This is a genomic window from Streptomyces sp. RKAG337 (genome assembly GCF_023701715.1).
In the GTDB taxonomy this organism is placed as follows: Bacteria; Actinomycetota; Actinomycetes; order Streptomycetales; family Streptomycetaceae; genus Actinacidiphila.
Genome location: NZ_JAJOZA010000001.1, coordinates 5,105,419 through 5,161,563 on the forward strand (window position 1 = coordinate 5,105,419; position 56,145 = coordinate 5,161,563).

Consider the following 56,145-nt stretch of genomic DNA (forward strand, 5'->3'; position numbering starts at 1 on the left):
TGAGCCTAATCGAAACTGATCGGTGAAAGATTTGGGTAACGTATCTGTAACTTACCCTACCGATCTACAGGTAGGTGGGGTGAGGATGGGCGCGGGACGACACCGAGGGACAGAGGGAGCAGACGATGACGGACACCGGGCGCACGGCCATCGAGGACGCGGTGGAAGCCGCACTGGGCAAGCTGGATCTGGACGCGAAGGCACGGCTGCTGTCCGGCCAGGACATGTGGACGCTGCCCGCGCTGCCGGAGATCGGCCTCGGCTCGCTGGTGATGTCCGACGGCCCGATCGGGGTGCGCGGGGTGCGCTGGACCGCCGACGACCCGTCGATCGCGCTGCCCAGCCCGACCGCGCTCGCCGCGACCTGGGACCCGGAGCTGGCCCGCAGGGCCGGCAACCTCCTCGCCCAGGAGGCCCGCCGCAAGGGCGTGCACGTCCTGCTGGCGCCGACGGTGAACCTGCACCGCTCCCCGCTCGGCGGACGGCACTTCGAGGCGTACTCCGAGGACCCGTACCTCACCGGGGCGATCGGCACCGGCTATGTGGCGGGCGTCCAGGCGGGCGGCGTCGGCACCACCGTCAAGCACTTCGTGGCCAACGACGCCGAGACCGAGCGCTTCACCGTCGACAACGTGGTCGGTACCCGCGCGCTGCGCGAGCTGTACCTGGCGCCGTTCGAGGCCATCGTCAAGAACGCCCACCCGTGGGGCATCATGTGCGCCTACAACGGCGTCAACGGCACCACGATGAGCGAGCACCACTACCTGCAGAACGTGGTGCTGCGCGGCGAATGGGGCTTCGACGGCTACATCGTCTCCGACTGGATGGCCGCCCGTGACACCGTCGGCGCCGTCAACGGCGGCCTGGACGTGGCCATGCCCGGCCCGCGCACCGTCTACGGGGAGGCGCTGGCCGCCGCCGTCCGGGACGGGAGCGTCGAGGAGCCGGTGGTCGACGAGGCCGTCCGCAACGTGCTGCGGCTCGCCGCCCGCGTCGGCATCCTGGACGGTGTCCCCGCCGCCGTCGCCGCGGCGGACCGCCCGGCCGGGATCGACGGCGAGGCGCTGGCCCGCGAGATCGCCCGCCGCGCCTTCGTCCTGGTGCGCAACGAGACCGTGGCCGGCGGCGGCCGCGCGCTGCCCATCGACGCCTCGGCCGTCCGCGGCATCGCCCTCATCGGCGCCGCGGCCCGTGACGCCCGGGTGCTCGGCGGCGGCTCCGCACAGGTCTTCCCCGACCACATCGTCTCCCCGCTCGACGGCCTGCGCGCCGCGCTGCCCGAGGGCGTCGCGCTGAGCTACGCGGTCGGCGCCGACCCCAGCGATGAACTCTCCGTCGCCGACAAGGGCTTCACCCTGCGCGCCGTCGCCCGCGACGCCGAGGGCCGGGAGCTGGGCTCCGAGCGGATGCCCAACGGCATGGTGCAGTGGCTCGGCGACATGCCGGAGGGCGTCAGCTACGACGAGGTCACCACCGTCGAGGCCACCGGCACCTTCACCCCCGCGAGAGCGGCGCGCACGCCTTCGGCACCCGCGGTCTCGGCGGCTTCCGGCTCGTCGTCGCCGGCACCGTGCTCTTCGACGGCGAGCAGTCCGCCGACCACGCCGACCCGTTCGAGGCGTTCTTCGGCTCCCCGGTGCCGCGCGGCACGGTGGAACTGACCGAGGGCGAGACCGTCGACGTCAGCCTCACCTACACCGTCGCGAAGTTCGCCGACGCCCCGATCCAGGCGATCGGCTTCTCCTTCGTGCACGGCGAGCCGGAGCGCGATCCCGACCAGCTGATCGAGGACGCCGTCGCGGCGGCGGCCGCCGCCGACACGGCGATCGTGGTCGTCGCGACCACCGAACGCGTCGAGAGCGAGGGCTTCGACCGCACCGATCTGCGGCTGCCCGGCCGCCAGGACGAGCTCGTCGCCCGGGTCGCCGCGGTGAACCCGCGCACCGTCGTCATCGTCAACTCCGGCTCCCCGGTGGAGATGCCGTGGCGCCAGGACGTCGCCGCGGTGCTGCTCGGCTGGTTCCCCGGCCAGGAGGCGGGCGCCGCGCTCGCCGACGTCCTGCTCGGCGCCGAGGAGCCGGGCGGCCGGCTGCCCACCACCTGGCCGGTCGCCCTCGCGGACGTACCCGTCACCCAGGTCACCCCGCGGGACGGCACGCTCTCCTACGACGAGGGCGTCTTCATCGGCTACCGCGCCTGGGACAAGGCGGGCATCGCCCCCGCGTACTCCTTCGGCCACGGCCTCGGGTACACCGACTGGGCCTACGAGTCGGCGGAGTTCGAGCGCGGTGAGGGCGAGGGCGAGGCGCTGGGCACGCTCACCGTCCGCGTCCGCAACACCGGTTCACGCCCCGGACGGGAAGTCGTCCAGGTCTATCTGGCCCCCGCCGCCGACGCGGTCGAGCGGCCGGCCCGCTGGCTGGCCGGCTTCGCCTCCGTCCAGGCAGGGCCGGGGGAGAGCGCCGAGGTCGTCGTCGAACTGCCGCGCCGGGCCGCCGAGGTGTGGGACGACGCGGACGGCGGCTGGCTGCTGGTCCCCGGGCACTACGAGGTCGAGGCCGGCCGCTCGCTCGCCGACCTCCGGGTGAGCGCCCCGCTCGACCTGCCGTAACGCCGACGCCCGGGCCCGTGCGGCACCGGGCGGGAACCCCATGACCGGGGGCGGGGCGCCCTGACGCGCCCCGCCCCTTTCCGGCCCCCGGACGGGGGGCCGGACCCAGTCGTTAGGGTGACGCCCATGCGTGATCTCACGACCGGTGTGAAGTACTTCCTGGAAGGCCAGCGCTGGGTGGCGCGGCACCGGAGGTGGTGGGGGTTCGGGCTGCTGCCCGGCCTGATCGCCCTGGTCCTGTACATCGCGGCGCTCGTCGCCCTCGGCTTCTGGGCGGACGACCTGGCGTCCTGGGCGACGCCGTTCGCGGACGGCTGGGACAGCCCCTTCCGGTCGCTGCTGCGCTGGACGCTGACCGTCATCGTCTTCAGTGGCGGGCTGCTGCTGGCGATGGTGACCTTCACCGCCGTGGCGCTGCTGATCGGCGACCCGTTCTACGAATCGCTCTCGGAACGCGTCGAGGAGATGGAGGGCGGCGCCCCGCCCAAGCCCGGCATCCCGCTCTGGCGCGAGATCCTCACCTCGGTACGGGACAGCCTGTCCGTGCTGGCGCGGGTGGTGGCCTTCGGGCTGCTGCTCTTCGCCTGCGGCTTCATCCCGGTGGTCGGCCAGACCGTCGTCCCCGTCGTGGGCATCTGCGTCTCCGGCTTCTTCCTGACCACCGAGCTCACCTCGGTCGCCATGCAGCGCCGCTCGGTCCCGCTGCGGACCCGGCTGCGGCTGCTGCGCGGCCGGCTCCCGCTGGCGCTCGGCTTCGGCGTGCCGCTGGTCCTGCTCTTCCTGGTGCCGGTCATCGCCGTCTTCGCGATGCCGGGCGCCGTCGCGGGCGCCGCGCTGCTGGTGCGCGAACTCGTCCCGGTACCCGGCGCCGATCCGTCGGACGACCCGGATCCGGTGCCCGGCGAGGACATTGACGAAGACAATGACGACGCGACGGGAACCGTTCCGGCCTCCTAGACATGTCCATGCGAGAGAACGCATCGACATGGGGGGAACCCGGTCCATGCGGAAGACCGCAGTGCCTGCGCAGCGGCAAGCTGAAGAAGTTCGTGCCCCACCAGGCCCTGGTCCGCGCCGAGGGCGCCCTCCAGTCGCCGCTGGCGAAGGTGTCGTTCGGGCCGAGCATGTTCTTCATGGCGCGCAAGGCAGGTTGACAACGTCCTCAAACGCCGGACGGGCTGGAATGTCCAGCCCGTCCGGCGCTCGAGGGTGCTTCTCAGACGAGTGCGAGTTCGCGGCCGGCCGCGACGTCCTCTTCTGATTCCTCCGCGGAGCGGACCGTCTTCGGGAGGAAGAAGCCGAGCACGAAGGCCAGCGCGATCAGCCCCACCGTGCACAGCGCCGTCGTCCCCGCGGCGTCCAGCGCGGCCTCGATGTGGCCGGCGGGGCCGGGCCGGGCGTCGCTGAGGATGTTGAAGAAGACGGTGCCGAGGACGGCGAAGCCGAGCGTCATGCCGAGCTGCTGGAGCGCCTGCAGGGTGCCCGAGGCGGAGCCGATCTCGTGGCCGTCGACGCCGTTGAGGATGATGTCGAAGAGCGGCACGAAGATCATGCCCATCCCGGCGCCGCCGACCAGCAGCGGGGCCGCGAAGTCCCAGTCCGTGATGTCCGCGCCGGCCCACTGGAAGACACCGTAGAGGGCGAGCAGTCCGCCGCCCATCAGGATCAGGCCGAGGTGCAGGATGCGGCGGCCGAGGCGGGCCATCATGATGCCGCCGAAGGCGGAGCCGAAGAGCGCGCCCAGCGCCCAGGGCGCCGTGGTCAGGCTGGAGTGCAGGGCGGTGTAGCCGAGGCCGAGCTGCAGGAAGATGCCGAGGGTGAGGATCATGCCGCCCATGGACGCGGTGAAGGCGATGGCGAACGCGACCCCGGAGACGTAGGCCCGCTTGGTGAAGACGCTCGGCTCCACCAGCGGGGTGCGGCCGGAACGCTTGCGCAGCACCTGGTAGCGGGCGAAGACGGCCAGCACCGGCAGCGAGGCGACGAGCATCACCAGCACCCAGGTGGGCCAGCCCAGTTCACGGCCCTGCACCAGCGGGAAGACCAGCAGGAAGGCGCCGGTTCCGGCGAGCAGCACCCCGGGGAGGTCCAGCCGCGCGCCGCGGGCGGTCGGGGCCACGTCCGGCAGGTACTTCCAGCCCATCACGAACGCGAACGCGCCGATCGGCAGGTTGATGCCGAAGATCATGCGCCAGCCGGTGCCGAACAGGTCCGCGTGGATCAGCACACCGGCGATGATCGGGCCCATCACCGCGGACAGCCCCATCAGCGGACCGAAGATCCCCCACGCCTTCTTCATCTCGGAGGCGGGGAACAGGTCCCGGGTCAGCCCGAAGCCCTGCGGCAGCATCACCGCGCCGCACACCCCCTGCGCGATCCGCGCCACGATCAGCGTCTGCGGGGACTGCGCCGCCGCGCACAGCATCGAGGTGAGCGTGAACCCGGCGATCCCGGCCAGCAGGACCCGCTTGCGGCCGTACATGTCGCCCAGCCGTCCGCCGGTGAGCAGCGCGACCGCCATGGCGAGGGTGTAGCCCGCCGCGATCCACTGGAGGTCGGCGTACGAGCCGCCAAGTCCGGTGCGGATCGCGGGCGCCGCGACATTGGCCACGGTCGAGTCCAGCAGGTCCATGACGCTCGCCGCGATGACGGCGGTGTACCCGAGCCAGCGGTACCGGTGAAGTGCGTTCTTCGTGTCCATGAGCAGTACGTTACGGACCCATGCGGTCAGCTTCTGTCCGCAAGGAAGAGGGGAGTTGAAGGGTTCCGGGGTGGCTCTTTCACGGCCTCCCGCACGGCCTTCCGCACGGCCCTTCTCACGGTTTCGCGAAGGCCGCCGTGTAGAGGATCCGGGCGAGCTGCGCCTGTCCCTGGGCGTTGGGGTGGAACCAGTCCCAGCTGCTCAACTCGTCCGACGTGAAGCGGTAGTCGAAGACCGCTCCGCCGTCGTAGCGGCAGTGCTCGTACTTCGCGCAGACCTCTTTGAGGACCCGGTTGTACGCCACCACCCGCGCCCGGACCGCGTCCCGCCGGGTCTGCGCGCTCTCGCTCACCGAGTCCGCGTCGCGCAGCATCGAGGGGCAGATGCCGAGCTTCCAGATCTGCTTGCCGAGCGGGTTCTCCTTGCCCACCTCCCACAGCCGCTTGAGGTCGGGGATGCTCGCCACGAACACCTGGGACTTCGGCAGGGCGCTGTGCAGCCCGGTCATCGCCCGGGTGAAGTCGGCGCGGAAGTCGGCCACCGGTGTCATGTCGTCGGCGGAGTCCCGGCAGGCGTCGTTGGAGCCCATCAGCACCGTCACCAGCGACGGCTTCTTCGCGGCGGCGGCCACCGCCTGGTCCGGCAGATCCGACATCCGGGCGCCGCTCCTGGCGAGGTTCCAGCTGTTGGCGGCGATACCGGTGGCGCTCAGCACCCGGCCCGCGATGCTGTCCACTTGGCTGCGGGTGCCGGTGACCCAGGAGACCTCCGGGCAGTCCGCCAGCAGGGAACAGGCGTCGAAGCCACGGGTGATGGAATCGCCCAGCGCGGCGATCGACGCGGGGTGCGCGTTCCACGTGGGGGTGGGCCGGGGAACAGGTTTGCGGCTGACCGGTACGGCCGGTTTCTCGTGCGGTGCGGGTCCCCCGCCGGAGCATCCGGCCAGCAACAGGGAGGCGGCGGCAGTGGCCAGGAAACCTCGCAGGAACGGTCGCATCCGGTGATCCCCTCCGACGAGTGGGTGACATCTGGTCCGAGCCCGACGGTACGTCACTCCTCTGGAGACGCCGCACGGTAGCTTTTCCCTGACAACCCAGGAGAACCGGTGGGAGGTTTACCGAAGCCCAGTTGGCAGAAGTTCACTCTTGTCCTGTTTGTTATCAATGGTGCAGAATATCTAATGTTGCCCCGGAAGCAGCCGGTTCGGGCGTGAGGCCGCTGGGGAAGGCGAACCTCGTCCCACACTGGAGGTACCGGTGACGACACGTGGAGTTCTGTACGTTCACTCCGCACCGCGCGCGCTGTGCCCGCACGTCGAATGGGCCGTCGCGGGCGTCCTCGGCGTGCGCGTAAGCCTCGACTGGATCCGCCAGCCCGTCTCACCGGGCACCTGGCGGGCCGAGTTCTCCTGGCAGGGGGAGCCCGGTACGGCCTCGAAGCTGGCGTCCGCCCTGCGCGGCTGGCACCTGCTGCGCTTCGAAGTCACGGCCGAACCCTGCCCGGCCGCCGAAGGGGAGAGATACAGCTGCACCCCCGAACTCGGCATCTTCCACGCCGTCACGGGCATGCACGGCGACATCCTCATCCCCGAGGACCGGCTCCGCGCCGCGCTCCAGCGGGCCCGCACGGGTGAGGCGGATCTGGAGACCGAGGTCGCCAGGCTGCTCGGCAAACCGTGGGACGACGAGCTCGAGCCGTTCCGGTACGCGGGCGAGGGCGCACCGGTGCGCTGGCTGCACCAGGTCGTGTGACGAACCCTCACGTTCCGCCGGTCCCGCTGCCGTAGGTTCCGTCGCGGGGTCTAACGTGCCGGTATGGACGACACACTTTCCGTAGCGGTGCTCGGCACCGGCCTCATGGGCGCGGGCATGGCGCGCAATCTCGCCGCCGCCGGGCTCGAAGTGCGCGCCTGGAACCGCACCCTCGCGCGGGCCGAGCCGCTGGCCGCCGCCGGAGTGCACATCACCGGCGACCCGGTCGAGGCGGTCCGCGGCGCGGACGCCGTCGTCACCATGCTGCTCGACGGCCCGTCCGTGCTGCGGACGATGCGGGAGGCGTCCCCCGGGCTGCGCGAGGGCGTGGTGTGGGCCCAGATGTGCACCGTCGGGCCCGACGCGCTGGCGCCGCTGGCGGACCTGGCCCGCGAGCGCGGCGCGCACTTCGTCGACGCGCCCGTGCTCGGCACCCGGTCGGCCGCGGAAGCGGGTCGGTTGACGGTGCTGGCGGCCGGCCCGGAGGCCGCCCGGCCGGTGGCGGGCCGGGTCTTCGACGCGGTCGGGCGCAAGGTCCTGTGGCTGGGCGACGACGGCGGGAAGGGAACGGCCAGCAGCCTCAAGCTGGTTCTCAACAGCTGGGTGCTGGCGGTCACCAACGGCGCGGCCGAGGCGATGGCCCTGGCCAGGGGCCTGGACGTGGACCCCCGGAACTTCTTCGAGGCGCTCGACGGCGGCCCGCTCGACCTGCCCTATCTGCGTCTGAAGGCCGAGGCGATGCTCAGCGGCGACTTCGCACCGAACTTCACGGTCGACGGCGCGCTGAAGGACGCCCGGCTCATCGTCGCCGCGGGCGAGGCGCACGGCGTCCAGCTGGACGTGGCCGCCGCGGGCGCGGAGCGCTTCAGCCGCGCGGCCGGCCAGGGGCACGGCGGCGAGGACATGGCGGCCTCGTACTTCGCGAGCTTCGACACGTAGGGTCCGTCGTCTGGATCTCCGTGGACGCCGCAGGGATCCAGACGGCAGACCCTGGGTCGGCATCCGGCTCAGTTCGCGGCGGGTCCGCCCAGCAGTCGCGCGACCGCGCGGCGGGCGCGGTCGGGGGCGGTCGTGTCGCCGAAGAGCTGGACCATGTGGTTGAGGCTGAAGAAGATCCCGGTCAGTTCGAAGACCAACTGCTCGGGGTCGGAGCCGGCCGGCAGTTCGCCCGCCGTCACCGCGTGCCGGATGTCGGCCAGCAGCCGGTGCCGCCACGTCTGATGGAGTTTCACCACGGCGTCCCGCACCGGTCCCGGCAGCCGGGCGTCGAACTCCACGGCGGAGGTCGTGAAGAGACAGCCGCCGGGGAACGTCGCGCGTTCGCGGTGCAGATACGTCGTCCACGCCTCGCACAGCGCGCGCAGCCTGGCCAGCCCCGGTTCGGTGCCCGAGGCCGGTTCCCAGACCGCCCGGGAGAACACCTCGGACGCCCGGCGCAGGGCCGCGAGCTGCAGGGCCTCCTTGGTGCCGAAGTGGCCCAGCAGGCCCGACTTGCTGATGCCGAGGTCGAGGGCGAGGCGGCCGATCGTCAGCCCGTCGAGACCGTCGACCGAGGCCACCGCGACGCTGCGCTCGACGATGCGCTCACGGGTGCGGTGCGCCTCGGCGGCCGACTTCCTGGGACTCATGGACCCATCGTATCGGTCATCGGGGGCCCTTTAGAGTCCGACCGGTCGGACGCTATATTGCTCGGCACGACAGCCGAACACCGAGCAGCCAGCACCGAGCCGAGGAGTCAGCCATGTGGGAAGCACCGGGAAGCCGTATCGCCGCCATGGGCCACTACCAGCCGGGTGAGGTCCTCACCAACGACGACCTCGCCGGCCTCGTCGACACCAGCGACGAGTGGATCCGGCAGCGCACCGGAATCGCGACCCGCCACATCGCCCGCCAGGAGTCGGTCACCGACCTGGCCGCCGCGGCCGGCGGCAAGGCGCTCGCCGCCGCCGGGCTCGACCCCGCCGAGATCGGGCTGGTCATCGTGGCCACATCCAGCGCGATCGACCGCTGCCCCACCGTCGCCGCGCGGACCGCGGGCCGGCTGGGCATACCGTCGGCCGTCGCATACGACCTCAACAACGCCTGCACGGGCTTCGTCACCGCCCTCGCCACCGCGGACCACTCACTGCGCGCAGGGGCCGCGCGGCACGCGCTCGTCATCGGCGCCGAGAAGATGTCCGACCTCACGGACTGGACCGACCGCACCACCTGCGTCCTCCTCGGCGACGGCGCGGGCGCGGCGGTCGTCAGCGCCCAGGAGGGCGGGGACGCCGGCATCGGTCCCGTCGTCTGGGGCTCCGACCCCGCCCGCGGGGACGCCGTCCGCCTCCAGGACGACTGGCAGCCGCGCTTCCGGCAGAACGGCCAGACGGTCTTCCGCTGGGCCACCACCGAGTTGGCGCCCGTCGCCGTCGAGGCCTGCCGCCGCGCCGGTCTCACCCCTGCGGACCTGGGCGGCATCGTCACCCACCAGGCGAACCTGCGGATCATCGACTCGCTGGTGCGCCAACTGGACGCCCCGCAGGCCGTCGTGGCCCGCGACGTCACGGTCTCCGGCAACACGTCCGCCGCCTCGATCCCGCTGGCGCTCTCCAAGCTCGTCGAGGACCGCACGATCCCGCGGGGCGCCCCGGTGCTGCTGCTCGGCTTCGGCGGCGGTCTGTCCTGGGCCGCTCAGGTCGTGGCCTGCCCGTAGTCGGCGCCTGCCCGTGAGCAGCCGCCGGACGCGAGAACGGCCTGTTCCCCGGTCGGTGGACCGGGGGAACAGGCCGTTGCGGCGCTGTGGCCGTCAGACGGTGCGGAACGCCAGGACGACGTTGTGACCGCCGAAGCCGAACGAGTTGTTGAGGGCGATGATCGGGCCCTCCGGCAGCGGCTTCGCCTTGGTGGAGACCAGCTTCGCGTCGACCTCGTCGTCCAGGTCGACGATGTTGATCGTCGGCGGGGCGAGGCGGTTGTGGAGCGCGAGCACGGTGGCGACGGACTCGATGCCGCCGGCGCCGCCGAGCAGGTGCCCGGTCATCGACTTGGTGGCGGAGATCGCGATGTGGTCCAGCTCGTGGCCCAGCACCTTGCCGAGCGCCTTGACCTCCGCGACGTCACCCTGCGGGGTCGAGGTGGCGTGCGCGTTCAGGTGCACGATCTCGGAGGTGTCCAGACCGGTGGAGGCGATCAGGTGCTCCAGCGCGGCGGAGATGCCGCGGCCGGTCGGCTCGGGCTGGGCGATGTGGTGGCTGTCCGCGGACAGGCCCTGGCCCAGCGCCTCGCAGTAGACCTTGGCACCGCGCTGCGCGGCGTGCTCGGCCGACTCCAGGACGATGACGCCCGCGCCCTCACCGAGGACGAAGCCGTCACGGCCCTTGTCGTACGGGCGCGAAGCGCCGTGCGGGTCGTCGTTGTTCTTCGACATCGCCATCATGTTGGCGAAGGCGACGATCGGCAGCGGGTGGATGGCCGCCTCGGTGCCGCCCGCGACGACCACGTCGGCGCGGCCGGTGCGGATCATCTCGATGGCATAGCCGACCGCTTCCGCGCCGGAGGCGCACGCGCTCACCAACGAGTGAACGCCGGCCCGCGCGTTGACCTCGAGGCCGACGTTGGCGGACGGGCTGTTCGGCATGAGCATCGGAACGGTGTGCGGGGAGACCTTGCGGACGCCCTGCTCCTTGAGCACGTCGTACTGGCCCAGCAGCGTCGTGACGCCGCCGATGCCGGAGGCGACGACGGTGCCGAGCCGGTCAGGGTCGATCGAGGAGTCCTCGCCGGCCTTGCCGGTGAAGCCCGCGTCGGCCCAGGCCTCGCGAGCCGCGATCAGCGCGAACTGCGCCGAGCGGTCCAGCTTGCGGAGCAGCGGGCGCGGCAGGATCTCCGACGGTTCGACGGCGATCTGACCGGCGATGCGGACCGGCAGCTCGGCTGCCCAGTCCTGCTCCAGGGCGCTGATGCCGGAACGTCCGGCGACCAGGCCTTCCCAGGTCGACGCGCTGTCGCCACCCAGCGGTGTGGTTGCGCCGATACCGGTGACGACCACGGTGCGATTGGTCGAGTTCACAGGAATTGTCTCTCCACGTTTAGAAGGGCGGGCGACAGACGCGTCGTCCCAGGGGGTGTGTCAGGCCTGGTTCTTGAGGATGTAGTCGACGGCGTCGCCGACGGTCTTGAGGTCCTTGACGGCGTCGTCCGGGATCTTGGTCTCGAAACGCTCTTCAGCGGCCACGACGACCTCGACCATGGACAGGGAGTCGACGTCCAGGTCGTCGGTGAAGGACTTCTCCGTCTGGACGTCCTCGACCGGGATGCCGGCGATCTCGTTGACGATCTCGGCGAGGCCTTCGAGGATCTCTGCCTGGGTGGCGGCCATTACGGCGCTCCTTATGTGTTGCGGGGGAGTGCGGCGTGCGGGACTGCGGCGCCGCGAAGGGGTTGTGACTAGGGGAGAGTAACCACAGTTGCGGCGTACACGAGACCCGCCCCGAAGCCGATGAGCAGGGCGGTGTCGCCGCTCTTGGCCTGGCCGGTGGCCAGCAGCCGCTCCATCGCCAGCGGGATGGAGGCCGACGAGGTGTTGCCGGTGGTCTCGATGTCGCGGGCGATCGCGACGTGTTCCGGCAGCTTCAGTGCCTTGATCATCGAGTCGATGATGCGCATGTTCGCCTGGTGCGGGATGAAGACGTCGAGCTGGTCCGCGGTGATCCCGGCGGCGTCCAGCGCCTGCTGGGCCACCTTGGCCATCTCGAAGACCGCCCAGCGGAAGACCGTCTGGCCCTCCTGGCGCAGCGCCGGGAACTTCCCCGTCTCCGGCTGGCCGCCGGCGCGGAAGACCTCCCACGAGTCGGTCTGGGCGATCACCTCGGACTTGTCGCCCTCCGAGCCCCAGACGGAGGGGCCGATGGCGGGCACGTCGGACGGGCCGACCACGACCGCGCCGGCGCCGTCGCCGAAGAGGAAGGCGGTCGCCCGGTCGGTCAGGTCGGTCAGGTCGCTCAGCCGCTCGACCCCGATCACCAGCACGTTCTTGGCGCTGCCGTCGGTGACCATGCCCTTGGCGAGGGTCAGCCCGTAGGCGAAGCCGGCGCAGGCCGCGGAGATGTCGAACGCGGCGGCCTTGCCCGCGCCGAGCCGGAACGCGATCTCGGTCGCGATCGCCGGCGTCTGCTTGAAGTGCGAGACGGTGGCGACGATCACCGCGCCGATGTCCTCGGCCGACAGACCCGCGTCGGCGAGCGCCTTGCCCGAGGCCTCGATCGACATCTCGGCGACGGTCTCCGACTCGTTCGCCCAGTGGCGCGTGGAGATGCCGGAGCGGGAGCGGATCCACTCGTCGCTGGAGTCGATCGTCTCCAGGATCACCTCGTTGGGGACCACCCGGGTCGGCCGGTAGCCGCCGACCCCGCGAATCCGCGCGTACGGGGCACCCTGGCTGGGCTGGATCTTCGCCGTCATGTCTGGGGTGACTCCTCTTCGGCCGCGGAAAGGGTGAGCGGCAGGGACGCGCCGATGGCGTCCGGGTCGCCGTGCTCGGCGACGATCGCGCGAGCCGCGTCGATGTCGTCCGGGGTCTTCAGGGCGAGCGTCTTGACGCCCGGCAGGGCCCGCTTGGCCAGGCCGACCAGCGTGCCGGCCGGCGCCATCTCGATGATCGCGGTGACGCCGAGTTCCTTGAACGTCTCCATGCACAGGTCCCAGCGGACCGGGTTGGAGACCTGCTGGACCAGCCGGCGGACGATCTCGTCGCCGCTGCCGACGACCTGGCCGTCGGCGTTCGACACATATCGGGTACCCGGATCACGCACGGTCACACCGGGCACGAGGGCCTCCAGCGTGGACACCGCGGGAGCCATGTGGTGGGTGTGGAACGCGCCGGCCACCTTCAGGGCGATGACGCGGGCCTTCTCGGGCTTGTCCTCGGCGAGCGCGGCCAGCTGCTCCGCGGTGCCGGCGGCGACGATCTGGCCGCCGCCGTTGATGTTCGCCGGGGTCAGGCCGAGCTTCTCCAGGTGCGCGAGGACCTCTTCGGGGTCGCCGCCGAGCACCGCGGACATGCCGGTGGTGGTGACGGCCGCGGCCTTGGCCATGGCCAGTCCGCGCTGCCGCACAAGGGCCATCGCCGATTCCGCGGTGATGACACCGGCGCCGGCGGCGGCGGTGATCTCACCGACGCTGTGTCCGGCGACCGCGCCGACGGCACGCCGGCCGTCGGCCGGGTGCGGGAAGAGCGACAGGGCCGAGACCAGTCCGGCGGCCACCAGCAGTGGCTGGGCCACGGCGGTGTCGCGGATCTCGTCCGCGTCGGCCTTCGTGCCGTAGTGGACAAGGTCGAGCCCCGCCACCGCGGACCACCAGTGAAGGCGGTCGGCGACGCCGGGAAGGTCGAGCCAAGGAGTCAGGAAGCCGGGCGTCTGGGCACCCTGGCCGGGAGCGACGAGTACGAGCACGTACACACTCTCTCTCGCGGGCGGGTCTCACCGCCCGTGGGGACAGGGACGAAGAACTGCTGGACGATTTGTTGGTGTCCCACAAAAACTCAGGGTGATTGATCGGCGCCGGACAGTCGTCCCAGGATGAGGGCGATGCGCAGAGTGAACGCCGAACGCACGTCGGAGGGCGACCATCCGGTGACATCCGTCACACGTCGCAGCCGGTAGCGGACGGTGTTTGGGTGAACGAACAACATCCGCGCCGCCCCTTCGAGGGACGAGGCCTGTTCGAGGTAGACACTCAGCGTTTCGAGGAGCGCGGAGCCCGCTTCCTCCAACGGTCTGTAGATCTCCTCCACCAGCTGTTCACGCGCGTAACGGTCGCCGGCCATCGCGCGCTCGGGCAGCAGGTCGTCCGAGACGACCGGCCGGGGCGCGTCCGGCCAGGCGGCGCACGCCTTCAGACCGGCGGCCGCGGCCTGTGCGGAACGGGTCGCGGACAGCAGGTCCCCGACGACGGGACCGGCCACCACGGGGCCCGCCGCGAACGGGGCGATCAGTGATTTCGCGACCTTGAGCGGCTCGCCCTCACCACCCGCGATCACGACCAGCCGCTCACCGAGCACCCCGGTCAGCACCTGCAGCTTCGCGTGCCGCGCGGCCCGCCGGATGGCCTCCACCGTCAGCTCGCTGTCGCCGTTCGGCGCGGTCCCGAGCACCACGACGATCTGGTCGGGCGAACTCCAGCCCAGCGCCGCCGCGCGCGACAGCACCCCCTCGTCCGCCTCACCGGACAGCACCGCGTTGACGACCAGCGACTCCAGGCGCGCGTCCCACGCGCCCCGGGCCTCGGCCGCCTGCGCGTACACCTGGGCGGTGGCGAACGCGATCTCCCGGGCGTAGACCAGCAGCGCCTCGCGCAGCACCGACTCGTCACCGGGCGCCGCCACCTCGTCGATGGCCGCTTCCATCACCTCGATGGTGGTGCGCACCATCTCCACGGTCTGCCGCAGCGAGATCGCCCTGGTCAACTCCCTGGGCGCGGTCCCGAACACATCCGTGCTGATCGCCTGCGGCGCCTCGGGATGCCGGAACCACTCGGTGAACGCCGCGATGCCCGCCTGCGCCACCAGCCCGATCCAGGACCGGTTCTCCGGTGGCATCGCCCGGTACCACGGCAGCTGCTCATCCATCCGGGCGATGGCGTTCGCAGCGAGCCGGCCGGACGACTTCTCCAGTCGGCGCAGCGTCGCGGCGTGCTCAGCGCGGACGGGCTTTTTCGGGGGCTGCGGAGTGTCGGGCACGGGACAAGACTGCCTTATCCCCAGGGGTGCACGGCGCCGGGGTGCGCGCCGGTCGCTTGTACCGTGGCCGAATGATCGACGTTCGGCGCGGTGGACAGCGATACGCCGGGGGTGATCCCGCCGCGGGGATCGAGACCCTGCACGCGTTCTCCTTCGGCTCCCACTACGACCCCGGCAACCTGCGGTTCGGGCCGCTGATGGCGTGCAACGAGGAGCGGCTGGCGCCCGGCGCCGGCTTCGCGGAGCACCCGCACGGGGGAGTCGAGATCGTGACGTGGGTGATCGAGGGCGAGCTGGGACACCGGGACTCCGCGGGCCACGAGACCGTGGTGCGGGCCGGTGAGGCACAGCTGCTCAGCGCGGGCGACGGCGTCCGCCATGTCGAACGCAACGCCGGGGAAGGCCCGCTGAGGTTCCTTCAGATGTGGCTGGAGCCGGCGGTGTTCGGCGGCGGCCCGCGCTACGGCGTCGAACACGGCACGCGCTTCGTCCCGTTCCGGCAGCCGCACGCGGCGCTGTCCGTCGGCCGCGGCCCTGGCGAACTGCCGGCCGCGCCGTTCGTGTACGTGCACGTGGTGCGCGGCAGCGTCCGGTTGGGCGACGAGACCCTCGAAGCGGGCGACGCGGCGCGCCTCACCGACGAGGAGGGGCTCCTGGTGCGGGCGGCGGGCCCGGTGGAGTACCTCGTCTGGGAGCTGCGTCCGGTGCCGCGCGACCCGGCCTAGGCCCGCAGTTCCGCGAGGACCGCGTCCGTCAGGGCGGGCCACAGCGGGACAGCCCATTCGCCCCAGGCGCGGTCGGTGAGGCAGACGCACGCGGCGCCCGCGTCCGGGTCGACCCACAGGAAGGTCCCGGTCTGGCCGAAGTGCCCGAAGGTGCGCGGGCTGGAGGCGGCGCCGGTCCAGTGCGGGGTCTTGGAGTCCCGGATCTCGAAGCCGAGGCCCCAGTCGTTGGGGTTCTGGTGGCCGTAGCCCGGCAGTACGCCCTTGAGGCCGGGGAAGACGACGGACGTGGCCTCGTCGAGGGTCGACGGGTGCAGGATGCGCGGCGCCTGCAGTTCGGCGGCGAAGCGGACGAGGTCCTCGACGGTGGAGACGCCGTCGGCGGCGGCCGAGCCGGGCAGCGTGGTGGCGGTCATCCCCAGCGGCTCCAGGACCGCCTGCCGCAGGTATTCGGGGAACGGGATGCCGGTGGCCTTGGCGATGTGGTCGGCGAGCACCTCGAACCCGGCGTTGGAGTAGAGCCGGCGGTCACCGGGCGGCGCCATCACGCGGTGCTGGTCGAAGGCCAGCCCTGAGGTGTGGGAGAGCAGATGGCGCACCGTCGAGCCCTCGGGGCCCGCCGGGTCGTCGAGCTCGAAGACGCCCTCCTCGCAGGCGACCAGCGCCGCGTAGGCCGTCAGCGGCTTGGTGACCGACGCGAGCCGGAACGGCTCACCGACCGGGCCGTGGGACCCGGCCACCGTGCCGTCCCGGCGGACGACGGCCGCGGCCGCCGTGGGGACGGGCCAGTTCCGGATCTCACGCAAGCTCTCCATGGGGCGAGCGTAACGCGGCCGGAAAAGATCTCCTGAGGCGCTTGCTTCGAGTGCACTCCAAGTCCGTAGCGTAGGGGCATGACGGTAACGCAGGTGGCTGTGACGAAGGTGGCGAGGAGCAGGGCCGGCCGGATCGCCAGCTGTGACGACCAGGCGTCGATTCTGCGGCCCGACGGGCAGGACCAGTACACGATCAGCGAAGTGGTCACGGTGACCGGGCTGAGCGCGCACACCCTGCGCTGGTACGAGCGGATCGGACTGATGCCGCACGTCGACCGCTCCCACACCGGGCAGCGCCGCTACACCAACCGAGATCTGCACTGGCTGGCCTTCGTCGGCAAGCTCCGGCTGACCGGGATGCCGGTCGCGGACATGGTCAGGTACGCGGAGATGGTGCGCGAGGGCGAGCAGACCTTCGCCGCGCGGCAGGAGCTGCTCGTGGCGCACCGTGAGGACGTGCACCGGCGGATCGCCGAGCTGCAGGACACCCTCGCGGTACTGGACTACAAGATCGACATGTATGGGGGCGCCCAGCGGGCGCCGGAGAGGGTCTGACCCTGATGAGCGACAACGCGAGCAACGCGAGCACGGAAAAGATCGACAGCGTACGGCTGGGCACGGACGGACCGCTGGTCGGCGTCCAGGGCCTGGGCTGCATGGGCATGAGCGAGTTCTACGGCGAGACCGACGTGGACGCGGCGCGGGCGACGCTGGAAGCGGCCCTCGAGGCGGGCGTCACGCTCTTCGACACCGCCGACGCCTACGGCTCGGGGGCGAACGAGGAGTTCCTCGCCCCGTTCGTGAAGGCGCACCGGGACGAGATCACGCTGGCGACCAAGTTCGCCATCGAGCGCAGGGCGGACGACGCGACGTACCGCGGCGTCCGCAACGACCGGGCGTACCTCCGGCAGGCCGTCGAGGGCAGCCTGCGCCGCCTGGGCACGGACGTCATCGACCTGTACTACATGCACCGCCGCGACCCGGGCGTCCCGTTCGCGGAGTCCGTCGGCGCGATGGCCGAGCTGGTGGCGGAGGGCAAGGTCCGGCACCTGGGCCTGTCCGAGGTGACCGGCGCGGAGCTGCGCGAGGCGCACGCCGTCCACCCGATCGCGGCGCTGCAGTCCGAGTGGTCGCTGTTCAGCCGTGATGTGGAACGCAGCGCGGTACCGGCCGCCGCCGAGCTGGGCGTGGCCTTCGTGCCGTACTCACCGCTCGGCCGGGGCTTCCTGACCGGCTCGTTCCTGAATGCCACGACGGATCTGGCCGGCGGCGACTACCGGCAGCACCAGCCCCGGTTCACCGGTGAGAACGCCAGGCGGAACGCGGATCTGCTGGACCCGGTCCGCAAGGCCGCCAAGGCGCACGGGGCGAGCCTGGGCCAGATCGCGCTCGCCTGGGTGCAGCAGCGGGCCCAGGTGCACCAGCTGACCGTGGTGCCGATCCCGGGCACCCGCAAGGTCAGCCGCGTGCTGGAGAACACCGGGGCGACCCGGATCACGCTCGACCAGGTCGAGCTGGAGTGGCTGGAACCGATCGCCGAGCACGTCGCGGGCGACCGCTACCCGGACATGAGCTCTACTTCCGCCGCGCGCGAGTAGCCGTCTGCACGGCGGCCAGCACGGACGCGGCGAACGGCAGCGATTCATGGACCTGGCCGTAGCCGAGCCCGAAGACCACCGCGGCCGGGTTCTGGTCGGGGTCGCCGGGGCGTTCGGTGTCGTCGTTCGGCCGCAGCCGCAGATAGCCGTGCAGCAGCTCGGGGGAGCGCCAGTCGACCCCGCTCAGGTCGGCGACCGGGAAGTGCTGGTCGCCGGCCTTCCATTTGGCGGTCGAGGCGCCCGTCCAGAACCAGCGGAAGGACACCGTGCGGCCGTCGAAGGCGGCCCTGGCGTCGTACGCCTTGAACGACTGCGGCCCGGTGGGCGCGGCGACCAGGAAGCGGTCGGCCGGTTCGCCGGTGTCGTTGTCGGAGACCGCGACCCGTAGCTCGTCCGTGTAGTACTCGGCGAGGGTCTCGCGGTCGGCCGGCAGCACCAGCCGGTAGGGATCAGCGGAGTCCTTCAGCTGCCCGCCCGCCGCTTCCATCAGCGGATCGGCGCCGGGCCGCGGCAGGGCGCGCAGTACGACCGTGCCGCGCTTGCCGGGAACGAGCTCGACGCCGGTCAGCGCGGCGTACGGGATCCGGCGCTCGCCGAGCGTCTGGAGCAGCTTCGAATTGCGCACCCCGCGCTCGTACCGGATGACCACGGCATCCGTGTCGAACTCCCACACGGCATTGGATCCGGCCAAAACGTCACCCATGTGGCTCATCGTAGGGCCGAATGTGGGATCAACTGCCGAACTGACCGCAAAAACGCGCGTGGGGGTGGTTCCGGACCCCAGGCCCGGAACCACCCCCACGACTCCGGCTCAGGCCTGACCGAGGCCGGACGCGCAGTCCTCGCGGTTCGGCGCGCACCGCACCGCGCTGTACTGGCCGAGGGCGATGTCGGTGAAGTTCGCCAGGCTCTCGGTGCCGGGCGCGAAGTAGCCGGGGTGGCCCAGAGCGCCTTCCGTACCGACCACACGGGCCCCGAAGGACTCCGAGACGGGGTCGGCGCCGTGCCCCAGGCCGGCGATCTCCAGGTGTGGCACCTCGCCGATCCAGTCGCTCGGATCGCGGGCGGCCCATACGTTGGCGGAGGTGTGCAGCTGCTTGGCGCGGCTCACCCGCATCCCGGGGCTGCCGAAGACGGTGATGTCGGAGATCTTGTCCGACGGCAGGTCCGGAGCGGCCACCCCGCACAGCACCGAGCCGTACGAGTGGCAGAACAGCGAGATGCGCGCGGTGGACGGCAGCGCCTCGACCAGCGAGTTCAGCCGGACCGCGCCGTTTTCCGCCAGCTCACCGGTGGAGGCGTCGAGACCGACACCCGACGGCGTCGTGTAGTTCGCCCAGGCGATCACCGCGGTGCGCGAGGACGGGTCCTGGGCGCGCTCGGCCTGGTACAGGGCGCGCGCCATGCCGACCGGGGCCGCGTACGACTTGGCGGTGCGTTCGAACGTGCTGATGTCGGTGTCCACACCCGGCACGACCACGGCCACCCGGTCGGCGGAACCGAGATCACCGAAGACCTCGGCGGCCCGGCCGGCTCCGGTCGGGTCGAAGGCGAGGATCTGCCGGCCGTCGCTCAGCAGCGAGGCGTAGCGGTGGGCGCGCTTGTCCGCGTCCTTGCGGCCGGCGGGTGTGAGCAGGGAGCTGTGCGAACGGGCGATCTCCGTGACGCGCGTCTGGGCGAGCGCCACCCGGTTGGCCAGGTAGCGCACGCTCACCGGCGCGCCGTCCAGGTTGCCGACGACGAGCGGGTAGCGGTTGGCGATCTGCCGGGTCTGGGCCGCGGTCAGCGTCGCGAAGAAGTGCGCTATGGAGTCGGCACCGGCCGAGGCGCTGGGCAGCTTGTGCCCGGCCACCGAGCCGTGCAGCCACGACACCAGTGCCGCCGCCCGCGGATCCTCGGCGCCCTTGTGCGGCCGGATGGCGGTCCAGCCGGTGGTCGCGAGCATGACGAAGATGACGGCCAGGGCCAGCAGGGCCCGGATGGACGTTGCATTGAAGCGCTCATCGAATGGGGTCACTCAGTATTGCCTCGCGAAATCGTCCCGGACGCGCACGCCGACCCGGTCCGTCGGCAGAAGGTGCGCGGGGGGTGTGGTGGCCCCTCGGAGGTTTGCGGTATCCCGGCCAGCGTAGAAGACGCAGGGCCATGCCTGAGCCAAGGGTGACTCAAGTCACGTTTCGAAAGTGACTGTACGGGCCAAGCGACTGGGTCGGCTGTTACCCGTGGGGCGGGCCGCACGCAATCCCCCTATCAGGGGGAACGTGCCCGGCCGCTCTTGTGGGCGCCGCGACCGCCGCACCAGCCTGAGCCGCATGAACACGATCCTCACCGCCGCCGCCCTGGCCGCCGCGCTGCTGCCCGTCACCGCCCTCGCCCCGGCCTCCGCCGCGTCCTCCGGGGCCTGCGATCCGGGCCAGCTCTGCCTGTGGGGCAAGGCCGGCTACAGCAGCGCCCGGCAGGCCCACGAACTCGCCGACACCGGCATCGACAACTGCGTGCCGCTCCCCGCGGGCACCCCCGCCCGGTCCTTCGTCAACCGCATCGGCCGGCCGGTCACCACCTACCAGAGCGCGGAGTGCGCCACCGAGGCCGAGTTCGACACCTATCCGACGGGCACCTGGGTGCCCGAATCCCGTTACACCGTCCGGGCGTTCAAGGTCTGGGAGAACTGACACCGCATGGGCGGCCGGGGGCGGGGAACGCGAACGGCGAGCCCCGAAACCTTACGGAGGGACGATGGCCACCCGAACCCGCACCCGTACCCGTATGCGTTCCCGCGACCGGTCCGACATCGGAACGATCGCCGTCGTCGGCGCCGTCTGCGCCATCGTCGGCTTCTTCGTCCTGGGGATCGTGCTCGGACCCCTCGCGATCATCTTCGGCTGGCTCGCCATGGGCCGCAGCTGGCGTGGCGCGAAGTCGATCCCCGCGGTCGTCGCCGTCGTCCTCGGCGCCTTCGACACCGTCGTCGCCATCCTCTGGCTGGCGCAGTAGCCGGCGCGGCAGACGAACGAACGCCGGGCCCGCACCACGGAAAGTGGTGCGGGCCCGGCGTTCGAAACGTGAGACGTACCGCCTCGGGGCTACCTCAGGCGTCGCCGCCCGCGGCGCCGGGGTCGGCAGCCGTGACGTCGAGCAGCTGGTAGCGGTCCACGGCCTGCTTCAGCACCGAACGGTCCACCTTGCCGTCCCGGGCGAGCTCGGTGAGCACCCCCAGGACGATCGACTGCGCGTCGATGTGGAAGAAGCGACGGGCCGCGCCACGGGTGTCGGCGAAACCGAACCCGTCGGCACCCAGCGACTGGTACGTGCCCGGCACCCAGCGCGAGATCTGGTCCGGCACCGCGCGCATCCAGTCCGAGACCGCCACGAACGGGCCCTGCACACCGGCGAGCTTGCTCGTGATGTACGGGACGCGCTGCTCCTCCTCGGGGTGGAGCAGGTTGTGCTCCTCCACCGCGATGGCGTCGCGCCGCAGCTCGTTCCACGAGGTGGCCGACCAGACGTCCGCCTTGACGCCCCAGTCCGCGGCGAGGATCCGCTGCGCCTCGACGGCCCACGGAACCGCCACGCCCGACGCCAGGATCTGCGCCGGAACGGTGCCCTCGGTGCCCTCCGCGTACCGGTACAGACCCTTGAGGATGCCCTCGGCGTCCACATCGGCCGGCTCGGCCGGGTGCTGGATCGGCTCGTTGTAGACGGTCATGTAGTAGAAGACGTCCTCGGCGTTCTCGCCGTACATCCTCTTCAGACCGTCCTGCACGATGTGCGCGATCTCGAAGCCGAACGCCGGGTCGTACGCGACGACGGCCGGGTTGGTCGAGGCGAGCAGCTGCGAATGGCCGTCCGCGTGCTGCAGGCCTTCACCCGTAAGGGTGGTCCGGCCCGCGGTCGCGCCGAGCACGAAACCGCGCGCCAGCTGGTCCGCCATCTGCCAGAACTGGTCACCGGTCCGCTGGAACCCGAACATCGAGTAGAAGACGTAGACCGGGATCAGCGGCTCGCCGTGCGTGGCGTAGGCCGAGCCCGCCGCGATCAGCGAGGCCGTACAGCCCGCCTCGGAGATGCCGTCGTGCAGCATCTGGCCGGTCGGCGACTCCTTGTACGCGAGGAGCAGGTCACGGTCGACCGCCTCGTACTGCTGGCCCAGCGGGTTGTAGATCTTCGCCGACGGGAAGAACGCGTCCATACCGAAGGTGCGGTACTCGTCCGGGGCGATCAGCACGAAACGCTTGCCGATCTCCTTGTCCCGCATGAGCTCCTTGAGGATGCGGACGAACGCCATGGTGGTGGCGATCGACTGCTGGCCGGAGCCCTTCTTGGCCGGCGCGTACGCCTTCTCGTCCGGCAGCGCCAGCGGCTTCGCGCGCACCACACGGGTCGGCACATAGCCACCGCACGCCTTGCGGTGGTCGTGCATGTACTGGATCTCTTCGGAGTCGCGACCCGGGTGGTAGTACGGCGGGTAGCCCTCGTCGAGCTGCTTGTCCGTGATCGGGATGTGCAGCCGGTCGCGGAAGCGCTTGAGGTCCTCGGTCGTGAGCTTCTTCATCTGGTGGGTCGCGTTGCGGCCCTCGAAGTTCGGACCGAGCGTCCAGCCCTTGATGGTCTGGGCGAGGATCACCGTCGGCTGGCCCTTGTGGGCCTTGGCCGCCGCGTACGCCGCGTAGACCTTCTTGTGGTCGTGACCGCCACGGCCGAGGTGCAGGATCTGCTCGTCGGTCATGCCCTCGACCATCTTGCGCAGCCGCTGGTCGTCACCGAAGAAGTGCTCACGGATGTAGCCGCCGGTCTCGGTGGCGTACGTCTGGAACTGTCCGTCCGGCGTGGTGTTCATCTTGTTCACCAGGATGCCGTCGCGGTCCTGGGCGAGCAGCGGGTCCCAGCTGCGGTCCCAGACCAGCTTGATGACGTTCCAGCCGGCGCCGCGGAACTGCGACTCCAGCTCCTGGATGATCTTGCCGTTGCCGCGCACCGGCCCGTCGAGGCGCTGCAGATTGCAGTTGACGACGAAGGTCAGGTTGTCCAGGCCCTCACGGGCGGCGATCGACAGCTGGCCGAGCGACTCGGGCTCGTCCATCTCCCCGTCGCCGAGGTACGCCCATACGTGCGACTTGGAGGTGTCGGCGATGCCGCGCGCCTCCATGTAGCGGTTCATCCGCGCCTGGTAGATCGCGCCGAGCGGGCCGAGGCCCATCGAGACGGTCGGGAACTCCCAGAAGTCCGGCATGAGCCGCGGGTGCGGGTAGCTGGACAGGCCGTACGGGGCCTTCGACTTCTCCTGGCGGAACGCGTCGAGCTGCTGCTCGGAGAGCCGGTCCAGAAGGAAGGCGCGGGCGTAGATACCGGGGGAGGCATGCCCCTGGAAGAAGATCTGGTCGCCGCCGTCGCCCTCGTCCTTGCCCCGGAAGAAGTGGTTGAAGCCCACGTCGTAGAGGGAGGCGGAGGAGGCGAAGGTGGCGATGTGGCCGCCGACGCCGATACCGGGGCGCTGTGCGCGCGACACCATGACCGCCGCATTCCAGCGGGTCGCGTTCAGGACCTTCCGCTCGATCTCCTCGTTGCCGGGGAAGAACGGCTCGTCCTTGGTCGCGATGGTGTTGATGTAGTCCGTGCTGCGCATCTCGGGCACCGCGACACGCTTCTCGCGGGCGCGCTCGATGAGGCGGAGCATGAGGTAGCGGGCACGCTCACGGCCGCGTTCGTCGATAGCCGCGTCGAGCGAGTCGAGCCATTCCGCCGTTTCCTCGGGATCAAAGTCCGGGACCTGGCTGGGAAGGCCGCCAATGATGATCGGGTTGCGATCGGATCCGGAAGCCACGCTGTTCCTTCGCTACTAGGTCTTGCTCTGCTGGGTCGCGCCGCCTCCATCGTGTACCGCGTCGCCAGAAACGTCATCTCTACTGAGCGGTAACTGCCACTCCGTGAGACGGAGAGGTGCGCAGCGAAGCAGGCCTACGAGAGGCCAAATCAGAACTCTACGCCCACTCGGACGTACGACCGACCCCAGACTTCATTCGTGCACAACCCCGGCAAACCGGCGTGATCTGCGTCACGATTGGACGTGCGGGTTGCGGTGACACGTCACCGTTTAGGCGGTCTCGGCGGCCGGGTACTTGCGCGATCCGCCGCGTCCGTGTGGACTACCGCCAATAACCCCGCACAGGCGCGGGGAGTTTCCCCCCATGACAGGAGGCAAAGCGTGAGCGCGACCGCGGACCACGCGGAGGACCGGACCAACCCGGCTAGCCGGCTTGGATTCGAACCCGGACAGGTGGTCCAGGAACTCGGGTACGACGACGACTGCGACCAGGAGCTCCGAGAAGGTATCGAGGAGCTCACGGGCGAAGAGCTCGCCGATGAGGACTACGACGACGTGCCCGACGCCGTCCTGCTGTGGTTCAGGGAGGACGACGGCGACCTCACCGACACCTTGGTCGACGCCACGTCGACGATCGACGACGGCGCCCCGATCTGGCTGATGACCCCGAAGACCGGCCGTGAGGGCCACGTCGAGCCAAGCGAGATCGGCGAGGCCGCCCAGACCGCAGGTCTGGCCCAAACCAGCACAGTCAACGCCGCCAAGGACTGGTCGGGCAGCCGCCTGGTCACTCCGAAGACGGCCCGGGCCGCGAAGCGGTAGCTCTACCGGACCCTGCTCCGCGCCCCCGTCGACCCCGGTCGACGGGGGCGCGGTGCGTTCGGCTCCGGAGGGCAGTGACAGACTGTCCGTGACCTTTCCGGTACCGAGACGAGGATGTGCCCGCATGGCGATCGAGGTCGGCAGCAAGGCCCCGGATTTCGAGCTGAAGAACCAGCACGGCCAGACCGTGCGGCTCTCCGACTTCCGCGGCGAGAAGAACGTCGTGCTGCTCTTCTACCCGTACGCGTTCACCGGCGTCTGCACCGGCGAGCTCTGCGCCCTGCGCGACGAACTGCCGACGTTCCAGAACGACGGCGTGCAGCTGCTCGCCGTCTCCTGCGACGCCCCGTTCTCGCTGCGCGTCTTCGCCGAACAGGAGGGCCTCGGATACCCGCTGCTCTCCGACTTCTGGCCGCACGGGGACGCCGCGCGCGCCTACGGCGTCTTCGACGAGGAGAAGGGCTGCGCGGTCCGCGGCACCTTCGTCATCGACAAGGACGGCACCGTCCGCTGGACCGTCGTCAACGGCCTTCCGGACGCCCGGGACCTCAATGACTACGCAAAGGCCCTCGAAGAGCTGTAGTCGACGGGCTGCAGTCTTCGGGAACTGCTCACTAAGCTCAACGCGTTGATCTGTGTACCGCACGACGGGGGCGAGGGTACTGCCTGATACCCCATGACCGTATGGAGGACCCGTGGGAGTCAGCCTCAGCAAGGGTGGCAACGTCTCACTGACGAAGGAGGCCCCGAATCTCACGGCGGTCATCGTCGCTCTGGGATGGGACGCCAGGACCACCACCGGCGCCGATTTCGACCTGGACGCCAGCGCACTGCTGGCCAGCCCCGAGGGCAAGGTCATCTCCGACGCGCACTTCGTCTTCTTCAACAACCTCAAGAGCCCGGACGGCTCGGTCGAGCACCTCGGTGACAACCTCACCGGCTCGGGCGACGGCGACGACGAGGTCATCAAGGTGAACCTGGCCGGAGTCCCGGCCGATGTAGCCAAGATCGTCTTCCCGGTCTCGATCTACGAGGCCGAGAGCCGTCAGCAGAGCTTCGGCCAGGTCCGCAACGCGTACATCCGCGTCGTGAACCAGGCCGACAACAACGAACTGGCGCGCTACGACCTCACCGAGGACGCCTCCACCGAGACCGCCATGGTCTTCGGTGAGCTCTACCGCAACGGCGCGGAGTGGAAGTTCCGCGCCATCGGCCAGGGCTACGCCTCCGGACTGCGCGGCATCGCGCAGGACTTCGGCGTCAACGTCTGAACCCCTCGCGGCGCCGCACACCCGGCAGGGCGTGCGGCGCCGTGCACGTACCGACCTCAGCACGCACGGGGAGGAAGCGAAAACCATGGGCGTCACGCTCGCCAAGGGGGGCAATGTCTCCCTCAGCAAGGCCGCACCGAATCTCACCCAGGTGATGATCGGCCTCGGCTGGGACGCACGCTCCACCACAGGGGCGCCGTTCGACCTCGACGCCAGCGCCCTGCTGTGCGCCAACGGCCGGGTACTCAGCGACGAACACTTCGTCTTCTACAACAACCTCAAGAGCCCCGAGGGCTCCGTCGAGCACACCGGTGACAACCTCACCGGCGAGGGCGAAGGGGACGACGAGGAGATCATCGTCGACCTCACCAAGGTTCCCGAGCGCGTCGACAAGGTCGTCTTCCCCGTCTCCATCCACGAGGCCGACAGCCGCGGCCAGACCTTCGGCCAGGTCAACAACGCCTACATCCGCGTCGTGAACCAGTACGACCAGGCCGAGTTGGCGCGCTACGACCTTTCCGAGGACGCGTCCAGCGAGACCGCAATGATCTTCGGCGAGCTGTACCGCTACAACGGCGAGTGGAAATTCCGTGCAGTAGGCCAGGGGTACGCGTCAGGACTGCGAGGCATCGCCCTGGACTTCGGGGTCAACGTTTCTTGACCTCTCCCCGCCGTGACCGACCGGGATTCCCCACCCTCGCGGGTGGGGGTTCCTGCTTCCTCCGCCGCTGAACGAGACGGGTCGCGCCCCGCGCCGGCCGGTGCGGGTTCCCCCGCCCCTGCCGGTCCTACCGGAGCTCCACAGGCTTTACGGCCGGCGGCCCGCCGGTCCGTACTCGGTGCACTGGCGATGCCGGCTCAAGCGGCCGGCGGATGGCCGGGGTGCCGGATCACGGCCGGCGGACTCTTGCCGGGGGGCAGCCCTCTCACCAGCGCCCAGTACAGGCGCAGGCCCTCAGTGCGGAGGTTGGCCGCGGCATTGGTGTCCCGATCCAGCTCGGCGCCGCAGTGGGGGCAGGTCCAGGACCGTACGGACAGGTCTTTTCCGCCGTCCACGGCATGGCATGCGGCGCAGCGCCGCGTGGACGGGAAGAACCGGTCGACGACAACGACCGTGCGCCCGTACCACCTTGCCTTGTAATGCAGTTGGCGGATCAGTTCTCCCCATGAGGCGTCCGCGATGGCGCGGTTCAAGCCCGCCTTCTGCCGCACCCGCCGGCCCGGCTCGTCCACGGTGCCGGTGGCTGACCCCATGAGGTTGGCGATGGCCAGATCCTCCACCACGAGCACTTGGTTCTCGTGCACAAGGCGAGTAGTGATCTGATGCAACGCATCCTTGCGGGCGTCCTGCACACGGGCGTGGAGCCGGGCGACCTTGCGCCGGGCCTTGGCACGGTTCCGGGATCCGGGTTGCTTGCTGGGACTGAACGGGGTTGGGATAGCAGCGGAATCGGTAGGTCCGCTCCGTGGTTCCGGCCGGCCCGACCCGTCGCTCCATCCGCCGGGCCCCGCCCGGCACGCGCCGACTCGGCGCGGGAACGCCCCATTGCTCCAGCTCCGGGTGATGCACCTGCCATGCCCCCGCTTCTGATCGGACCGTACGAACATCACTTCACTTCCAACGAGGGAATTAGCATGAAGTGACGGGAAGTTCCCCGGGTTTCGTATTAGTGATGTTGTGGGGATCCTCTGGATGCGATATGGAAGGGGCCCACCGACTGAGGAGTTGCTGAGTGGGTCGGTAGAGTCTTGGCAAAGCCGCGGACTACGCGGGGGATCTCTCGTAGAGAAGGACTGGGTAGCCCGTGCTCCTCAAGACATTTGGCTGGTCGTTCGGCATCACTGCCGCCGGCCTGGCCTTGGCTGGGTACCTCTGGGGGTGGGAGGGGCTCGCGGTGGTCGCGATCCTCTCGGTCCTGGAGATCTCGCTGTCATTCGACAACGCGGTGATCAACGCCGGGATCCTCCGGAAGATGAACGCCTTCTGGCAGAAGATGTTCCTCACCGTCGGCATCCTGATCGCCGTCTTCGGTATGCGACTGGTCTTCCCGGTCGTCATCGTCTCCATCACCGCCAAGCTCAGCCCGGTCGAGGCGGTCGACGTCGCGATCAACGACCCCGACCGCTACGAGGCGCTGGTCACCGGCGCTCACCCGTCGATCGCGGCGTTCGGCGGGATGTTCCTGCTCATGATCTTCCTCGACTTCATTTTCGAGGAGCGGGACATCCGGTGGCTCGGCTGGCTGGAGAAGCCGCTGGGCAAGCTCGGCAAGCTGGACATGCTCTCCGTCGTGATCGCCATGGTCGTGCTGCTCGTCGCCGCGACCACGGTCGCCACCAGCGTTCCGGTGCACGGCGGGGACGGGACGATCGACAAGGCCGCGACGGTGCTGCTGTCCGGGATCGCCGGGCTCATCACGTATCTGGTCGTCGGCGGGATCTCCGGCTACTTCGAGGACCAGCTGGAGGATGCCGAGGACGACGCGGACGACGAGGCCGAGGCGGGCGCCAAGAAGGGCAGCACCGTGGCCGTCGTCGGGCTGGCCGGCAAGGCCGCGTTCTTCATGTTCCTGTACCTCGAGGTCATCGACGCGTCGTTCTCGTTCGACGGTGTCATCGGCGCGTTCGCCATCACCAACGACATCTTCGAGATGGCGCTCGGCCTCGGTATCGGCGCCATGTACATCCGGTCGCTGACGGTGTACCTGGTCCGCAAGGGCACCCTGGACGACTACGTCTACCTGGAGCACGGCGCGCACTACGCGATCGGCGCGCTGGCGGTCATCCTGCTCGTCACGATCAAGTACGAGATCAACGAGGTCATCACCGGCCTCGTCGGCGTCGTGCTGATCGCGGCTTCGTACTGGTCCTCGGTGGTGCGAAACCGGCGGATCGGGGAAAACTCAGAGGGGTCGAACGATACGGCGGAAGTCTCATCCGGGGTCTGACAGCTCTGACAGTCTGAACCCCGGAGCGAGAAGTCCCGCCCCCCGCCGATCCGGCGGGGGGCGGTGTCCGTTCAGGGGAGGGGTAGTCATGGCCTGGTGGAAGTTCCTGCGGCCCAGTGGCGCGTCACAGTTCGACGTCGCCAACGCGCACACCGTGGAGCTCACGAAACGGCACCCCATGGTCTCGCTGAGCAAACAGGGCGCGGCCGTCGGCAACCTGCGGATCAACCTGTCGTGGGAGATGCGGACTTCGGACACCGGCGGGTGGAACAAACAGGGCGGCGGCGGGTTGTTCGGCCGCCGGATGAACCTGTTCAAGCCGGAAATAGTGCAGGCAGCGGGGCCGGCGATGGTCAACGTCGACCTGGACCTGGCGTGCATGTACGAGCTCGCCGACGGGACGAAGGGCGTCGTCCAGCCGCTCGGCAACTTCCTGGGGGACCTGAACGAGCCGCCGTACGTCAAGCTCAGCGGCGACGACCGGTTCGGCGGCACCTCGGGCGAGACGATCTACATCAACTTCGACAAGCGGGACGAGTTCGTCCGGCTGCTGGTGTTCGTCTACATCTACGACGGCACGCCCGCCTTCGACCGCACCCATGCCATGGTCACGCTCTTCCCCAGCTCGGGTCCACGGATCGAGATCCCGCTCAGCGAGCGCGAGCCGCAGGCGCGGTCCTGTGCGGTGGTGCTGATCGAGAACCGCAAGGGCGAGCTGATGGTGCGGCGCGAGGTGAAGTACGTCTACGGGTTCCAGGCCGAGATCGACCGGCTGTACGGCTGGGGCCTGCAGTGGGGCCGGGGCTACAAGACCAAGGTGTGACGGCCCGCCGATGGCAGAACCCCGCCCGGGGCCTAGCGGCGGCCGGTCTGGAACTGGGGGCCCTGGGGTGGCAGCGCGAAGCCGGGGGAGGCCGCCACCGGCTGCGGGTACCCGTAGGCCGGTGCGGCGGGCTGGGGGCGCTGCTGGGGCGGCTGGGGGTACCCGTAGGCGGGCTGAGCGGGTACGTGGCCGGGGGCGGGGTCCGGGAGCGGGTAGCCGTACGCGGAGGTGGCCTCGGGCTCCGGGACGGCGGGCGGCGCGTGGACGGGCTCGCGGGAGCCCGCGGCGGGGCCGGAGCCGGGGTCCGCTCCGGAGTCCGCCTCGTCGTCGACGGCGATGCCGAATTCGGTGGCGAGGCCGACGAGGCCGGTCGCGTAGCCCTGGCCGAGCGCGCGGAACTTCCACGTGGTGTCGCGGCGGTACAGCTCGCCGCAGATCAGCGCGGTCTCGTCGCCGGTGTCGGGGGTGACGTCGAAGGTCGCCAGCGGTGCGGAGCGGACCGGCGCACCCGTGTCGAAGAGGAGAACGTGCAGGTCGGGGACCTGTCCGAAGGAGCCGCCGTCGGCGGACGCGGCGATGACGACGCGGGCCACGGAGGCGTCCAGCGACGTCAGGTCCACCTCGACGGTGTCGGTGAGACCCTCGGCGACCCGCTTCTTGGGCAGGTGCCGGGCGAGCCCCGACGGATGCCTCGGTTCGTTGTAGAAGACGAAGTCCGCGTCGGAGCGGACCCGGCCGTCCGCGCCCAGCAGCAGGGCCGAGGCGTCGACGTCGGGGACGCCGGCGCCGGGGCTCCAGCGCAGCACCGCCCTGATCCCCAGGACGTCCAGGGGGATGTTCGAGCCCTTCACCATCGCGTGCGTCATGGCGGTCATCCTGCCTTCCCTGGTGGGCGGGCCACAACGCAGGGGACTGGACGCGCCGTGCGGGGTCATACGACGGACGTGCGGGGGTTACCTGATTTTCACGCACGGGGGGAACGTCAGTCGTGTGACCGCACGTACGATAATCCGCCAGATGCCATTCGGTCAGCCATGCATAAAAGGGGGCATATGCGCCACTTCGGACACCTTGCGACGGACGTACGGAACGAACTGTTCCACCGCGAGCCGCAGGAATTCACCGCGGACTCTTCCGCCAGCACGCTCTCCGTCGCCCTCGGCGCGACCCTTTACAGCCCGGCGACCCGGCCGCACCTGGCCGACGACGTACTGAAGCAGGCCGCGCACGGTGTGGTGTCCATGGTCCTGTGCCTCGAGGACTCGATAGACGACCGCGAGGTCGTGGACGCCGAGGCCAATCTGGTCCGGCAGTTCGCCGAACTCGACCGGCGACAGGGTGCCGGCGACCCTCCGCTGCTGTTCATCCGGGTCAGGACCCCGGCGCAGATAGTCGACCTGGTGCAGCGGCTCGGTGACACCGTGCGACTGCTGTCCGGATTCGTCCTGCCGAAGTTCACCGAGGAGAGCGGCGTCCCCTTCATGGAGGCGCTGGCCGGGGCGGAGTCCGCCTGCGGTCACCGGCTCTTCGCCATGCCGGTCCTGGAGTCCCCGCAGCTGATGCACCTGGAGAGCCGCGTCGAGACGCTCTCCGGGATCTACCGCACGGTCGACAAGTACCGGGACCGCGTGCTGGCCCTGCGGCTGGGCGTGACGGACTTCTGCTCCTCGTACGCGCTGCGCCGGGCGCCCGCGATGACGGCCTACGACGTCCAGATCGTCGCCTCGGTGATCGCCGACGTCGTCAATGTCTTCGGACGGGCCGACGGGACCGGGTTCACCGTGACCGGGCCGGTGTGGGAGTACTTCCGGCACCACGAGCGGATGTTCAAGCCGCAGCTGCGCCGCAGCCCCTTCACCCCGGAGGCGGAGGACCTGCGCACCGCGCTCATCGAGCACGACATGGACGGGCTGCTGCGCGAGATCGAGCTGGACCGGGCCAACGGCCTGCAGGGCAAGACCTGCATCCACCCCACCCATGTGTTCCCCGTGCACGCGCTGAACGTGGTCACGCACGAGGAGTACTGCGACGCCGCCGACATCCTCCACGAGGACCGCACCGGCGGCGGGGTCCTGCGCTCCGCCTACACGAACAAGATGAACGAGGTGAAGCCGCACCGGGCCTGGGCCGAGCGCACCATGCGCCGCGCCGAGACCTTCGGGGTGGCCCGCGCCGACATCGGCTTCGTGGAACTGCTCGCGGCCTGTCTGCCGTCCTGATCAACGCCGCGCCTGATCTGCCGCACAGAAGTGAGAACCACCGCATGGCAGCAACACCGACATGGTCCGGCCAGTGGGTCGCCGACCGGCTGGACATCGCCCTCGAAGGTGAGGGGCTGAGCGAGCTGCTCGGGCTCGCGCTGCGGGACAACCCGAAGCGCGCGCACCTGCTGGTGTCGAACGTGCTGGGCAAGCACGTTCCCCGGCATCCCTCCGACGTCCACACCGCCGGGTACGGCCTCGGCCGCCGGGTGCGGGAGCTGCTCGGTGACGAGCAGGCCGCGCGGTCCGTCGTCCTCGGCTACGCGGAGACCGCGACGGGCCTCGGGCACGCGGTGGCCGACGGGGTCGCCCTCGCGCCGTATCTGCACTCGACGCGGCGCGCGGTCGCCGGGGTCGCGGCGGCCGGCGGCTTCGAGGAGGAGCACAGCCACGCGACGGGCCATCTGCTGCTGCCGGCGGACCCGGAGCTGCTGACCGGGGACGGTCCGCTGGTACTGGTCGACGACGAGTTCTCGACGGGCCAGACCGTCCTCAACACCATCAGGGATCTGCACGCCCGCCACCCGCGCGCCCACTACGTGGTCGTCGCGCTCGTCGACATGCGGTCGGACGCGGACCGGGAGCGGCTGACGGAGTTCGCGGCCGGGCTCGGCGCGCGCATCGACCTGCTGTCGCTGGCGTCCGGCACGGTCCGGCTGCCGGAGGGCGTGCTGGAACGCGGCCAGGCGCTCGTCAGGGCGAGCGTCACCCCGCCGCCCGCGCCCGCGACGGCGTACGAGGCGGTCCGGGTGGACCTCGGCTGGCCCGAGGGGCTGCCGGACGGCGGCCGGCACGGCTTCACGCCCGCGCACCGGGAGCGGCTGGAGGCGGCGCTGCCGTCGATGGCCGAGGCGGTCCGCCGGGCGCTCCCGCCGCAGGACCCGCGCCGCATCCTCGTCCTCGGCAACGAGGAGCTGATGTACGCGCCGCTGCGGCTCGCCCAGGAGATCCAGGACGGGACCGGTGCCGAGGTCCGGTTCTCCACCACGACCCGCTCGCCCGTGCTGGCCGTGGACGACCCCGGCTACGCGATCCGCAGCCGGATCGTCTTCCCCGCGCACGACGACCCCTCCGACGGGCCCGGCCCGCGCTACGCCTACAACGTCGCGGGCGGCGGCTTCGACGTGATCGTCGCCGTCGTGGACTCGGCGGGGGACACCCCGGCGCTGCACGCGCCCGACGGGCTGCTCGCGCATCTCGCGGCTCACACCGGGCAGGTACTGCTCGCGGTCGTGCCCGCGTACCAACCGAACGGACAGGTTCAGCAGATGGCCCAGACCCCCACGCTTCCCTCCCCCCTGCGCGGTCCGGCGTTCTCGTCGTACGCGGCGGACGAGGTCGGATGGTTGCTGAAGGACCTGTCGGACGTCGAGCTGGAGGCGCCGACCGAGGAGCGCGAGGAGGCGATCCAGAGCGGCGGGGCGCACTACGCGGAGTCGCTGCCGGTGGAGTACCAGCCGAGCGAGGCGTACCAGGCGCTGTTCCGCGCCGCGCTGGACACCTCGGCCGACCGGATCGCGCGGGCGGTGGGCGCCGTCACCGAGCTGGTGCTCGCCGAGCGCGGCCCGGACGCCGTCCTCGTCTCGCTGGCGCGCGCCGGGACGCCGGTCGGGGTGCTGATACGCCGCTGGGCGAAGCACGCGCACGGCCTGGAGCTGGCGCACTACGCCGTCTCGATCGTGCGCGGCCGGGGCATCGACACCACCGCGCTGCGCTGGCTGGCCGAGCACCACGACCCGGAGCAGGTCGTCTTCGTCGACGGCTGGACCGGCAAGGGCGCGATCACCCGGGAACTGGCCGAGGCCGTCAAGCCGTTCGGGAACTTCAACCCGGACATCGCGGTGCTCGCGGACCCGGGCGGCTGCGTGGGCACCTACGGCACCCGTGACGACTTCCTCATCCCCTCCGCCTGCCTCAACTCCACCGTCTCCGGGCTCATCTCGCGCACCGTGCTGCGCGCGGACCTGATCGGACCGGACGAGTTCCACGGCGGGAAGTTCTACCAGGAGCTGGCCGGCGCGGATGTCTCCGGGCTCTTCCTGGACACGGTGACGGCCCGCTTCGACGACGTCGCCGACGCGGTCGCCGAGGACGTCAAGGCTCTGCGGTCGCAGGACCGCAGCCCCACCTGGGAGGGCTGGGCCGCCGTCGAGCGGATCAGCGAGGAGTACGGCATCGGGGACGTGAACCTCGTCAAGCCCGGGGTCGGCGAGACGACGCGGGTGCTGCTGCGCCGCGTCCCGTGGAAGATCCTGGCGCAGCGCGGCGCCGGCGCGGACCTGGACCACGTCCGGCTGCTCGCCGAGCAGCGCGGGGTGCCGGTGGAGGAGGTGGACGGGCTGCCCTACTCGTGTGTCGGCCTGATCCACCCGCAGTTCACCAGAGGTGCCACCGGTACCGACGGCAAGGCGGTCGCCCGATGAGCGCCGGATTCCGTACCCTCGCCGCCAGCGACCTGGACCGGACGCTGATCTACTCCTCCGCCGCGCTCGCGCTCGGCATGCCCGACGAGCAGGCGCCACGGCTGCTCTGCGTCGAGGTGCACGAGGCGAAGCCGCTGTCGTTCATGACGGAGACGGCCGCCGCGCTGGTGCAGCGGCTGGCCGCCGAGGCGGAGTTCGTGCCGGCCACCACCCGTACCCGCAAGCAGTACCGGCGGATCAGTCTGCCGGGCCCGGTGCCGCACTTCGCGATCTGCGCGAACGGCGGCCATCTGCTGGTCGACGGCCGCACCGACCAGGACTGGAACGCCGAGATGCGCCGCCGTCTCGCGGACGGTTCGGTGCCGCTGGCCGAGGTGCGCGCGCATCTGGCGCGGGTGACGGACCCGGCGTGGCTGCGCAAGGAGCGGGTGGCCGAGGACCTGTTCGCGTACCTCGTGGTGGAGCGGTCGCTGCTGCCCGAGAACTTCGTGAAGGACCTGACCGAGTGGGCCGACGGCCGCGGCTGGACGGTGTCGCTGCAGGGCCGGAAGATCTACACGGTCCCCAAGCCGCTGCGCAAGAGCGCGGCGCTCGAAGAGGTCGTACGGCGGACCGGTGCCGACCAGGTGCTGGCCGCGGGCGACTCCCTCCTGGACGCCGATCTGCTCCTGGCCGCCGACGCCGGCTGGCAGCCGGGGCACGGCGAACTGGCGGACAGCGGCTGGCGGGCGCCGCACGTGACGCCGCTCGCCACGGTGGGTGTCGCGGCGGGCGAGGAGATCCTGCGGCGGATGCTCGCGCAGGTGGCGGCCGGCGCGGAGGACGGTGCCGCGGCCGCCTGACCCCGCCCACGGCGGAGGCCGTCGGTCACTCCCTGGTGGTGACCACGCGGTTGCAGTTGGCACGGGCGGCCTCGACCCGGTCCGCGTTGGGGCGCTCGCTGGACGCTATGAAGGCGTGCGCCTCGGGTTCGCTGCGGCCGCCGCGGACGTGGCGGCGCAGCAGCCGCTGCTCGCGCACCGCCCGCGGGGCGTCGACGAACCACAGCTCGTCGAGCAGATCGCGTACCGCCTCCCAGCCCGGCCCGTCGTCGGCCAGGTAGTTCCCCTCCGTGATGATCAGCCGCACCTGTGGGAGGACGACCAGGCCGGCGGCGATCGGCTCCTCCAGCCGGCGGTCGAACTCGGGGACGTAGACGGGCCGCTCATGGCTGGAGCGCAGCCGGCGCAGCAGCTGGACGTAGCCGTCGACGTCGAAGGTGTCGGGCGCGCCCTTGCGGCCGGCCCGTCCCAGCCGTGCCAACTGCGCGTTGGACAGATGGAAACCGTCCATCGGGACGTACGCCGCCATGTCCGCGCCGAGCCGCCTGTTGACCCCGTGGACCAGCCGGCGGGCGAGGGTGGACTTGCCCGCGGCGGGGGCGCCCGCCATCCCCAGCAGGGCCCTGCGGCCTGGAATGCTGGGCACAAGGGCGACGGCGTCATCCACGAGCATGCCCGTCACCTTACGACCTGGTGCACGATGGAGAGCGGGTCAGGTCGTGGCGTCCATCCGAGGAGAAGCCTTGTACGAGACGAAGAATCCGCAGCTCACCCCCGAGCTGTACGCATATGTACTCGCGCACAACCCGCCGCTGGACCCGGTCCAGCGGGAACTCGTCGAGCTCACCCACACCCGGCTCGCCGATGTGTCGGGACTGCAGACCGCGGAGGAGCAGGGGCCGCTGCTCGCCTTCCTGGTGCGGCTGGTCGGGGCCCGCCGCATCGTCGAGGTCGGCACGTTCACCGGGTTCTCCACGCTGTCGATGGCCCAGGCGATGCCGGCGGACGGACAGCTCATCGCCTGTGACGTCTCCGAGGAGTGGACGGCCGTCGGCCGCGAGGCCTGGGCGAAGGCGGGCGTGGCGGACCGGATCGACCTGCGGATCGCTCCGGCGCTGGACACGCTGCGCGCGCTGCCCGAGGGGCCGTGGATCGACTTCGTCTTCCTCGACGCGGACAAGGTCAGCTACGTCGCGTACTGGGAGGAGCTGGTGCCGCGGATGAACCCCGGCGGCCTGATCGTCGCCGACAACACGCTCTTCCACGGTGCGGTCGCCGATCCGGCCGTCGAGGGCCCCGCGGCGGCCATCCGCGCCTTCAACGACCGGGTGCGTGCGGACGACCGGATGGACGACGTGCTGCTCACCGTCGCGGACGGCCTCACCATCGCCCGCCGGAGGTAGATCCTCCCGGGCGGTACGCGGACACTCCCTAGTGCTGAGGCAGCCCGCGAGGCGGGGTCCGGCGGGCGGCCACAGCCGCTCGTGCCGCCGCCTCGCGCGCCGCCGCTTCGGGGTGGCGCTGTCGCCAGTACGGGTTGTCGTGCGGGAGCCCGCCGGTGACGCGGCCGTACATGCCGAAGATGAGCAGCATCAGGCCGACCACGAAGCTGAAGATGACGTTGGGCATCTCGAAGGCCAGGAAGTTGTGGCTGGTGTCCAGCAGGGCGAGATTGACGAAGCCGCTGAGGATGAACAGGGTCCCGAGGACCATGTTCAGGTTCGAGGCGATGTTCCCGCCGATGACCATGCCCGCGAAGAGCAGCAGTCCGGCGGCGATCGACAGGACACTCAGCGTGCCGTTGGTGTTGAGTCCCGCCACCGTGTCTCCGTGGGTGTCCAGGAACGGGACCTGGTTCAGCAGCCCCAGGATGCCGAAGACCAGCAGCACGAGCCCCGTGAGGCCCGCGCCGACGCGGTAGACCTGGCTCAGCCGGTGATCAGCGGGCAGATGCTCGTCGAGTCGTATGACCATGAGCGGCCTCCTTGGCGGAAGCGGGGGCAAGCGGAACCACATGCCCCACTTAACTCAAGCATCCTCCCGGCGGGCCTCTTCATCAACTGTTCCGCCGGCTGCCGCCCGGTCCGCGACGAGGGAGCGCAGCAGCGCGGGCCCCGCCTGCTCCAGGCTGCGCAGCACCGTCCGGCCCGGTGCGGGCAGGATCGGCACGACGGACGGCACGGCCAGCACCTGGCACCCCGCGGCCTCGGCGGAGGCGACCCCGGTGGGGGTGTCCTCCACGGCGACACAGCGGGCCGGATCGGCGCCGAGCAGCCGGGCGGCGGCCAGGTACGGGTCCGGGGCGGGCTTGGTGCGGGTGGTGTCGTCGGCGGTGACGGAGACCGCGAAGTTCTCCCGGCCGAGCACGTCGAGCACCAGCTCCACGACCCGCCGCGGCGAGGCCGACACCAGCGCCGTCGTCACCCCCTCCGCGCGCAGCCGGGCCAGCAGCACGGTCGCGCCGGGGCGCGGCCGTACCTCGCGCGCCACCAGCTCGGCGAAGCGGTCGTCCAGCTCCGCCGCCAGCTGCTCACGGGTCCGGGCGGTCCCGGTGGCCGTGAGCAGATGGCCGGTGGTGTGGTCGACCGACCGGCCCAGCACGTCGGGGACGTCCGCCTCGGTCAGCGTGTAGCCGAGCGCCGACGCGGTCTCGGCGACCGTGTCCCACCACACCCCCTCGGTGTCGACCAGCGTGCCGTCCATGTCGAAGAGCACCGCCTGAAGCGTCACGCGGTGGGTCCGTCGACGAGCACGGGGCGCTGCGGGAGGGCCACGGTGACGGTCGCGCCGGCCGGCAGGGTGGCCGCGCGGTGGCTGGGCACGTCCGCCTTGACCGTCGCGCCGTCCGGCAGCGACAGGGTGAGCCGGGTGACCGAGCCGTGGAAGGCGGCGGTGAGCACCCGGGAGCGGCCGTCCGCGTCCGCGGTGGCCTCCAGTGCCTCCGGCCGGACCAGGACGTCCACCGGGCCCTGCGCCGGGGCGGCGCCGCGCACCGGCAGCCGCTGTCCGAGCACCTCCACGTCACCGTCCGCCATGACGCCCGGCAGCCGGTTCATGGTGCCGACGAACTCGGCGACGAACGCGGTCGCGGGGTTGTCGTACAGCTCGGAGGGGGCCGCGACCTGCTCCAGCCGGCCGTCGCGCATCACCGCGACCCGGTCGGCCGTCGACAGCGCCTCCTCCTGGTCGTGCGTGACGAAGACGGTGGTGATCCGCAGCTCCTGCTGCAACCGCCTGATCTCCTCGCGCAGCGTCACCCGGACCTTGGCGTCCAGCGCCGACAGCGGCTCGTCCAGCAGCAGCACCTTGGGCCGCAGCGCCAGCGCGCGGGCGAGCGCCACGCGCTGCTGCTGGCCGCCGGAGAGCTGGTGCGGGAAGCGGTCGGCGTGCTGCGGCAGCCCGACGAGCTCCAGCAGCTCATGGGCGCGCTTGCGGCGCTCGGCGGCGCCGGTCCGCCGCATCTTCAGGCCGAACGCGACGTTGTCGGCGGCCGTCAGGTGCGGGAAGAGGCTGTACGACTGGAAGACCATCCCGGCGTCGCGGCGGTGCGCGGGCACCCCGCTGATGTCCTGGCCGTCGACCAGGACCTGGCCGGAGTCGGGCCGTTCGAAGCCGGCCAGCATCCGCAGCGCCGTGGTCTTGCCGCAGCCGGACGGGCCGAGCAGCGCGAGCAGCTCACCGGGTCGGGCGGTCAGGTCCAGGCCGTCGAGCGCCACGGTGGCGCCGAACGACTTGCGGAGCGCGCGGAACTCGACGGTGGTGGCCGTCGTGGAGTCGGCGGGGTCCATGGCGGACGCGGTGGCCTCGGTGGAAGCCGTGGCGGCGGTCATGCCACCTCCTGTGCGATGGGTGCGGGAGCGGCCGCGTCGCGGCCGGCCCGGCGGTTGGGGGTACCCCCAGCGGTAGCTGGGGGAGGGACTTTGGCGCCACGGCCCAGCATGGCGAACACCAGCAGCAGCATCCAGGTGACCACCAGGCTCAGCACCGAGACGGCCACCGACAACTGCGCCTGGTTGCCTCCGGTGTTGACGATCCACACCGCGAACGGCTGGTACCCGAGCAGGGCGCCGACGGTGTATTCGCCGAGGACCAGCGCGAGGGTCAGGAAGGACGCGTTCAGCAGCGCGCCGCGCAGGTTGGGCAGCACCACCTGCAGGACGGCCCGCGGCGCGCTCGCGCCGCAGCTGCGCGCGGCCTCCACGAGGACGCGGACGTCGACCGCGCGCAGCCCGGAGTCCAGCGCCCGGTAGGCGAGCGGCAGCGCCATCACCGTGTAGGCCAGGACCAGGACGAACGGGAACCGCTTGTCCTGCACCGCGGTGAACGTCTGGAACAGCGGGGTGCGCGAGAGGTGTTCCGGTCCCCAGCGCAGCACACTGCTGTAGCCGGAGACCAGCGCCACCGACGGGACCACCAGCGGCAGCGAGCAGATGATCTCCAGGAGCGGCCGCAGCCGGGGAGCGCCGAGGCGCACCGCGACGAGCGCCGGGACCAGCAGCACCATCACCAGGACGATGGTCGCGGCGGCCAGCTCCAGGGTGAGCAGCAGGCTGTCGGTGAAGCCGTCCGCGCTGAGGATGCCGCTGTACGCGTCCAGGGTGAAGCCCTGGCCCGGGACATCCACGGTGAAGATCACCGAGGCGGCCACCGGGACCAGGAAGTACAGGCCGGCCAGCAGGCCGACGGCGCCGCGCCACAGCGGCTTGCGGGTCAGTCGAGCCATCGTGCGCTCCTTCGCTGGAGGGGGACGTAGACCGCCATGACGAGCCCGGCGACCACGACCATGTCCAGGCTGAGCGCGAGCGCGATGTTGCCCTGGCCGACCAGGACGTTGCCGGAGAGCGCGTCGGCGATCTGCACGGTGATCAGCGGCACCGAGCCGCTGCCCAGCGCGGCGGCCGTGGCGTAGGCGGCGAAGGCGCTGCCGAAGAGCAGCACGTAGCCGCCGAGCAGGGACGGGGCCAGCACCGGCAGCGCGACGTACCGCCAGTACTGGAAGCCGGTGGCGCCGTTGTTCTGCGCGGCCTCGCGCCACTGCTTGCGCAGGCCCTCCAGCGCCGGGGTGATGGCCAGGACCATCAGCGGCAGCAGGAAGTAGAGGTAGACGACGACCAGGCCCCAGAACGTGTACAGGCTCCAGCCGGCACCGGTCAGGCCCAGGTGCTCGGTGAGGACGCCCGCGTTGCCGAGAGTGGCGATGAAGGCGAAGGCGAGCGGTACCCCGCCGAAGTTGGCGAGCACGCCGGACGCCGCGAGGACACCCTCGCGCAGGGCGCGGTGACGCGAGGTCACCACGGCCTGCGCGAGGGGGAGTCCGAGCACGGCGGCGAGCAGTGCGGACAGCGCCGACAGCTTGACGCTGCTGACCAGTCCGGTGAGGTAGGCGCCCTGCACGGAGTCCGTGAGGTTCGCCGTCGTCCACTGCGCGCCGCCGGGCGCGTCACTCGACGTACTGAAGGCACCGGTCAGCATGGCGACGGCGGGCAGGCCGAACGCCACCAGCATGAACAGCACGAGTGGCAGCGCCGCCAGCATGCCGGCCGGCGCCTTGGTCTTCAGGGTCATCAGGAGACGGCCTTGGCCCAGCCCTGGGTGACGGTCTTCTTGGCCGCGTCCACCTGCGCGGGCGTCGGGAAGGCCGGGGTGCCGGCGACGGCGGGCAGCTTGGCGGCGGCAGCGGCGTCGAGCGTGCCGGCCTGCTTGAGGGCGTCCATCAGCACGGGACGGGCGTAGCCCTTGAGCCACAGGTTCTGGCCCTCGGCGCTGTACAGGTACTCCTCCCACAGGCGGGCGGCGGCCGGGTGCGGCGCGTCCTTGTTCACGGCCTGCGCGTAGTACTGGGCATAGACGCCGTCGCTGGGGATGGAGACCTTCCAGTCGACGTTCTTCGTCTTGAACTCGTCGGTGTAACCCGCGTTGAGGTAGTCCCAGTCGATGCTGATCGGCGTCTCGCCCTTCTGGACGGTCGCCGGGGTCGACTCCACCGGGTTGTAGTTGCCCGACTTCTTCAGCTGCCCGAAGAAGTCCAGACCGGGCTGGATGTTGTCGAAGGAGCCCTTGTTGGCGATGGCCGCCGCGTAGACGCCGCCGAACGCCGAACCGGACTTCGTCGGGTTGCCGTTCAGCGCCACCTGGCCCTTGTACTGCGGCTTGAGGAGGTCCGCGAAGGTCGAGGGGCACTCCTTGACGCGCTTGGCGTCGCAGCCGATCGAGACGTAGCCGCCGTAGTCGTAGTACCAGCGCGCCTGTGCGTCCTTCTGGGCCGCCGGGATCTTCTCGTAGTCGGCGACCTTGTACGAGGCGAACAGGCCCTGCGAGGCGCCGCTGAGCGCGAAGGCGCTGCCGAGGTCGACGACGTCGGGGGCGCGGTCCTGGCCCTTGCGGGTGCTGATCGCGGAGATCTCGATCTGGCTGGAGGCGTCGGGGTTCTCGACCTCGACCTTGATGCCGTACTTCTTGCTGAAGCCGTCGATGAGCGCGCCGTAGTTGGCCCAGTCGCGCGGCAGGGCGATCGCGTTGAGCTTGCCCTCCTTCTTCGCGGCGGCGACCAGGGCGTCCATCCCGCCCATCTCGGTGGCGGAGGTGGCGGTGGCGGCACTCTTCTTGCCGTCGGCCGCCGTGCTCTCGGTGGGTGCTGCGCCACAGGCACTGAGGCCGAGCGCAGCTATGGCGAGGACACCTGCGAGGCCGGCGGCCCGGGGGCGGGGCAGAATCACGAGACTCTCCATGGGGACGGGAGATAGCCAGGGTTGGCTGTACAACTCGAACAATGACGACCTCAGTACGCCGCAGTCCAGTGTCCGGCGGATGAACGCGCCACTGCGTTCCGGTGTCGGCCGCGGGAATGACACGGTTGGCCCGGAATCGGCGGTTGAATCGGCGGTTAGGGTCGGAGTGTGGTCCGTCGGTGGGCCGTCCGCGGGTGATCCGGCGGACAGGATCTAGGCTCGGTCGCCGGAGCAGTGATCGACGTGGGGGAGCAGCGTGGCGGACGGCCGGCAGACGATGTACCGGAAGGTGGCCGCCGATCTCCGGCAGGCCATCGCCGACGGCGCCTACGGGTCCGGCGGCCGACTGCCGGCCGAGGGCGAACTCGCCACCCGCTACGGCGTCTCGCGCGGCACCGTGCGCCAGGCCCTGGCCGTACTGCGGGCCGACGGACTGGTCACCTCCCGGCGCGGCACCCGCCGTGTCGTGCTGGGCACCGCCCGGGTGCAGAGCTTCGGCGAGCTGCTCAGCTTCACCCGCTGGGCCCGCTCCATCGGCGAGGAGCCCGGCGGCCGGGTGGTGGAGATCATCCGCAGTCCCGCCGACGAGGTCGAACGCGAGCAACTCCGGCTGGAACCGGGCGCCGAGGTCTACCGGGTGCTGCGGGTCCGCACCCTCTCCGGCGTCCCGGTGATGGTGGAGCGCACCGTCTACCCCGAGCACATAGGCGCCCTCGTCGAGGCGCTGGACCCGCACGCGGTCTCGCACACCGTGCCGCTCCAGGAGCAGGGCGTGCTGTTCACCGACGCCCACCACACCATCGACCTGGCCCTCGCCGACGCCGACGACGCCCGGCTGCTCGGCTGCCTGGTGGGCGATCCGCTGCTGCGCGAGCGGCGCCGCACCACCGATCCGGCGGGCTCCCCGGTGGAGTGGTCGCAGGACCGCTACCTGCCGGGAACGGTCGCCTTCACCGTCCACAACTCGACGGCGGTCACCTCACTTTCCCGTCGCACGGGAATCTGACGAAAGGTCTGCCTCCGGTCTTCCCCTGTTCATGTGCGGCTGCCATCATCCTACTCGCCAGTAACCGCGAGTAACCCCCCGCACCTCTCTGACCAGGAGGCACCGTGTCCGCCCTCTCCCGCCTGCCCAAAACCGGCATCTCCCGCCGTACGCTGCTGGGTTCGGCCGTCGCCACCGGCGCGGCCATCGGCACCGGCGTTCTGCCCGCCGGCCTGCAGCAGGCGCTGGCCGAGCCCGCACGGCAGGGCACGCTGGACGATGTCGAGCACGTCGTGGTCCTGATGCAGGAGAACCGCTCGTTCGACCACTACTTCGGCACGCTGAACGGCGCCCGCGGCTACGGCGACAGCTCGCTGCTCCGCTTCCCGAACGGCTCCGACGTCCTGCACCAGCGGCTGCTCGGCTCCGTCGGCGGCACCAGCCTGCTGCCCTGGCACCTGGACACCGCCACCTCCGACGCCCAGCGGATCTTCGACCTGGACCACTCCTGGGACGGCACCCACAGCGCCTGGGCCAACGGCCAGTACAACAACTGGATCCCCGCCAAGTCCTGGTACACGATGGGCTACTACAAGCGCCAGGACATCCCCTTCCAGTACGCGCTCGCCGATGCCTTCACCCTCTGCGACCAGTACTTCTGTTCCACCATGGCGTCCACCAACCCCAACCGCCTCTACCTGTGGTCCGGAACGGTCGACCCGCGCGGCACCGCCGGCGGCCCGGTCGTCGACAACAGCGAGAAGGGCTACACCTGGACGACCTACCCGGAGCGTCTGCAGGCCGCGGGCATCTCCTGGAAGGTCTACCAGCAGGAGGACAACTACGACGACAACGCACTGGCCTGGTTCAAGCAGTACCAGAACGCCTCCAAGGACTCCCCGCTGTACGTCAACGGCATGGTCAAGCGGGGCGCGGACGACTTCGCCCAGGACGTGGCCAACGGGAAACTGCCCGCCGTCAGCTGGGTGGTGGCCCCCACCGACCAGTCGGAGCACCCCAACCACCCGCCGGCCCAGGGCGCGGACTTCACCTCCTCCTACGTGCTGGAAGCCCTCGCCGCCCACCCCGAGGTCTGGGCCAAGACCGTCGTCCTGCTCAACTACGACGAGAACGACGGCTTCTTCGACCACGTCATCCCGCCGGCCGCCCCCGACGGCACCCCGGACGAGTTCATCAACGGCGCGCCCATCGGGCTCGGCCCGCGCGTCCCGATGATCGTCATATCGCCCTGGAGCCGCGGCGGCCGCATCAACTCCGAGGTCTTCGACCACACGTCGGTCCTGCGGTTCCTGGAGAACTGGACGGGGGTGCGCGAACCCAACATCTCCGCCTGGCGCCGCACCGTCTGCGGCGACCTGATGTCGGCGTTCGACTTCCGGACGTCCACCACGGCGTTCCCCGCGCTGCCCGACACCAAGAAGCTGCTGGCGGACCTGGCCGAACAGCACAAGAAGGTGCTGCCGCCGCTCTTCCCGCCGGTGGTCCAGCACTTCCCCGAGGTGGAGCCGGGCGACCGCCCGGTGCTGCCCACCGGCTACCGCTTCGGCTCGTCCTCGCGGACCGACGCCGCAAAGGGCCTGATCTGGATCACCGTCGACAACCTCGGCACCCTGGGTGCCGGACTGTCGATGTACACCGTCAACCACCGCAAGTTCGGCGCCTGGCGCTACACACTGCCGGTGGGCGGCAGCATCACGGACTACTTCAGCGCCCAGGCCGTCAGCGGCGGCCCGTACGACATCGACACCCACGGCCCGGACGGATTCCTGCGCGGCTGCAAGGGCGACGTCCGCACCTGGACCAACCCGGCGAAGGCGCACCCGGAGGTGGCGGCGGTCGAGGCACCGGACGGCGTCCACCTCAAGCTCACCAACGCGGGCGGAAAGCCCGCGGTGTTCAGCTACCCCGGCCACCAGGTGACGGTCGCGCCCGGCGGCTCGGCGACCGCGGTCGTCCCGTCCGCCGCCGCGGGCCGGTACGACTTCACGGTGACGGCGGACACCGGCGACGGCTTCGAGCGCCGCTTCGCGGGACGGCTCCAGCCGTAGCTCCCGGCTGACGCCGAGGGGGTCCGTCCGGGTGTTCGGCGGACCCCCTCCTGTCGTGCGGTGCTACCGCAACAGCCCTGCCAGCAACGGCCGGTAGTGGGCGAAGTCCGCGGCGGCCGCCACCCGTACGTCCTTCGCGCCCTCGTCCCACCGGCGCAGCCGCACCGCCTCGGCGCAGAAGGCCTCGGCCTCGAAGTCGCGCACCTCGTTCTGCGACATCGGCCCGCCCTGCACCCGCAGGGTGTGGACCGAGGCCTCCGACAGCCGGCCGAAGTACTCCGGCTCCACCGCGCACAGATACCGCTTCGCGGCCACGTGCAGCCGTACCGGCTCCGTCACCTCAGGTCCGAACCACCGCGCCAGCCACTCGGCGCCCGTGTGGCTGTGGCGGTTGTCGGTCCCGGCCATCAGGTCCGCGCCGCTCACCGCCCCGTGGAAGTGCCCCACGTCGTGCAGCAGAGCCGCGGCGACGAGGGCGGGCGCGGCGCCCGCGGCCTCCGCGAGGGAGGCGGCCTGCAGCATGTGCTGGGCCTGGGTGACGTCCTCGCCCAGGTACTGCTCGGCGCCCGCGCCGTCGAAGAGGCCGGCCAGTTCGTCGAGCGGCCGCTCCCGGCGCAGCACGGCGAGCGTGCTCGCGAGCCCGTCGAGGTCGGCGTAGCAGCCCTGCAGATGACGCTCGCCGCTCTCGGCGAACGCGGTACGGGCGTGCAGCAGACGGGTGTTGTCGAAGATGAGGCAGTCGCCGGGAGCCAGCCGGAAGTCGAGCCGCAGCTCCGCGCGCGACAGCAGCTCACCGAAGGTCCGGTAGGCGCGGTAGAAGGAGTCCAGCGCCTCCCGCGACAGCCGGAGCGTCCCGATGGACCGGTTGTTGAAACGGACCTCACGGATCCGCCCGAGCGGGTCCACGTCGATCAGCGGCCGGTCGGCGCGCAGCGCGGTGCGGGCGTCGTCGAAGCGGAAGGGCACCAGGGTGCGGGTGAGCACCTCGAAAGCGGCCGGGTCCTCGGTGCGCAGCAGCGCGGCGGCGGCGAAACCGTCGACCAGCCCCGAGTCGCCGCCGACGGCGGCATTCGTCAGACAGTGCAGCAACTGCAGGGTCGGTACGGGGTCGCGGTACGGATTGTCGGTGTGCGGGGTGATCGCCGCGCCGGTGAAGGCGAGGTTGTTCGGGTCCGCCTCGACGCGTACGTCGAACAGCGTGCCGTAGTTCGTCTCGCGGACATGGCCGAAGGTCCCGGCGACGGCCAGCACCTGCCGTTCGGTGCGGGGCACGTCCCGCAGCAGGGCGAAGCCGAGCCGCTGGACGGACTCCAGCACCCGTATGCGCTCGGCCGGGTCGGCGAGATACGCCTCCCAGCCGGCTTCGGGCAGGTGCCCGTCCAGATCGGCGGCGCACCACAGCTGCTTGCCGGCCTCGGTGCGGCCGTCGCCGCTGTCCCCGCTGCCATCGCCGTCGGCGGGGTCCGCCGAGGCGAGCCACCGGGTCCCGTAGACGGACCGGTGGCCGTCCGGGAGCCACTCCACCTCGAACGCGGCCTCGCCGGCCCGCACCTCGCCGACCGCCAAGTCCGCTGGCAGATCGGTGATCTGGAAGAGCTTCTGGCCGTTGCGCGGATCGCGGCACTGGGCGCAGCGGCAGTTGTCCCGCAGCCAGGCCGCCGGGAGACGGGTCAGGTCCATACGGTCCTCGATAAGTTGTCTAGCCAACTTTAGAGAGGAACGTCGCACGCGGTCATGAGGACCGACGAACGGGCACATGTCGCGAGGGTGAACACCGGGTCCCGACGCGGAGGGATGCGGACGACGCGGAGCGTCAGCTGCAGCAGCCGCCTCCGCAGCACCCACCGCCACCGCCGCCACCCGACGCGGGAGCGGCCGCGCTGCCGCCCACGGCGACGGCCGACAGCAGCTTCACCGTGTCGTCGTGCCCCTCGGGGCAGCTCGCGGGGTCGGAGGACTCGGCCATCGGCCGGTTCAGCTCGAAGGTGGTACCGCAGGACCGGCAGCGAAACTCGTATCGGGGCATGCCCCGAAGAATAGCCCCGCCGGCCGATGGTCCCTGGAGAGCGAGCGTCAGCGCCCCTGCGCCCGGTCCTCACGGATGTTCGCGACGACCCGGTTCACGGTCTCCCGCACCGCCGCCGTCTCCGTCAGGAAGGCCCAGTAGTCCGGGTGCCGTCCTTCCAGCGCGGCGAGCGCCCGGTCCAGCCGCGCCACCGCGTCGTCCAGCGGCCGGGCGTGCCGGGGCTCAGGCGTCGTACGGCCCTGCATCGCCAGCCGCTGCGCGTCACGGATGGCGAACCGGGTCTTCTCGACCTCGGCCTTCGGATCCTTGCTGACCTCGTTCAGCCGGCGCAGCCGGTCACCGGCGGCGGAGACCGACCCGTCCACGTCGTCCAGCAGCGCCCGGACCGTGCTCAGCCGGGACGTCGCGTCGGCCCAGCGCTGGTCGTCGCGGGCCTTGACGGCCTCCGCGAGCTTGGCACTCGCCTGCGCCACGGCGGTCTCCGCCTGCGCCGGCACCTGCTGCAGGTCCTGCCAGCACGCCAGCGAGAAACGCCGCCGCAGCTCGCTGAGGACCGGCTCGACGCCACCGGCCCGGGTGGCCAGCGCCTCGACGCGGGTGCGCAGGCTGACCAGCCGCTTGTCGATCTCCTTCGCCTGCTCCGGCAGGCGCGACGCCTCCGCCCGGATCGCCTCCGCACGGCGCTGCACGTCCTCCGCGCGCGCCAGCGTCTCCGGCACGCCGTGCGTCCCGGCCCCCTGGTTCAGCTTCGTCAGCTCCGGCGAGAGCGCCGCCAGCCGCGAGGCCAGCTCGTCGCCCTTCAGCCCGGCGGCCCGCACCGCGTCCAGCGCGTTGCTCGCCGCCAACAGCCCCTGCCGCGCCCGCTCCACCGCCGGCGCCAGCCGGGCCAGCTGCGTCTCGGCCTTCCCCAGCAGCGGTGCGAGGCTCGCGGCGAACCGCTCCAGGTCGGCCTTGGCCCGGTCGAGGTCGTCCTTCGCCTTCGTCAGCTCGTTACGGGCCCGGGTGGCGGTCGCCGTGTCCAGCTCGTCACGGTCCAGGTCATGGGCGTCGACGGTGGCGATGTACGCCCCGCTGACCTGGTCGATCTGCTCGCCGAGCGCCCGGAACCCGGCCAGCGCGCGCTGCGCGGCCGGCGAGTTGTCGACGGCGCTGATGGTCTCTATCGACAGGTCCAGGTCGCGCTGCGCGGTGTCCAGCTCGTAGAAGGCCTGAGAGGCGGCGTCCTTCGCGGCCTGGGCATCGGCGCGCAGATTGTCGCCGCGCCGCCACCACGAGCGTGCCGTCGTCACAGTGACTCTCTCCCGCAGGTCCGCCGCTGGTGTCTGTCGGCTCCAGTCTCCCACCTGACCAAGACGAATACACGGCCCGGGCCGGTTGCACGGACACGTGACCGAACGCCGGGCGATGCTTTACCCGTCCTTGGTATCCGGTTGGGGAGCACGGGGTTCGGCGATGTAATCTGTCACTTCACGTTCCGAGGGCGTGTAGCTCAGTGGTAGAGCAGCGCCTTTACACGGCGCTGGTCGGCGGTTCGAACCCGTCCACGCCCACCGCTCGATCCATCCGGGAGCCCCCGGCCAGCAATGGCCGGGGGCTCCCGGCGTTTCCCGACCCGGGGCGCGACCGGGGCCGCGGTCCCGCCCCCGGTCGCGCCCCGGGTCGGGAGACCTGAGGCTGGAAGCCGTACGGTCCGGCATCCGCCGGTGGCCGGCGGCCTCAGGAGGCGTCATGGCGGGTATCCAGCCGTTCACGCGGGAGGACTACGCGGCCCGGATGGCACGGGCGGCGGAGGCGGCGGCCGCGGCGGGACTGGCCGGCGTGGTCGTGACCCCCGGCCCGGACCTGGTCTATCTGTGCGGGTACCAGCCCACGGCGATCACCGAGCGGCTGACGATGCTCGTCCTGGCGGCAGGCGAGGAGCCGCAGATGCTGGTGCCGGTCCTGGAGCGGCCGGACGCCGAGACGGCGGAGGGCGCGGGGGCGGTCCTGCTGACGGACTGGACCGACGGACAGGACCCCTACAACGCGGCGATCGGGCTGCTGCGGCCCGAGGGGCGCTACGGGATCTCCGACTCGGCGTGGGCGATGCACCTGCTGGGCTTCCAGCGGACGCTGCCCGGTACGGCGTACGCGTCGCTGACCGATGTGCTGCCGATGCTGCGGGCGGTCAAGGACGAGCACGAGCTGGCGCGGCTGGCGGCGGCGGGAGCGGCGGCGGACGCCGCGTACGGCGACATCCTGAAGGTGCGGTTCGCGGGCCGCCGGGAGACCGAGGTGGCGGGCGACCTCGCGGACCTGCTGATCTCGTACGGGCACAGCCAGGTCGACTTCACCGTCGTGGGCTCCGGGCCGAACGGCGCCAACCCGCATCACGAGGCGGGGGAGCGGACCATCGCCGACGGCGACATGGTGGTGCTGGACTTCGGCGGCCTCAAGGACGGCTACGGCTCCGACACCACACGCACGGTGCACGTCGGCGAGCCCTCGGACGAGGAGCGGAAGGTGCACGACATCGTGCGCGAGGCGCAGCAGACGGCCTTCGAGGCGGTCCGGCCCGGTATCGCCTGCCAGGAGATCGACCGGGTGGCCCGCAAGGTCATCACGGACGCGGGGTACGGCGAGTACTTCATCCACCGGGTCGGCCACGGCATCGGTGTGACGACGCACGAGCCGCCCTACATGGTGGAAGGCGAGGAGCGGCCGATCGTGCCGGGGATGTGCTTCTCGATCGAGCCGGGCATCTATCTGCCGGGGCGTTTCGGGGTACGGATCGAGGACATCGTGACGTGCACGGCGGAGGGCGGCCGGCGGCTCAACGGCACCCCGCACGAGATGCGCCTTGTCGGCTGATATTCGAACTGGTGCGAGGTTTAATGACCTTGCGTTGATTCGTTCGGGGGAACAGGTTCGAACTGGGCCGTAGTCGCGCTTCGCGCGGCCTCAAGATCTGTTGTGTGAGAAATCGGTGGGGAAGGGCCGCCCTGCGAGGAGCAGTGGTGGCGGCGGGGACCGCCCTGTGCGGTTCGGGGTTGCTGGTACCGGTCGCGGTCGCCGGCGAGGACTGTCCGGGACCGGTCACGGTCCAGGTGGAGCCCGGCTCGGTGCGGGTCTGCGTCCAGGCCCCGTACAGCCACGGACAGGGGTCCGGCGACGAGGACGGCGACGAGGACGGCCACGGCTCCGTTCACGGCACCGGTCACGGTGAGTGGCACTGGGGTTGGCATCACCACCACCACTGCCATTGCTACTGGCACTGGCACGGCGACCATCCGTCGTGTCCTGAACCGACCCCGACCCCGACCCCGACGCCGACCCCCACACCGACCCCCAGCCCCACACCCACGCCCGTACCGACCCCCGTGCCCACACCGCACCCGACGCCGAGTCCGACGCACCGCGTGGTCGTCCCGCCCCCGCGGGTCACCCCGCCGCCCCGTGTCGAGCCCTCGCCGGAACCGGCGCCGAGCAGCAGCCCGGAGCCCGTCGTCACCCCCGCGCCGACCCCGTCGCCGCGGCACGCCCCGCCGCCGCGCCCGCCCGTGCACTGGCCGGTCCGCGTGGCGGCACCGGCGCCCCCCAAGCACCACCGGCAGCCGCTGATGATGACGATGCTGCTCACGACGGTGCCGGGACTGCTCGCGGCGGCCGTGCTCCGGCCGGGTTCGCACGTGTACCGCAGGGCCCGTTGACGTCGTTCCGACGACCGGTGACCCGTAGACCCGCTGTCAGTTACGTCAGCTAGGAGTTCCTCATGTCGCAGTGGATTGCTCTGGTGATCGCGATGGCCGCGGCCTGCGTGGTCGTCATCACCGTCGTGGTGCTCAGACAGCGGCGCGTCCCGGTGGACGACGACCCCACCGAGACACCCGACGTCATCGAGTACATGACGATGATGATCGGGGTGATCTACGCGATCGTCCTGGGCCTGGCGATCGCCGGGGTGTGGGAGGGCCAGGGCGCGGCGCAGGACGACGTGATGCGTGAGGCGCAGGCCCTGCACGAGGTCAGCACCCGCGTGCAGGTGTATCCGCCCGAGGTCCGGGACCGGATCCGGACGGACGTCGACGCGTACGTCTCGTACGTGGTCCACAAGGAGTGGCCGTACATGGCCGACCACGGCACCCTCTCCCCGAAGGGGACGGAGCTGCTGTCGGCGGTGCGCCGCGACGTGACGGACTACGCGCCCAAGGGGGACCTGGACGCCCAGGCCTACCAGCCGGTGGTGGACCAGGTCGCGGTGGCCGACGAGGCGCGCACCGCGCGCGGCCAGAACGCGGGCGCGACGATGCCCGGGATGGTGTGGTTCGGCCTCATCGCGGGCGCCCTGGTGACGGTGGGGCTGATCTTCACGCTGCAGATCCGCCGCTCGGGCCGGGAGTTGCTGCTGGCCGGCCTGTTCAGCGCGCTCATCGCGTTCCTGCTGTTCCTGATCTGGGACCTCGACGCGCCCTTCGGCCGGGGCATCGCGGTCGCCCCCGATGTGTTCCTGGACCTGTTCCCGGCGCTGAAGTAGCGGAGCCGGAGCGGGGCGCACGACAGAAGGGCGGTGGCCGGGGAGGGATCCCCGGCCACCGCCCTTCCGCTTGCCGTTCTAGTCGCGCCAGTTGGCGATGTTGACGTTCTCCAGGACACCGAGGGCGTCCGGGACCAGCACCGCGGCGGAGTAGTAGGCGCTCACGAGGTAGCTGATGATGGCCTTCTCGCTCAGCCCCATGAACCGCACGTTCAGTCCGGGCTCGTACTCGTCGGGGATGCCGGTCTGGCGCAGGCCGATGACGCCCTGGTTGTCCTCGCCGGTACGCACCGCGATGATCGAGCTGGTGCGGGCCTCACTGATCGGGATCTTGTTGCAGCTCAGAATCGGCACACCGCGCCACGCGGGGACGGTGCTGCCGCTGACCTCGACGGAACTGGGGTACAGCCCCTTGCGGGTCCATTCGCGGCCGATGGCGGCGATGGTGCGGGGGTGGGCGAGCAGGAAGCGGGTGCCGCGGCGGCGGCTGATGAGTTCGTCGAGGTCGTCGGGGAGCGGGGGGCCGGCGTGCGGCTGGATGCGCTGGTCGTAGTCGGCGGCGTGCAGCAGTCCGAATTCGCGGTTGTTGATGAGTTCGTGTTCCTGGCGTTCGCGCAGGGCTTCGATGGTGAGTTTGAGCTGTTGCTCGATCTGGTTCATCGGTTCGTTGTAGAGGTCCGCGACGCGGCTGTGGACGCGCAGGACGGTCTGGGCGACGCTCAGTTCGTATTCGCGGGGGGCGACCTCGTAGTCGACGAACGTGGACGGCAGGTCAGCTTCGCCCTTGTGGCCGGAGGCGAGTTCGATGGCGGCTTCGCCGCGCTTGTTGACCCGTTGGCGGGGGATGGCGCGGTAGGCCTCGATGTGGGCGCGCAGGGCGGGGGACTGGTCGGCGAGGGTCTGGAAGTCCTGCCGGGACAGGGCCAGCACGGTGGTGGTAGTGGCGGCCTTGGCGGTGAAGTCCCAGGGTGTTTCCGGGTCGAGCAGGCCCTGTTCGCCGAAGTGGGCGCCGTCGGCGAGGACGCCGAGACGATTCTGCTCGCCGAATTCGCCCTCGCTGAGCTTTTCGACCTTGCCGTGGGCGAGGAGGTAGAGGGTGTCGACGGGCTGGCCTGCTTCGGCCAGGAGCTCGCCGGGGGCGAACTCGCGCTGGGTGAAGCGGTCGGCGAGCGCGGTGAGGACCGCGGTGTCCTCGAAGGAGCGCAGCAGGGCGAGTTCGCCGAGTTCGGCGGGGACGACCCGCACTTGTGACCCGGTTTTGACGAAGGTCACCTTGCCGTCGCCCACGGAGTAGGTCAGCCGGCGGTTGACCCGGTAGGTGCCGGCCGTGACCTGTACCCAGGGCAGCATGCGCAGCAGCCAGCGGGAGGAGATTCCCGCCATCTGAGGTGCGGACTTGGTGGTGGTCGCCAGATTCCGGGCAGCAGCCGTATCAAGGCTGGTGTGCGCCGAGTTGTTGTCCGGGGCGCCCGGGGTGCTGAGAGCGGCGTCCTGGCCCGCATCAACCGACATGCGTATGTCCTTCGCATTAGGGGGTGGGGTATGCGGGCTCATTCTTTTTCGTCACCCTCCACGCTGGCTATCGCTGGATCGAGTGAGAATGAATCGTAAAAACGCCAGAGCCGGGGAATAGGAACATACGATCGATGGGGACAGTGTCCGCATATGACAAGTTATGGTGCGGGGGGCCTTTGCGGAGGTCAACTGGTCCTGGCCGAGGCGGAGTTCTGATTCTGACCGTACGCGTACGGGAATGATCGGAATGCATCCAGAAGGAAGTCGTTGCCGCACTCTTTTGACGGCTTCGGCGGTGTAGCAGGTCCGCCGCGTTATTTCCCGCCGAGCATCGAACTGATGCCTGCGTCCGTGCTCCCGGGCCGACCCCGGCCGGCCGCGCGCCGTGGAGATTTTTCCTTACCGTTACTTCGTCCACGCAGGGGTGCGGGGGGCCGGCCTACAGCGCTTCGACGACCGCTCCGCGGTCGGTGGCGGCGGCGGGCTGCGGCGGGATCGCCAGCGGCACGGTGGTCAGGGCCGCGGCCATCGCCGTCCGGCGGCCGCGGCGGAACACATAGGCGGCCAGCGCGCCGGTGCCCACCAGGGCGACCAGCGACATGAAGGTGCCGAGCCAGCTCGCGCCCAGCCACTCGCCGCCGAGATAGCCCAGGCCCACGCTGTACGTCGCCCAGGCCACACCGGCCACGGCCGACCAGGGCAGGAACTCCTTGGGCCGGCGGTGCGCCACACCCGCGCCGAGGCTGACCACGGAGCGGCCGGCCGGCGCGAAGCGGGCGAGCACGACGAGCGACCCTCCGCCCCTGGTCAGCACTTCGCCCAGTCGTTCCTGGGCGGTGGAGAGCCGGCGGGACTGTGCCATGCGGCGGTCGAACCAGTCGCCGCCGCGCCAGGCCAGCCGGTAGGCGGCGATGTCACCGAGGCAGGAGGCGATGGCGGCGCACACCAGGAGCGCGACCACGTCGAGCATGTCGCCGCCCGCACCGGTGGTGCCCGCGGTCGCGGCGCTGATCACCAGCACCCCGCTGGGCAGGATCGGCACGAACACGTCGAGCAGTACGGACAGCGCGACGAGTACATAGATCCATGGCCAGTCGAACAAGGAGCCCAGACCCTCGAGCACCGTGCCTCCCCGTCCGACATATTGCCTGTTGGCGTATGGGCGGATCTACATCCGCTCCCAGCCGTACAGCGTACGCCAGAGGGGGTGGCCGGTACCTGTGAGGGGTACGTGATGTTGTAGACACGGTGTGGGGAATATCCCGGACACCCCGTGCGGGGCGGCTGGAGAACCGGCTGATGGCGGTGTGCGCCGCCGCCCGGCCGCGAGCCGGCGGACAACAGATCGCACCGCTCACCTCCGCCGGTGTGTCGACGGCTCGAACGAGCCCTTGGGGCCGGCCACCCGGAGGTCGAGCAGCCGGCCGCGCAGGGTCAGGGTCATCAACTGGTTGCCGAACCAGGGGCCGCCCAGGCGCGTCCAGCGGATGACGGACGCGGGGAGCCGGCCGTGCCGGGTGAGGGCGCGGCCGATCCAGCGGCCCGGCCGGCTCCAGCCGACGCGGAACCCCAGCCGTATCGCCGCGGGGACGCTGTTGTGGATCGGCGAGCAGGTGAGCTGGAGGACGCGGCTGCCCACCGGGCGCGGCCAGTGCGCCTCGGCGATGTACGCGTGGTGCACATCGCCGGACAGGACGCAGATGGTCGCGGGAGCCCGCGGCCCGCTGCCCACCTCGGCGAAGAGGCCGGCGAGCGCGTCGAAGGAGGTGCGGAACGCCGCCCAGTGCTCCAGGTCGGCCGCCTGCCGCAGCTTCTCGCCGCGCTCCGCCCACCGCGGGCCGCGCACGCCCCGGCAGAGCGCCGCGTCCCACTCCTCGGCGGCGTGCACGGCGTGCGGCAGCAGCCAGGGCAGCGAGGTGCCGACCAGGAGATGGTCGAACGAGCCGTCGGACAGCGCCTGTTCGCGCACCCACTGCCATTCGCCGTCGTCCAGCATCGAGCGCCGGTCCTCCTCCAGGACGCGGGCGGCCCGGGAGTCCACCATCAGCAGCCGGACCCGTCCGAAGTCGCGCCGGTAGCTCCAGCGCACCGATGCGGCGTCGGCGTCGGCGCGGGTGGCGAAGGCGCGGACGGCCTCGGTGCCGTCGGCGGCGGCGCGCACCGTGGCGAAGAGCTCGTCGGCGGCCAGCTCGGCGGGGGAGAGGTTGCCCAGGTGCTGATGGACCCAGTACGACATCAGGCCGCCGAGGATGCGCTCCTGCCACCAGGGCGTGCCGCGGATCTGTCCGAGCCACGCCTCCGAGGTGTTCCAGTCGTCGATCACATCGTGGTCGTCGAAGATCATGCAGCTGGGGACGGTGGACAGCAGCCAGCGCACCTCGGGGTCGAGCCAGGACTCGTAATAGAGGTGGGTGTACTCCTCGTAGTCCGCGACCTGGTCCCAGGGCGGGTCGGCGAGGTCGCGGCGGCGGGCGAGCCAGCGGCGGGTGGCCTCCGAGGTCTCGTCCGCGTAGACCTGGTCACCGAGCAGGAGCAGTACGTCCGGGCGGGCGGCGCCGTCCCGCACGATCTCCTGGGCGAGGGAGTCGAGGGCGTCCGGGCCGACCGGATCACGGGTGTGGTGCGCGGGCGCCGCCCAGCGGCAGGAGCCGAAGGTCACGCGCAGCGGGGCGCTGCCGCCCGCGGCGGTGTGGATGGTGCTGGGCGGGAACGGGGAGCCGGGCAGCGGCCACACCTGCCGGCCGTCGAGGTGCACGGCGTACGGCGTCCCGGCGCCGGGACGCAGCCCGGTGACGGTCACCAGCGCGTAGTGGTGCCCGGCGACCTGCCAGGTCCTGGCGGCCCCGCCGCCGTCTCCTTCGCAGGCGACGACCGCCTCGCACGGGCGGTCCGCCTCGATCCAGACGGTCGCGCTGTCCTCGCCCACGTACCGCAGCAGTGGACCCAAACGCAGCTCAGCCAAGGTGACCGGCCTCCCCTCCCGCGCCCAAGAGTACGGACGCGGGAGGGGAGGCGGGAGTACCGCGTCAGGCCGTCAGCAGCCGTTGAGGATGGAGGTCAGGGCGCTCTTCTCCGCCGAGTCGACGGTCAGGGAGTAGGAGTACTTCACCCAGACCCACATACGGGCGTAGGTGCAGTGGTACGAGGCCAGCGGCGGCAGCCACTGGGCCGGGTCCTTGTCGCCCTTGGCCTGGTTGACGT

Annotated in this window: 52 protein-coding genes, 1 tRNA gene and 1 pseudogene (1 of these 54 only partly in view); 26 read left to right on the forward strand and 28 right to left on the reverse strand. The window is 71.0% G+C overall.

Translation table 11 applies throughout. The annotated features are described in order from the left end of the window. The first annotated feature begins 125 nt into the window (after window positions 1-125). Window positions 126-2,611 (forward strand): annotated as a pseudogene (locus LNW73_RS22570) (glycoside hydrolase family 3 protein). A 126-nt stretch (window positions 2,612-2,737) separates the two neighbouring features. Further along, a complete protein-coding gene (locus LNW73_RS22575; RefSeq protein WP_250991144.1) occupies window positions 2,738-3,568 on the forward strand; it encodes an EI24 domain-containing protein in 831 nt (276 codons plus the stop codon). Between the two features lie 259 nt (window positions 3,569-3,827). Here the strand turns inward: LNW73_RS22575 and LNW73_RS22580 are convergent, their stop codons facing one another. Both LNW73_RS22580 and LNW73_RS22585 read right to left on the reverse strand, forming a co-directional pair. Next, on the reverse strand, window positions 3,828-5,312 hold the full coding sequence (locus tag LNW73_RS22580) for an MFS transporter (RefSeq protein ID WP_250991145.1): 1,485 nt from the start codon (window positions 5,310-5,312) through the stop codon (window positions 3,828-3,830). Window positions 5,313-5,427: 115 nt separating this feature from the next. Further along, the gene (locus LNW73_RS22585; protein ID WP_250975773.1) at window positions 5,428-6,309 is read right to left on the reverse strand and encodes an SGNH/GDSL hydrolase family protein; all 882 of its coding nucleotides are present in this window, start codon (window positions 6,307-6,309) and stop codon (window positions 5,428-5,430) included. A gap of 259 nt (window positions 6,310-6,568) precedes the next feature. Here LNW73_RS22585 and LNW73_RS22590 point away from each other — a divergent pair, with 259 nt between their 5' ends. Next, entirely contained in the window at window positions 6,569-7,063 is a 495-nt protein-coding gene (locus LNW73_RS22590) for a DUF3145 domain-containing protein (protein WP_164294043.1), read from the forward strand. 63 nt (window positions 7,064-7,126) lie between these two features. Further along, window positions 7,127-8,002, forward strand: a complete 876-nt coding sequence (locus LNW73_RS22595) for an NAD(P)-dependent oxidoreductase (protein ID WP_250991146.1) — start codon at window positions 7,127-7,129, stop codon at window positions 8,000-8,002. 68 nt (window positions 8,003-8,070) lie between these two features. On the opposite strand, the gene LNW73_RS22600 is transcribed toward LNW73_RS22595, so the two are convergent. Further along, window positions 8,071-8,691, reverse strand: coding sequence for a TetR/AcrR family transcriptional regulator (locus LNW73_RS22600; RefSeq protein WP_250975771.1), 621 nt, complete (start codon window positions 8,689-8,691; stop codon window positions 8,071-8,073). Window positions 8,692-8,804: 113 nt separating this feature from the next. On the opposite strand from LNW73_RS22600, the gene LNW73_RS22605 reads away from it, so the two are divergent. Then, window positions 8,805-9,758: a beta-ketoacyl-ACP synthase III gene (locus LNW73_RS22605; protein WP_250991147.1), complete on the forward strand. Its 954-nt coding sequence runs from the start codon at window positions 8,805-8,807 to the stop codon at window positions 9,756-9,758. Between the two features lie 93 nt (window positions 9,759-9,851). Here the strand turns inward: LNW73_RS22605 and LNW73_RS22610 are convergent, their stop codons facing one another. The 5 genes from LNW73_RS22610 to LNW73_RS22630 form a co-directional block, all read right to left on the reverse strand. Then, window positions 9,852-11,114: a beta-ketoacyl-[acyl-carrier-protein] synthase family protein gene (locus tag LNW73_RS22610; protein ID WP_250975769.1), complete on the reverse strand. Its 1,263-nt coding sequence runs from the start codon at window positions 11,112-11,114 to the stop codon at window positions 9,852-9,854. Window positions 11,115-11,174: 60 nt separating this feature from the next. Continuing rightward, on the reverse strand, window positions 11,175-11,423 hold the full coding sequence (locus tag LNW73_RS22615) for an acyl carrier protein (protein ID WP_138356760.1): 249 nt from the start codon (window positions 11,421-11,423) through the stop codon (window positions 11,175-11,177). Window positions 11,424-11,491: 68 nt separating this feature from the next. Next, window positions 11,492-12,505, reverse strand: coding sequence for a ketoacyl-ACP synthase III (locus tag LNW73_RS22620; protein WP_250991148.1), 1,014 nt, complete (start codon window positions 12,503-12,505; stop codon window positions 11,492-11,494). Continuing rightward, the gene (locus LNW73_RS22625; protein ID WP_250975767.1) at window positions 12,502-13,497 is read right to left on the reverse strand and encodes an ACP S-malonyltransferase; all 996 of its coding nucleotides are present in this window, start codon (window positions 13,495-13,497) and stop codon (window positions 12,502-12,504) included. Before LNW73_RS22625 ends, LNW73_RS22620 begins: the two co-directional genes overlap by 4 nt. Before the next feature lie 89 nt (window positions 13,498-13,586). Next, window positions 13,587-14,801: a PucR family transcriptional regulator gene (locus LNW73_RS22630; RefSeq protein WP_374117410.1), complete on the reverse strand. Its 1,215-nt coding sequence runs from the start codon at window positions 14,799-14,801 to the stop codon at window positions 13,587-13,589. Between the two features lie 53 nt (window positions 14,802-14,854). Between LNW73_RS22630 and LNW73_RS22635 the strand changes: the two genes are divergently transcribed. Then, complete coding sequence (locus tag LNW73_RS22635; RefSeq protein ID WP_250991149.1) at window positions 14,855-15,508, forward strand: pirin family protein; 654 nt, start codon at window positions 14,855-14,857, stop codon at window positions 15,506-15,508. On the opposite strand, the gene LNW73_RS22640 is transcribed toward LNW73_RS22635, so the two are convergent. Continuing rightward, window positions 15,505-16,320 (reverse strand): serine hydrolase domain-containing protein, encoded by an 816-nt coding sequence (locus tag LNW73_RS22640; RefSeq protein WP_250975764.1) that lies wholly within the window; start codon window positions 16,318-16,320, stop codon window positions 15,505-15,507. The two genes, LNW73_RS22635 and LNW73_RS22640, sit on opposite strands and share 4 nt — an antisense overlap. Before the next feature lie 78 nt (window positions 16,321-16,398). Between LNW73_RS22640 and LNW73_RS22645 the strand changes: the two genes are divergently transcribed. Both LNW73_RS22645 and LNW73_RS22650 read left to right on the forward strand, forming a co-directional pair. After that, entirely contained in the window at window positions 16,399-16,875 is a 477-nt protein-coding gene (locus tag LNW73_RS22645) for a MerR family transcriptional regulator (protein ID WP_250975763.1), read from the forward strand. A gap of 5 nt (window positions 16,876-16,880) precedes the next feature. After that, on the forward strand, window positions 16,881-17,918 hold the full coding sequence (locus LNW73_RS22650) for an aldo/keto reductase (protein ID WP_250975762.1): 1,038 nt from the start codon (window positions 16,881-16,883) through the stop codon (window positions 17,916-17,918). Here LNW73_RS22650 and LNW73_RS22655 read toward each other — a convergent pair. Further along, window positions 17,896-18,621 (reverse strand): DUF4429 domain-containing protein, encoded by a 726-nt coding sequence (locus LNW73_RS22655; protein ID WP_250975761.1) that lies wholly within the window; start codon window positions 18,619-18,621, stop codon window positions 17,896-17,898. The two genes, LNW73_RS22650 and LNW73_RS22655, sit on opposite strands and share 23 nt — an antisense overlap. Window positions 18,622-18,729: 108 nt before the next feature. After that, the gene (locus LNW73_RS22660) at window positions 18,730-19,935 is read right to left on the reverse strand and encodes an alpha/beta hydrolase (protein WP_250991150.1); all 1,206 of its coding nucleotides are present in this window, start codon (window positions 19,933-19,935) and stop codon (window positions 18,730-18,732) included. 295 nt (window positions 19,936-20,230) lie between these two features. Between LNW73_RS22660 and LNW73_RS22665 the strand changes: the two genes are divergently transcribed. After that, window positions 20,231-20,590, forward strand: a complete 360-nt coding sequence (locus LNW73_RS22665) for a peptidase inhibitor family I36 protein (RefSeq protein WP_138356769.1) — start codon at window positions 20,231-20,233, stop codon at window positions 20,588-20,590. A gap of 64 nt (window positions 20,591-20,654) precedes the next feature. Beyond that, window positions 20,655-20,912 (forward strand): small hydrophobic protein, encoded by a 258-nt coding sequence (locus tag LNW73_RS22670; RefSeq protein WP_250991151.1) that lies wholly within the window; start codon window positions 20,655-20,657, stop codon window positions 20,910-20,912. 94 nt (window positions 20,913-21,006) lie between these two features. Here LNW73_RS22670 and aceE read toward each other — a convergent pair whose 3' ends face one another. Beyond that, complete coding sequence (aceE, locus tag LNW73_RS22675) at window positions 21,007-23,739, reverse strand: pyruvate dehydrogenase (acetyl-transferring), homodimeric type (protein ID WP_250975758.1); 2,733 nt, start codon at window positions 23,737-23,739, stop codon at window positions 21,007-21,009. Window positions 23,740-24,120: 381 nt separating this feature from the next. Here aceE and LNW73_RS22680 point away from each other — a divergent pair, with 381 nt between their 5' ends. The 4 genes from LNW73_RS22680 to LNW73_RS22695 all read left to right on the forward strand — a co-directional run bounded on the left by LNW73_RS22680 (window position 24,121) and on the right by LNW73_RS22695 (window position 26,493). Then, complete coding sequence (locus LNW73_RS22680; RefSeq protein ID WP_138356772.1) at window positions 24,121-24,561, forward strand: DUF3052 domain-containing protein; 441 nt, start codon at window positions 24,121-24,123, stop codon at window positions 24,559-24,561. Between the two features lie 124 nt (window positions 24,562-24,685). Beyond that, window positions 24,686-25,144, forward strand: coding sequence for a peroxiredoxin (locus LNW73_RS22685; RefSeq protein ID WP_250991152.1), 459 nt, complete (start codon window positions 24,686-24,688; stop codon window positions 25,142-25,144). Window positions 25,145-25,256: 112 nt separating this feature from the next. Continuing rightward, window positions 25,257-25,832, forward strand: a complete 576-nt coding sequence (locus tag LNW73_RS22690) for a TerD family protein (RefSeq protein WP_138356774.1) — start codon at window positions 25,257-25,259, stop codon at window positions 25,830-25,832. A gap of 85 nt (window positions 25,833-25,917) precedes the next feature. Beyond that, window positions 25,918-26,493: a TerD family protein gene (locus LNW73_RS22695; protein WP_250975756.1), complete on the forward strand. Its 576-nt coding sequence runs from the start codon at window positions 25,918-25,920 to the stop codon at window positions 26,491-26,493. Window positions 26,494-26,690: 197 nt separating this feature from the next. Here LNW73_RS22695 and LNW73_RS22700 read toward each other — a convergent pair whose 3' ends face one another. Further along, a complete protein-coding gene (locus tag LNW73_RS22700) occupies window positions 26,691-27,440 on the reverse strand; it encodes an RNA-guided endonuclease InsQ/TnpB family protein (RefSeq protein ID WP_308407707.1) in 750 nt (249 codons plus the stop codon). Between the two features lie 197 nt (window positions 27,441-27,637). Here LNW73_RS22700 and LNW73_RS22705 point away from each other — a divergent pair, with 197 nt between their 5' ends. Further along, complete coding sequence (locus LNW73_RS22705) at window positions 27,638-28,780, forward strand: DUF475 domain-containing protein (protein ID WP_250991153.1); 1,143 nt, start codon at window positions 27,638-27,640, stop codon at window positions 28,778-28,780. Between the two features lie 88 nt (window positions 28,781-28,868). Then, window positions 28,869-29,603 (forward strand): TerD family protein, encoded by a 735-nt coding sequence (locus LNW73_RS22710; RefSeq protein ID WP_250991154.1) that lies wholly within the window; start codon window positions 28,869-28,871, stop codon window positions 29,601-29,603. A gap of 32 nt (window positions 29,604-29,635) precedes the next feature. Here LNW73_RS22710 and LNW73_RS22715 read toward each other — a convergent pair whose 3' ends face one another. Further along, window positions 29,636-30,478 carry a TerD family protein gene (locus LNW73_RS22715; protein ID WP_250991155.1) on the reverse strand — a complete coding sequence of 281 codons (843 nt, stop codon included), beginning with the start codon at window positions 30,476-30,478 and terminating at the stop codon, window positions 29,636-29,638. Window positions 30,479-30,655: 177 nt separating this feature from the next. On the opposite strand from LNW73_RS22715, the gene LNW73_RS22720 reads away from it, so the two are divergent. Genes LNW73_RS22720 through LNW73_RS22730 form a run of 3 tightly spaced genes read left to right on the forward strand, consistent with a single transcriptional unit; the run spans window position 30,656 to window position 35,129 of the window. Next, window positions 30,656-31,822 (forward strand): HpcH/HpaI aldolase/citrate lyase family protein, encoded by a 1,167-nt coding sequence (locus LNW73_RS22720; protein ID WP_250991156.1) that lies wholly within the window; start codon window positions 30,656-30,658, stop codon window positions 31,820-31,822. A 44-nt stretch (window positions 31,823-31,866) separates the two neighbouring features. Then, complete coding sequence (locus LNW73_RS22725) at window positions 31,867-34,287, forward strand: phosphoribosyltransferase (protein WP_250991157.1); 2,421 nt, start codon at window positions 31,867-31,869, stop codon at window positions 34,285-34,287. Continuing rightward, the gene (locus tag LNW73_RS22730) at window positions 34,284-35,129 is read left to right on the forward strand and encodes an HAD family hydrolase (RefSeq protein WP_250975749.1); all 846 of its coding nucleotides are present in this window, start codon (window positions 34,284-34,286) and stop codon (window positions 35,127-35,129) included. Before LNW73_RS22725 ends, LNW73_RS22730 begins: the two co-directional genes overlap by 4 nt. A gap of 25 nt (window positions 35,130-35,154) precedes the next feature. Here the strand turns inward: LNW73_RS22730 and LNW73_RS22735 are convergent, their stop codons facing one another. Beyond that, window positions 35,155-35,781, reverse strand: a complete 627-nt coding sequence (locus LNW73_RS22735) for a nucleoside/nucleotide kinase family protein (protein WP_250975748.1) — start codon at window positions 35,779-35,781, stop codon at window positions 35,155-35,157. Between the two features lie 70 nt (window positions 35,782-35,851). Here LNW73_RS22735 and LNW73_RS22740 point away from each other — a divergent pair, with 70 nt between their 5' ends. Beyond that, complete coding sequence (locus LNW73_RS22740; protein WP_250991158.1) at window positions 35,852-36,511, forward strand: O-methyltransferase; 660 nt, start codon at window positions 35,852-35,854, stop codon at window positions 36,509-36,511. Between the two features lie 28 nt (window positions 36,512-36,539). Here LNW73_RS22740 and LNW73_RS22745 read toward each other — a convergent pair whose 3' ends face one another. From LNW73_RS22745 to LNW73_RS22770, 6 genes are read right to left on the reverse strand one after another with little or no spacing between them, the layout of a single operon-like run. After that, a complete protein-coding gene (locus LNW73_RS22745; protein WP_250991159.1) occupies window positions 36,540-37,082 on the reverse strand; it encodes a DUF4383 domain-containing protein in 543 nt (180 codons plus the stop codon). Between the two features lie 54 nt (window positions 37,083-37,136). Then, window positions 37,137-37,838 carry an HAD family hydrolase gene (locus tag LNW73_RS22750; RefSeq protein WP_250991160.1) on the reverse strand — a complete coding sequence of 234 codons (702 nt, stop codon included), beginning with the start codon at window positions 37,836-37,838 and terminating at the stop codon, window positions 37,137-37,139. After that, window positions 37,835-38,896 carry an ABC transporter ATP-binding protein gene (locus LNW73_RS22755; protein WP_250993006.1) on the reverse strand — a complete coding sequence of 354 codons (1,062 nt, stop codon included), beginning with the start codon at window positions 38,894-38,896 and terminating at the stop codon, window positions 37,835-37,837. Before LNW73_RS22755 ends, LNW73_RS22750 begins: the two co-directional genes overlap by 4 nt. Before the next feature lie 38 nt (window positions 38,897-38,934). Next, a complete protein-coding gene (locus LNW73_RS22760; protein ID WP_250991161.1) occupies window positions 38,935-39,831 on the reverse strand; it encodes an ABC transporter permease in 897 nt (298 codons plus the stop codon). Beyond that, complete coding sequence (locus tag LNW73_RS22765) at window positions 39,819-40,673, reverse strand: ABC transporter permease (RefSeq protein WP_250975744.1); 855 nt, start codon at window positions 40,671-40,673, stop codon at window positions 39,819-39,821. Before LNW73_RS22765 ends, LNW73_RS22760 begins: the two co-directional genes overlap by 13 nt. Continuing rightward, entirely contained in the window at window positions 40,673-41,836 is a 1,164-nt protein-coding gene (locus LNW73_RS22770; RefSeq protein WP_250975743.1) for an ABC transporter substrate-binding protein, read from the reverse strand. The genes LNW73_RS22765 and LNW73_RS22770 overlap by 1 nt, the downstream gene beginning before the upstream one ends. Before the next feature lie 277 nt (window positions 41,837-42,113). Between LNW73_RS22770 and LNW73_RS22775 the strand changes: the two genes are divergently transcribed. Together LNW73_RS22775 and LNW73_RS22780 are read left to right on the forward strand one after the other, a co-directional pair. Continuing rightward, complete coding sequence (locus LNW73_RS22775) at window positions 42,114-42,842, forward strand: GntR family transcriptional regulator (RefSeq protein WP_250980150.1); 729 nt, start codon at window positions 42,114-42,116, stop codon at window positions 42,840-42,842. A gap of 104 nt (window positions 42,843-42,946) precedes the next feature. Continuing rightward, window positions 42,947-44,890 carry a phosphocholine-specific phospholipase C gene (locus LNW73_RS22780; protein WP_250991162.1) on the forward strand — a complete coding sequence of 648 codons (1,944 nt, stop codon included), beginning with the start codon at window positions 42,947-42,949 and terminating at the stop codon, window positions 44,888-44,890. A 63-nt stretch (window positions 44,891-44,953) separates the two neighbouring features. Here the strand turns inward: LNW73_RS22780 and tmpA are convergent, their stop codons facing one another. From tmpA to LNW73_RS22795, 3 genes are all read right to left on the reverse strand, one after another. After that, a complete protein-coding gene (gene tmpA, locus LNW73_RS22785; RefSeq protein ID WP_250991163.1) occupies window positions 44,954-46,570 on the reverse strand; it encodes a 2-trimethylaminoethylphosphonate dioxygenase in 1,617 nt (538 codons plus the stop codon). Between the two features lie 133 nt (window positions 46,571-46,703). Continuing rightward, complete coding sequence (locus LNW73_RS22790) at window positions 46,704-46,916, reverse strand: FmdB family zinc ribbon protein (RefSeq protein ID WP_250991164.1); 213 nt, start codon at window positions 46,914-46,916, stop codon at window positions 46,704-46,706. Between the two features lie 47 nt (window positions 46,917-46,963). Beyond that, window positions 46,964-48,205 (reverse strand): hypothetical protein, encoded by a 1,242-nt coding sequence (locus LNW73_RS22795; protein WP_250975739.1) that lies wholly within the window; start codon window positions 48,203-48,205, stop codon window positions 46,964-46,966. Window positions 48,206-48,394: 189 nt separating this feature from the next. Here LNW73_RS22795 and LNW73_RS22800 point away from each other — a divergent pair. The 4 genes from LNW73_RS22800 to LNW73_RS22815 all read left to right on the forward strand — a co-directional run bounded on the left by LNW73_RS22800 (window position 48,395) and on the right by LNW73_RS22815 (window position 51,429). Continuing rightward, a tRNA-Val gene (locus LNW73_RS22800) sits at window positions 48,395-48,466 on the forward strand. 178 nt (window positions 48,467-48,644) lie between these two features. After that, complete coding sequence (locus LNW73_RS22805; protein WP_250991165.1) at window positions 48,645-49,766, forward strand: M24 family metallopeptidase; 1,122 nt, start codon at window positions 48,645-48,647, stop codon at window positions 49,764-49,766. Window positions 49,767-49,912: 146 nt separating this feature from the next. Continuing rightward, window positions 49,913-50,605, forward strand: a complete 693-nt coding sequence (locus LNW73_RS22810; protein WP_250991166.1) for a hypothetical protein — start codon at window positions 49,913-49,915, stop codon at window positions 50,603-50,605. Window positions 50,606-50,667: 62 nt separating this feature from the next. Next, the gene (locus LNW73_RS22815) at window positions 50,668-51,429 is read left to right on the forward strand and encodes a bestrophin-like domain (protein ID WP_250975736.1); all 762 of its coding nucleotides are present in this window, start codon (window positions 50,668-50,670) and stop codon (window positions 51,427-51,429) included. Window positions 51,430-51,507: 78 nt separating this feature from the next. On the opposite strand, the gene LNW73_RS22820 is transcribed toward LNW73_RS22815, so the two are convergent. From LNW73_RS22820 to LNW73_RS22835, 4 genes are all read right to left on the reverse strand, one after another. Beyond that, a complete protein-coding gene (locus LNW73_RS22820; protein WP_250991167.1) occupies window positions 51,508-52,941 on the reverse strand; it encodes a family 2B encapsulin nanocompartment shell protein in 1,434 nt (477 codons plus the stop codon). A gap of 442 nt (window positions 52,942-53,383) precedes the next feature. Beyond that, entirely contained in the window at window positions 53,384-54,067 is a 684-nt protein-coding gene (locus LNW73_RS22825; RefSeq protein ID WP_164296685.1) for a DedA family protein, read from the reverse strand. Between the two features lie 231 nt (window positions 54,068-54,298). After that, on the reverse strand, window positions 54,299-55,906 hold the full coding sequence (locus LNW73_RS22830; protein WP_250991168.1) for an alkaline phosphatase D family protein: 1,608 nt from the start codon (window positions 55,904-55,906) through the stop codon (window positions 54,299-54,301). A gap of 72 nt (window positions 55,907-55,978) precedes the next feature. Continuing rightward, window positions 55,979-56,145: the 3' portion of an HNH endonuclease family protein gene (locus tag LNW73_RS22835; protein ID WP_250980149.1), read on the reverse strand. 484 nt of this gene lie beyond the right edge of the window; only the last 167 of its 651 coding nucleotides appear in the window; its start codon lies beyond the right edge, outside the window — the gene reads right to left on this strand; the stop codon is at window positions 55,979-55,981.

What these genes read in the sequence shown, in the direction of transcription:
- LNW73_RS22720 (WP_250991156.1), top strand. Translation starts at nt 30,656, where the DNA reads ATGCGCCACTTCGGACACCTTGCGACGGACGTACGGAACGAACTGTTC.
- tmpA (WP_250991163.1), bottom strand. Translation starts at nt 46,570, where the DNA reads ATGGACCTGACCCGTCTCCCGGCGGCCTGGCTGCGGGACAACTGCCGC.
- LNW73_RS22770 (WP_250975743.1), bottom strand. Translation starts at nt 41,836, where the DNA reads ATGGAGAGTCTCGTGATTCTGCCCCGCCCCCGGGCCGCCGGCCTCGCA.
- LNW73_RS22620 (WP_250991148.1), bottom strand. Translation starts at nt 12,505, where the DNA reads ATGACGGCGAAGATCCAGCCCAGCCAGGGTGCCCCGTACGCGCGGATT.
- LNW73_RS22645 (WP_250975763.1), top strand. Translation starts at nt 16,399, where the DNA reads ATGACGGTAACGCAGGTGGCTGTGACGAAGGTGGCGAGGAGCAGGGCC.
- LNW73_RS22685 (WP_250991152.1), top strand. Translation starts at nt 24,686, where the DNA reads ATGGCGATCGAGGTCGGCAGCAAGGCCCCGGATTTCGAGCTGAAGAAC.
- LNW73_RS22790 (WP_250991164.1), bottom strand. Translation starts at nt 46,916, where the DNA reads ATGCCCCGATACGAGTTTCGCTGCCGGTCCTGCGGTACCACCTTCGAG.
- LNW73_RS22745 (WP_250991159.1), bottom strand. Translation starts at nt 37,082, where the DNA reads ATGGTCATACGACTCGACGAGCATCTGCCCGCTGATCACCGGCTGAGC.
- LNW73_RS22730 (WP_250975749.1), top strand. Translation starts at nt 34,284, where the DNA reads ATGAGCGCCGGATTCCGTACCCTCGCCGCCAGCGACCTGGACCGGACG.
- LNW73_RS22595 (WP_250991146.1), top strand. Translation starts at nt 7,127, where the DNA reads ATGGACGACACACTTTCCGTAGCGGTGCTCGGCACCGGCCTCATGGGC.
- LNW73_RS22700 (WP_308407707.1), bottom strand. Translation starts at nt 27,440, where the DNA reads ATGTTCGTACGGTCCGATCAGAAGCGGGGGCATGGCAGGTGCATCACC.
- LNW73_RS22765 (WP_250975744.1), bottom strand. Translation starts at nt 40,673, where the DNA reads ATGACCCTGAAGACCAAGGCGCCGGCCGGCATGCTGGCGGCGCTGCCA.
- LNW73_RS22600 (WP_250975771.1), bottom strand. Translation starts at nt 8,691, where the DNA reads ATGAGTCCCAGGAAGTCGGCCGCCGAGGCGCACCGCACCCGTGAGCGC.
- LNW73_RS22635 (WP_250991149.1), top strand. Translation starts at nt 14,855, where the DNA reads ATGATCGACGTTCGGCGCGGTGGACAGCGATACGCCGGGGGTGATCCC.
- LNW73_RS22650 (WP_250975762.1), top strand. Translation starts at nt 16,881, where the DNA reads ATGAGCGACAACGCGAGCAACGCGAGCACGGAAAAGATCGACAGCGTA.
- LNW73_RS22760 (WP_250991161.1), bottom strand. Translation starts at nt 39,831, where the DNA reads ATGGCTCGACTGACCCGCAAGCCGCTGTGGCGCGGCGCCGTCGGCCTG.
- LNW73_RS22585 (WP_250975773.1), bottom strand. Translation starts at nt 6,309, where the DNA reads ATGCGACCGTTCCTGCGAGGTTTCCTGGCCACTGCCGCCGCCTCCCTG.
- LNW73_RS22640 (WP_250975764.1), bottom strand. Translation starts at nt 16,320, where the DNA reads ATGGAGAGCTTGCGTGAGATCCGGAACTGGCCCGTCCCCACGGCGGCC.
- LNW73_RS22805 (WP_250991165.1), top strand. Translation starts at nt 48,645, where the DNA reads ATGGCGGGTATCCAGCCGTTCACGCGGGAGGACTACGCGGCCCGGATG.
- LNW73_RS22735 (WP_250975748.1), bottom strand. Translation starts at nt 35,781, where the DNA reads ATGCTCGTGGATGACGCCGTCGCCCTTGTGCCCAGCATTCCAGGCCGC.
- LNW73_RS22820 (WP_250991167.1), bottom strand. Translation starts at nt 52,941, where the DNA reads ATGTCGGTTGATGCGGGCCAGGACGCCGCTCTCAGCACCCCGGGCGCC.
- LNW73_RS22670 (WP_250991151.1), top strand. Translation starts at nt 20,655, where the DNA reads ATGGCCACCCGAACCCGCACCCGTACCCGTATGCGTTCCCGCGACCGG.
- LNW73_RS22615 (WP_138356760.1), bottom strand. Translation starts at nt 11,423, where the DNA reads ATGGCCGCCACCCAGGCAGAGATCCTCGAAGGCCTCGCCGAGATCGTC.
- LNW73_RS22715 (WP_250991155.1), bottom strand. Translation starts at nt 30,478, where the DNA reads ATGACCGCCATGACGCACGCGATGGTGAAGGGCTCGAACATCCCCCTG.
- LNW73_RS22815 (WP_250975736.1), top strand. Translation starts at nt 50,668, where the DNA reads ATGTCGCAGTGGATTGCTCTGGTGATCGCGATGGCCGCGGCCTGCGTG.
- LNW73_RS22665 (WP_138356769.1), top strand. Translation starts at nt 20,231, where the DNA reads ATGAACACGATCCTCACCGCCGCCGCCCTGGCCGCCGCGCTGCTGCCC.
- LNW73_RS22655 (WP_250975761.1), bottom strand. Translation starts at nt 18,621, where the DNA reads ATGGGTGACGTTTTGGCCGGATCCAATGCCGTGTGGGAGTTCGACACG.
- LNW73_RS22575 (WP_250991144.1), top strand. Translation starts at nt 2,738, where the DNA reads ATGCGTGATCTCACGACCGGTGTGAAGTACTTCCTGGAAGGCCAGCGC.
- LNW73_RS22710 (WP_250991154.1), top strand. Translation starts at nt 28,869, where the DNA reads ATGGCCTGGTGGAAGTTCCTGCGGCCCAGTGGCGCGTCACAGTTCGAC.
- LNW73_RS22605 (WP_250991147.1), top strand. Translation starts at nt 8,805, where the DNA reads ATGTGGGAAGCACCGGGAAGCCGTATCGCCGCCATGGGCCACTACCAG.
- LNW73_RS22695 (WP_250975756.1), top strand. Translation starts at nt 25,918, where the DNA reads ATGGGCGTCACGCTCGCCAAGGGGGGCAATGTCTCCCTCAGCAAGGCC.
- LNW73_RS22725 (WP_250991157.1), top strand. Translation starts at nt 31,867, where the DNA reads ATGGCAGCAACACCGACATGGTCCGGCCAGTGGGTCGCCGACCGGCTG.
- LNW73_RS22755 (WP_250993006.1), bottom strand. Translation starts at nt 38,896, where the DNA reads ATGGACCCCGCCGACTCCACGACGGCCACCACCGTCGAGTTCCGCGCG.
- LNW73_RS22775 (WP_250980150.1), top strand. Translation starts at nt 42,114, where the DNA reads ATGTACCGGAAGGTGGCCGCCGATCTCCGGCAGGCCATCGCCGACGGC.
- LNW73_RS22580 (WP_250991145.1), bottom strand. Translation starts at nt 5,312, where the DNA reads ATGGACACGAAGAACGCACTTCACCGGTACCGCTGGCTCGGGTACACC.